Origin of the sequence: Burkholderia sp. TSV86 (assembly GCF_001522865.1) — a bacterium.
GTDB lineage: Bacteria > Pseudomonadota > Gammaproteobacteria > Burkholderiales > Burkholderiaceae > Burkholderia.
In genome coordinates this window covers 230,686-288,356 of record NZ_LOWB01000116.1, presented here as the reverse complement: position 1 = coordinate 288,356, position 57,671 = coordinate 230,686, and the positions used below count along the sequence as shown (strand labels likewise).

The 57,671-nt window shown below is 64.1% G+C and carries 38 protein-coding genes and 1 pseudogene (2 of these 39 only partly in view); 22 read left to right on the top strand and 17 right to left on the bottom strand.

Annotated features, from left to right (window positions below; genetic code table 11):
• The 12 genes from WS68_RS22765 to WS68_RS27980 all read left to right on the top strand — a co-directional run.
• Nucleotides 1-191, top strand: partial view of a TauD/TfdA dioxygenase family protein gene (locus tag WS68_RS22765; RefSeq protein ID WP_082710222.1) — the final stretch only. Its footprint begins 715 nt before the window's first position; only the last 191 of its 906 coding nucleotides appear in the window; the start codon falls outside the window, past its left edge; the stop codon is at nucleotides 189-191.
• An 88-nt stretch (nucleotides 192-279) separates the two neighbouring features.
• Nucleotides 280-1,236, top strand: coding sequence for a hypothetical protein (locus tag WS68_RS22760; RefSeq protein ID WP_197419661.1), 957 nt, complete (start codon nucleotides 280-282; stop codon nucleotides 1,234-1,236).
• Nucleotides 1,237-1,477: 241 nt separating this feature from the next.
• A complete protein-coding gene (locus WS68_RS22755; protein WP_059572887.1) occupies nucleotides 1,478-2,350 on the top strand; it encodes a TauD/TfdA dioxygenase family protein in 873 nt (290 codons plus the stop codon).
• Nucleotides 2,334-3,107 carry a TauD/TfdA family dioxygenase gene (locus WS68_RS22750; RefSeq protein WP_059572886.1) on the top strand — a complete coding sequence of 258 codons (774 nt, stop codon included), beginning with the start codon at nucleotides 2,334-2,336 and terminating at the stop codon, nucleotides 3,105-3,107. Before WS68_RS22755 ends, WS68_RS22750 begins: the two co-directional genes overlap by 17 nt.
• The gene (locus WS68_RS22745; RefSeq protein ID WP_082710220.1) at nucleotides 3,104-7,057 is read left to right on the top strand and encodes a non-ribosomal peptide synthetase; all 3,954 of its coding nucleotides are present in this window, start codon (nucleotides 3,104-3,106) and stop codon (nucleotides 7,055-7,057) included. Before WS68_RS22750 ends, WS68_RS22745 begins: the two co-directional genes overlap by 4 nt.
• 13 nt (nucleotides 7,058-7,070) lie before the next feature.
• Nucleotides 7,071-8,267, top strand: a complete 1,197-nt coding sequence (locus tag WS68_RS22740) for a cytochrome P450 (RefSeq protein ID WP_197419660.1) — start codon at nucleotides 7,071-7,073, stop codon at nucleotides 8,265-8,267.
• Nucleotides 8,268-8,609: 342 nt separating this feature from the next.
• Entirely contained in the window at nucleotides 8,610-9,815 is a 1,206-nt protein-coding gene (locus WS68_RS22735) for an LLM class flavin-dependent oxidoreductase (RefSeq protein ID WP_059572881.1), read from the top strand.
• 50 nt (nucleotides 9,816-9,865) lie between these two features.
• Nucleotides 9,866-10,927 (top strand): ABC transporter substrate-binding protein, encoded by a 1,062-nt coding sequence (locus WS68_RS22730; protein ID WP_059572880.1) that lies wholly within the window; start codon nucleotides 9,866-9,868, stop codon nucleotides 10,925-10,927.
• Between the two features lie 205 nt (nucleotides 10,928-11,132).
• Nucleotides 11,133-12,719 carry an ABC transporter substrate-binding protein gene (locus WS68_RS22725; protein ID WP_059573134.1) on the top strand — a complete coding sequence of 529 codons (1,587 nt, stop codon included), beginning with the start codon at nucleotides 11,133-11,135 and terminating at the stop codon, nucleotides 12,717-12,719.
• Nucleotides 12,720-12,912: 193 nt separating this feature from the next.
• The gene (locus WS68_RS22720) at nucleotides 12,913-14,094 is read left to right on the top strand and encodes an acyl-CoA dehydrogenase family protein (RefSeq protein WP_059573133.1); all 1,182 of its coding nucleotides are present in this window, start codon (nucleotides 12,913-12,915) and stop codon (nucleotides 14,092-14,094) included.
• A 307-nt stretch (nucleotides 14,095-14,401) separates the two neighbouring features.
• Nucleotides 14,402-14,560 (top strand): hypothetical protein, encoded by a 159-nt coding sequence (locus WS68_RS27985; protein ID WP_156429621.1) that lies wholly within the window; start codon nucleotides 14,402-14,404, stop codon nucleotides 14,558-14,560.
• A 567-nt stretch (nucleotides 14,561-15,127) separates the two neighbouring features.
• Nucleotides 15,128-16,117 (top strand): hypothetical protein, encoded by a 990-nt coding sequence (locus WS68_RS27980; RefSeq protein ID WP_156429620.1) that lies wholly within the window; start codon nucleotides 15,128-15,130, stop codon nucleotides 16,115-16,117.
• A 178-nt stretch (nucleotides 16,118-16,295) separates the two neighbouring features.
• Here the strand turns inward: WS68_RS27980 and WS68_RS22715 are convergent, their stop codons facing one another.
• From WS68_RS22715 to WS68_RS22685, 6 genes are all read right to left on the bottom strand, one after another.
• Entirely contained in the window at nucleotides 16,296-17,513 is a 1,218-nt protein-coding gene (locus WS68_RS22715; protein WP_059572878.1) for an acyl-CoA dehydrogenase family protein, read from the bottom strand.
• 306 nt (nucleotides 17,514-17,819) lie between these two features.
• Nucleotides 17,820-19,052 (bottom strand): phosphotransferase enzyme family protein, encoded by a 1,233-nt coding sequence (locus WS68_RS22710; RefSeq protein ID WP_059573132.1) that lies wholly within the window; start codon nucleotides 19,050-19,052, stop codon nucleotides 17,820-17,822.
• Nucleotides 19,053-19,083: 31 nt separating this feature from the next.
• Nucleotides 19,084-19,722 carry a nicotinamide riboside transporter PnuC gene (gene pnuC, locus WS68_RS22705; RefSeq protein WP_059572876.1) on the bottom strand — a complete coding sequence of 213 codons (639 nt, stop codon included), beginning with the start codon at nucleotides 19,720-19,722 and terminating at the stop codon, nucleotides 19,084-19,086.
• Nucleotides 19,723-20,064: 342 nt separating this feature from the next.
• Nucleotides 20,065-22,305 carry a TonB-dependent siderophore receptor gene (locus tag WS68_RS22700; protein ID WP_059572874.1) on the bottom strand — a complete coding sequence of 747 codons (2,241 nt, stop codon included), beginning with the start codon at nucleotides 22,303-22,305 and terminating at the stop codon, nucleotides 20,065-20,067.
• 993 nt (nucleotides 22,306-23,298) lie between these two features.
• A complete protein-coding gene (locus WS68_RS27975; RefSeq protein WP_156429619.1) occupies nucleotides 23,299-24,885 on the bottom strand; it encodes a hypothetical protein in 1,587 nt (528 codons plus the stop codon).
• A 319-nt stretch (nucleotides 24,886-25,204) separates the two neighbouring features.
• On the bottom strand, nucleotides 25,205-25,906 hold the full coding sequence (locus WS68_RS22685; protein WP_059573131.1) for a pyridoxamine 5'-phosphate oxidase family protein: 702 nt from the start codon (nucleotides 25,904-25,906) through the stop codon (nucleotides 25,205-25,207).
• 108 nt (nucleotides 25,907-26,014) lie between these two features.
• On the opposite strand from WS68_RS22685, the gene pdxR reads away from it, so the two are divergent.
• Nucleotides 26,015-27,526, top strand: coding sequence for a MocR-like pyridoxine biosynthesis transcription factor PdxR (pdxR, locus tag WS68_RS22680; RefSeq protein ID WP_059572869.1), 1,512 nt, complete (start codon nucleotides 26,015-26,017; stop codon nucleotides 27,524-27,526).
• Nucleotides 27,527-27,847: 321 nt separating this feature from the next.
• A pseudogene (locus WS68_RS22675) lies at nucleotides 27,848-28,647 on the top strand (SDR family NAD(P)-dependent oxidoreductase).
• A 131-nt stretch (nucleotides 28,648-28,778) separates the two neighbouring features.
• Here the strand turns inward: WS68_RS22675 and WS68_RS22670 are convergent.
• The 6 genes from WS68_RS22670 to WS68_RS22635 all read right to left on the bottom strand — a co-directional run bounded on the left by WS68_RS22670 (nucleotide 28,779) and on the right by WS68_RS22635 (nucleotide 40,542).
• Complete coding sequence (locus tag WS68_RS22670; RefSeq protein WP_059572867.1) at nucleotides 28,779-29,177, bottom strand: hypothetical protein; 399 nt, start codon at nucleotides 29,175-29,177, stop codon at nucleotides 28,779-28,781.
• Nucleotides 29,178-29,304: 127 nt separating this feature from the next.
• Nucleotides 29,305-30,375, bottom strand: coding sequence for an AI-2E family transporter (locus tag WS68_RS22665; protein ID WP_059572865.1), 1,071 nt, complete (start codon nucleotides 30,373-30,375; stop codon nucleotides 29,305-29,307).
• 379 nt (nucleotides 30,376-30,754) lie between these two features.
• A complete protein-coding gene (locus WS68_RS22655; protein ID WP_059572861.1) occupies nucleotides 30,755-31,852 on the bottom strand; it encodes an NADH:flavin oxidoreductase/NADH oxidase in 1,098 nt (365 codons plus the stop codon).
• A gap of 712 nt (nucleotides 31,853-32,564) precedes the next feature.
• Complete coding sequence (locus WS68_RS27970) at nucleotides 32,565-34,520, bottom strand: hypothetical protein (protein ID WP_156429618.1); 1,956 nt, start codon at nucleotides 34,518-34,520, stop codon at nucleotides 32,565-32,567.
• 377 nt (nucleotides 34,521-34,897) lie between these two features.
• Nucleotides 34,898-37,783 carry a glycoside hydrolase family 2 protein gene (locus tag WS68_RS22640; protein WP_059572857.1) on the bottom strand — a complete coding sequence of 962 codons (2,886 nt, stop codon included), beginning with the start codon at nucleotides 37,781-37,783 and terminating at the stop codon, nucleotides 34,898-34,900.
• Between the two features lie 98 nt (nucleotides 37,784-37,881).
• Nucleotides 37,882-40,542 (bottom strand): GH92 family glycosyl hydrolase, encoded by a 2,661-nt coding sequence (locus tag WS68_RS22635; protein ID WP_059572856.1) that lies wholly within the window; start codon nucleotides 40,540-40,542, stop codon nucleotides 37,882-37,884.
• A 644-nt stretch (nucleotides 40,543-41,186) separates the two neighbouring features.
• On the opposite strand from WS68_RS22635, the gene WS68_RS22630 reads away from it, so the two are divergent.
• The 5 genes from WS68_RS22630 (at nucleotide 41,187) to WS68_RS22610 (ending at nucleotide 48,773) form a co-directional block, all read left to right on the top strand.
• On the top strand, nucleotides 41,187-44,201 hold the full coding sequence (locus WS68_RS22630; protein WP_082710219.1) for a GH92 family glycosyl hydrolase: 3,015 nt from the start codon (nucleotides 41,187-41,189) through the stop codon (nucleotides 44,199-44,201).
• 392 nt (nucleotides 44,202-44,593) lie between these two features.
• Nucleotides 44,594-45,349, top strand: a complete 756-nt coding sequence (locus WS68_RS22625) for a DUF3348 domain-containing protein (RefSeq protein WP_059572855.1) — start codon at nucleotides 44,594-44,596, stop codon at nucleotides 45,347-45,349.
• 10 nt (nucleotides 45,350-45,359) lie between these two features.
• Nucleotides 45,360-47,462, top strand: coding sequence for a DUF802 domain-containing protein (locus tag WS68_RS22620; RefSeq protein ID WP_059572854.1), 2,103 nt, complete (start codon nucleotides 45,360-45,362; stop codon nucleotides 47,460-47,462).
• On the top strand, nucleotides 47,459-48,106 hold the full coding sequence (locus tag WS68_RS22615) for an OmpA family protein (RefSeq protein WP_059572853.1): 648 nt from the start codon (nucleotides 47,459-47,461) through the stop codon (nucleotides 48,104-48,106). The genes WS68_RS22620 and WS68_RS22615 overlap by 4 nt, the downstream gene beginning before the upstream one ends.
• Nucleotides 48,099-48,773: a DUF2894 domain-containing protein gene (locus tag WS68_RS22610; RefSeq protein WP_059573130.1), complete on the top strand. Its 675-nt coding sequence runs from the start codon at nucleotides 48,099-48,101 to the stop codon at nucleotides 48,771-48,773. Before WS68_RS22615 ends, WS68_RS22610 begins: the two co-directional genes overlap by 8 nt.
• Before the next feature lie 195 nt (nucleotides 48,774-48,968).
• On the opposite strand, the gene egtD is transcribed toward WS68_RS22610, so the two are convergent.
• The 3 genes from egtD to WS68_RS22595 all read right to left on the bottom strand — a co-directional run bounded on the left by egtD (nucleotide 48,969) and on the right by WS68_RS22595 (nucleotide 51,729).
• Complete coding sequence (egtD, locus tag WS68_RS22605) at nucleotides 48,969-49,940, bottom strand: L-histidine N(alpha)-methyltransferase (protein ID WP_059573126.1); 972 nt, start codon at nucleotides 49,938-49,940, stop codon at nucleotides 48,969-48,971.
• Between the two features lie 4 nt (nucleotides 49,941-49,944).
• The gene (egtB, locus tag WS68_RS22600; protein WP_059573128.1) at nucleotides 49,945-51,183 is read right to left on the bottom strand and encodes an ergothioneine biosynthesis protein EgtB; all 1,239 of its coding nucleotides are present in this window, start codon (nucleotides 51,181-51,183) and stop codon (nucleotides 49,945-49,947) included.
• 165 nt (nucleotides 51,184-51,348) lie between these two features.
• Nucleotides 51,349-51,729: a DUF427 domain-containing protein gene (locus WS68_RS22595; protein WP_059572852.1), complete on the bottom strand. Its 381-nt coding sequence runs from the start codon at nucleotides 51,727-51,729 to the stop codon at nucleotides 51,349-51,351.
• Between the two features lie 364 nt (nucleotides 51,730-52,093).
• Between WS68_RS22595 and alr the strand changes: the two genes are divergently transcribed.
• Nucleotides 52,094-53,221, top strand: coding sequence for an alanine racemase (gene alr, locus WS68_RS22590; RefSeq protein WP_059572851.1), 1,128 nt, complete (start codon nucleotides 52,094-52,096; stop codon nucleotides 53,219-53,221).
• A gap of 221 nt (nucleotides 53,222-53,442) precedes the next feature.
• On the opposite strand, the gene WS68_RS22585 is transcribed toward alr, so the two are convergent.
• A complete protein-coding gene (locus WS68_RS22585) occupies nucleotides 53,443-54,243 on the bottom strand; it encodes an enoyl-CoA hydratase (protein WP_059572850.1) in 801 nt (266 codons plus the stop codon).
• Between the two features lie 383 nt (nucleotides 54,244-54,626).
• Here WS68_RS22585 and WS68_RS22580 point away from each other — a divergent pair, with 383 nt between their 5' ends.
• Entirely contained in the window at nucleotides 54,627-55,007 is a 381-nt protein-coding gene (locus tag WS68_RS22580; RefSeq protein ID WP_231753087.1) for a hypothetical protein, read from the top strand.
• A gap of 245 nt (nucleotides 55,008-55,252) precedes the next feature.
• On the opposite strand, the gene WS68_RS22575 is transcribed toward WS68_RS22580, so the two are convergent.
• The gene (locus WS68_RS22575) at nucleotides 55,253-56,455 is read right to left on the bottom strand and encodes a porin (protein WP_059572849.1); all 1,203 of its coding nucleotides are present in this window, start codon (nucleotides 56,453-56,455) and stop codon (nucleotides 55,253-55,255) included.
• Nucleotides 56,456-57,047: 592 nt separating this feature from the next.
• Between WS68_RS22575 and WS68_RS22570 the strand changes: the two genes are divergently transcribed.
• Nucleotides 57,048-57,671, top strand: the 5' portion of a protein-coding gene (locus tag WS68_RS22570) for an SDR family NAD(P)-dependent oxidoreductase (RefSeq protein WP_059573122.1). 126 nt of this gene lie beyond the right edge of the window; the window shows 624 of its 750 coding nt (coding positions 1-624); it begins with the start codon at nucleotides 57,048-57,050; the stop codon falls past the right edge of the window.

Here is a 57,671-nt window from a genome sequence, read left to right as displayed (position 1 = left end):
GGCCGGAGCGCATCTACGCTCATCAGTGGGCCACCGGCGATTTCGCGCTTTACGACAACGCCCAGTTGCTGCATCGGCGCGAAGCCTTTCGTGGCCGACGTTGGCTGAAGGCCACCAAAATCTTCGCCCCCACGGACATGTTCGCGGTGCCTGGCGGAGAAGCGGTTGCAAATCTGGACATTCAACGATGATTCCGACGACAGAGGAACAGCCACCATGTCTCATCACTCAGACACCGTGCCCATCATCCCCATCGCGGTGCTGCACGACGCGCATTCGTTGATCGCCGAAAGCGGTCGCAGCATGACGGCAGGCCACGCGCTGCGATCCCCCACGCCGGTCGCGATTCGGGCCGGACGGCATGGCGGGCTTCCATTCGACAGCCTCACGACCGATCTGTACATGGGCTGTCTGCCCGCATCGCAGATTTGCTATGGCAGCTGCTTCGCCGCCCGTGGTGCGTTCGCCGCGGACTACGACTTCGGCATTCGCGTGGAGAACCTGCTCGACGCGGATCAGCTGCAGGCGGATCTCCTTTCGTTGCCGCCGGAGCAGCGCTTTTTGCGCAACGGCTGGAACAGCGACGCGTCGTGGAACTGGCCCAAAGCGTATGCGCTCGCGAAGCTGATCCGCGATGCCGGCCGATGCACCGTGTTCGTCACGAAGTACTTTCGGGTGATCGCCCCGGACACGCAATCCGGATTAGTTCAGGTGGGTGCCGAACTGCGGGTGTCCGTGAGCGCGTTGGACACGCCGGGTCAACTGCGGCAACGGTTGGCGGGCCTGTTGTCCTACCGGCAGGCGGGCGGCGTGGCTGTGCCGGTGGTGATGAGTTCGGTTTTCGCCGATGAGCGGCTCAACCGGCGGCAGGACGAACTGGTCGAGTGGATCTGGCGGCATGACCTTCCGGGCGCGGAGAACAGTTTGCGCATTCCGCCGGATCTGCCGGTGAGCCGGTTGCTGGACCGCGATCGCGTCGGCGTGCTCGAAGGCAGCGGCGATCTATGGGCGGGCCGCCTCTACGCTGGCCGGCTGCCCGTGCCGACCATCACGTCCATGCCCGCCGACTATCCGGGATTGCCGTGGCGACACCGTTCGACGCTCGATCTCGATCAATTGGACGCCTGGCGGCGCGACCCGGTGCCGACTCATGACGAAGTGAGGTCCGGCCGGCAGTTGGCCAAGCCGCGGCAGTGCGGAGTCTTCCAGACATGGCAGCCCATGCGGGAAATCTGAGCACGTGGCCAGGCATTCACCTGGCATGTTGGCGCGCAGAAAGCAGGCTTGCGGCACGGGCAGCGGCATTCGGCTTGTGCAGCGGCCGTCCACGGCGTGGAGAGCGCCCTGTCGCGCACCGCGCCGGCTCGCTTCGTTCAGCGCGCCGCTGCGCTGCGCAGCCGCTCGCGCGTCCGGCCCCGTGCCGTATGCCCGGCCGGGACGTTCAACAACGAATCGACAAAGAAATGCGGAGGTTGCAATGCAGGTGGTCGATATCGCACCGGCCATCGGTGCGCGGATCAGTGGCGTGCGGATCGACCGGCTGGAGCCGGACGAATTCGGCAAGATCATGCAGGTGCTGCTGGACCGGCATGTGGTGTGTATCGAGGGGCGGGAGGCGCTTGATCCCGGTGCGCACTTGTCGTTCGCACGGCGCTTGGGGACGATCGCCGAATATCCGTTCGGCAAGCCATTGAATGGCTATCCGGGAATCTTCCGCATCGTCAAGGAACGCGATTCGACCAGCAACTTCGGCGGCGTGTGGCACACCGATTCGCCGTACCACGAGATCCCGCCGGCCTACACCGTGCTGCGCGGCGTGGACATTCCTCGCCACGGCGGCGACACGTTGGTCGCGAACATGCGCGCAGCGTATGAAGCGTTGCCGGCCGACATGAAGGAACGGATTGCGTCGCTCGACGGGATTTTCACCGCGTCGAAGGTTCACGGCAGCGGTACGCCCCGGTTTTCCATCGGCGACGTACAACGAATCGACGATCGGGCGCGTGCCGACCAGACGTACATCCATCCCATCGTGCGGACGCATCCGTCGACTGGCCGCAACGGACTCTATGTCAGCGCCTGCCACATGACCGGCATAGTCGGCATGAACGTGCTCGAGAGCGAGCGGTTGATCAAACAGTTGTCCCAGCAAATCGTCGACACGCGGTTTGTCGGCCGAGTTCAATGGACGCGCGGCTTGCTCGTGGTGATCGACAACCGTTGCGTGCAGCACTACGCGCTCAACGATTATCACGGGCAGCGGCGCGAGATTCATCGCGTGCTGGTCAGTGACGGCATCGCGCCGAGCCGGGCACGACAACGGGAGGCAAGCCATGCGATTTCTCACTGAGATCCGCGAATCGCGCAGCGCCAGCACCGGCGAGCGGCTGCGCGCCGCGCTGACCGGGCACAAGGTGGTGGTGCTGCGACGCGCGTCGCACGCCGACAGCGACGCCTTCTATCAGAAGCTGGCCGGCGAGATCGGCGACTTTCATTTCCGCGACGAGGACCCGGTGACCGGTGGACTGGACCATGCCGGCTGGCTGGACATCCGTTACGACGCCACGCTGGCGGCCACCGCGCAATACCGGTACGGCAACGGCCGGATGCCGCTGCATGTCGACGGCGCATACAGCGACGTGGCGTTCGACGTCTTCTTCCTGTGTTGCGAAACCCCTGCCCGGTTCGGCGGCGCGACGTTCGCGGTGGACGACGCGCTCGTCACGGACTACCTTGCGGCCTGCGATCCCGCGCTGCTGCGGTCGCTGCGCGAGGTGAACGTGCGGTTCACCAAGGGGGAGCGCACCGTGACCAGGCGCGTGATCGAATATGACGGCGCGGGTCCGGTATTGAATTGGAGCAGCACCCGGGTCGCGCCGGACAACCCGGCCCCGGTCATTGACATGTGCGCCCGGTTCGCCGGGTTCTGCGAACAACGGCTGGTGGATGGCGGCCTGGTGACACCGATCCCGTTGATGGCGGGCGATGCGGTATTCATGCACAACCGCCGGGTCCTGCACGGGCGGTACGCGTTCTGGGGGGAACGCTGCCTGCTGAAGGGCGTGCTCAGCCTGACAGCGCGCGTCGGCGGGGAGACCCTCCTATGACTGCCGCACGGACAAGGCCACGGCAGCCCTCCGTCCATCAGCTGTCCCGGGCGCAGGAGGAAATCTGGCTCGCGCAGGCGCCGCTGGGGCGGGCGGACCCTTACTTGGTGGCAGAGATCGTCGTGCTGACCGGGAGCCTGGATGTGGATCGGCTAGTCGACGCGGCTCGGTGGGTAGTCGAGCACGACGAAACCGCGCAATGGATTGTGGTCGAAGACGCAGACCGCACGCGTATGACCGAGTGCGGCTCGCCGCCAAACGTCCTCGAAGTCGTCGATATGACCGGCCGGCCGGACGCACTCACGTCGGGATGGCGATGGCTGTCGACATGGATGTCGAAGCCGGTCCTGACTGCCGATCAGCGCGCCTGGACGCTCGTATTGATCCGGGTATCGCCGCACCTGCACCTGTTAGCGTCGCGCGGCCATCATGCGGTGGTGGACGGCCATGCCGCCCGCTGGCGGCTATGGTGGATCGCGCGGACTTACCGCGCGCTCTGCGCCGGCGCGCGCGCGCCGCTGATCGACAACACCGGCGTGGCCACGCTTTTGCGAGCGGAAGCGGACTACCGGCAGTCCAACGCGTTCCTTCGTGACAGGGATTACTGGTTGACCGCCATGGGCGCCGTGACCAAACCGTTGATTGCCCCTGCGCCTGCGGACGATGCGCCGGCGCGAGTCCGCCGGCGGTTGCCGAAGCCGCTGTCCGACGCGGTGGAATCGGTGAGCGAGCGGCGGCCGGGGGCCACGGCGGTCATCGCCGGTTGCCTGGCAGTACTGCTTGGCGCCGGCAACGCACTGCTGGAGTTGAGTGTGAGCGGCCGCAATTCCGACGCGCTACGGCGTACCGCCGGCGTCGCGGTCAATCGGGTGCCGCTGTGGGTGCCCATGCGCTCCGACGACACACTCGAGTCGGTGATCGGATCGGCGCGTGCGGCGATCCGGGCGGCGTTGCGGCATCAGAGATACCGCAGGGAAGATATCCGGCGTGATCTGCTTGCCGCGGGCCGGCCCGCTCCCACCGGGGCCGGGCTGAACATGATGTTGTTCGACGAGTTGCGGCCCGATTTCGGCGCGGTGAACGCAACGATCCATCCGTGCAATTACGGGCCGGTGCCCGGATTGGAACTGACTGTATGCAGACCGGCGGCCGGCGGTTCGCTGGAACTGCAATTGGCCGGGAATCCGGCGCAATATCCGGTCGCGCGGCTGCGTGGTTTATTGGACCGACTGTGCGCGTTGATCGAGCAGGCGGTGCACTCGCCGCGCGGCATCGTGCGCGAGCTGAATGTCGCGCATGACGCGCACACGCCTCGCCAGCGGCCATCGTCTCCCGTGCCGGCATGGCAGAGCTGGCCAGCCGCATTTGCGCAACAGGCGCGGCGGACCCCGTTTGTGCCCGCAGTCGCCGCTGGTTCGCGATCGTTGACCTATCAGGCGCTTGAAGCGTGGTGCTCACGGTTGGCCAGACGGCTGGCGCAGCACGGCGTCGTGAAAGGCGACGTAGTCGCCGTGACCAGCGGCCCCTCGCCGCTCGCCGCCGCGGCGATGCTGGCCGTCTGGCGGCTCGGTGCGATCTACCTGCCGCTCGATCTCGGGCGGCCGACGTTGCGGCTGACGCACGTGCTCGACATGGCCGCGCCGGTCATCGCGATCGTCGAACCGGACACCATCGGCACGCCGGCGTTGGCGGACATCCCTACCCTCACCGCCGAACCAATGCCGCAAGCAGGCGCCGAGGCGGACGCCGATGCCGCCGACGCCGATGCCGCCGATGCCGACACCGCGATGCCCCCGTCTGCGCTCCACCCTCAGGACCCCGCCTATCTCATCTTCACCTCGGGCTCGTCGGGCTATCCCAAGGGCGTGATGGTGAGCCACCGGGGGATTTTGGGCATGGCGCACGCGCATGCGGACGCGATGAACGCTGGCGTGGGAGCCAGAGTGTTGCAGTTTGCGCCGATCACATTCGACGCGTCGATCGCGGAACTAACGCTCGCATTGTGCTGCGGCGCGACCGCCGTGTTCGCGGGTTTCGACGAGTTGAGCCACGGTGACGGCATCGCCAGCGCCATCACCGCTCATGGCGTCTCGCACTTGATCATGGTGCCGTCGGTACTGGCGACCGTCCCTGAGGAGCGGGTGCCCGCCGGGCTGCGCATCATGGTAGCCGGCGAGCGCCCCGGCCTGGGATTGCTGCGCCGGTGGCGCACGCGCCACCGGTTGCGTAACGCCTATGGGCCGACCGAAGCCACCGTGTGCGCGACGATCAGCGAAGAACTCGACGATCTCGCCATCGTGCCGATCGGGCGGGCGATTCCCGGCTGCACCACGCAAGTGGTGGACGAGCGGCTCAGGCCGGTGCCCGCCGGAACGATCGGGGAGTTGCTGATCGGCGGCGACGGCGTTGCGCTCGGCTATCTGCACCATCCCGCATTGACCGGCGAGCAGTTCGTCACCGGACCGGATGGGACACGCCGTTACCGATCCGGCGATCGGGTCCGGCAGTTGCCGGACGGCCAGTTGGAATTCGTCGGCCGGTGCGACCGGCAGATCAAGCTGCGCGGCCGGCGGATCGAACCTGGCGACGTGGAGGCCGCGCTGCAAACGCACCCCGACGTCCGGCAAGCAGCGGTGATCGCCACCGGCGAGCAACTGCTCGCGTATGCGGTGCTCGCCGGTGAAGCCACGCCCCAAGCGCTGGTGCTTTATCTGGCGCACCGGCTGCCACGCTACCTGACTCCGGACCGGGTCATCGCCGTTGATCGTCTGCCCCGCACCCGGCACGGCAAAATCGACTATCACGCTTTGCCCGAGCTGGCCCCCGCCCCGGCGCTTGCCCCTGCCCACCCGCGCATGGATGCGCAGGCGCTGGCCCAGTCTCCGCAGGAACATCTGCTCTGCCAGATCTTTGCCGAAGTCCTGGGCCGGGCCCAAGTGGGCCGCGCGGACAATTTCTTCGAACTGGGCGGGCATTCGATGCTCGCCGCGAAGCTCGTGCTGAAGGTGCGAACCATGCTGGGCGCGGACCTGTCGATGAGATCGCTATTGGAAGCCCCATCGCCGCAGGCCTTGTCCGCATCGCTCGATCTGCCGGGCAGCGTGACCGATTCGCTGGACGTGCTGCTGCCGTTACGCCGGACCGGCCGACGGCCGGCGTTGTTTTGCATGCATCCGGCAACCGGCCTGGGCTGGGGCTACGCCGGCCTGTTGCGGCACCTGCCGGATCGGCCAATCGTCGGGCTTCAGGCCAGGACCCTCAGCAACGCCGGCTATTGGCCGGAATCGGTGGAGGAACTGGCCGCCGACTATCTCGCGCAGATCAGCGCATTCCAACCCGCCGGGCCATACCATTTGCTCGGCTGGTCGTTCGGCGGGCGAGTGGCGTTCGAAATGGCTGTCGCGTTGCAGCGGGCCGGGCAGCAGGTAGGCTCGGTGATCCTGCTGGACAGCTCGCCGCCGCCGCCGACACCGTTCGACGCGTCCACCGACGACTTCGATCGAAACCAGACACTGCGCCGATACTTCCTGACCATGCTCGCGGAAACCACGCCGATCGAGCCAGGTCTCTGGGACACCGCGCCGCTGTCCGAGATCAAGGTGGAGTTGGATCGTCTTGGCAGCCCATACGCGTTGTTGTCGGACGACCATTTCCAGCGAATGTTCGATCTGCACAAGAGGAACTACGTGCTCTCCCGGCGATACGTGCCGCGTGGCCAGTTCCGGGGCCGGCTGATCTACGTCCGGGCGCTGGAGACGCACCAGCCAGGCGCCCCGGACCCGCAGCGCAAGGCTGAACAATGGGCAGCCCACGTAGACGGGAACACCGTCGAGCGGCCGGTCACCGGAACGCACAACGGCCTGAGCACGGAGTCCAGCCTCGCGGAGATCGGACAAGTGCTGGCCGACGAACTGGAACGGACCGAATTCAGCCATGGCTATGCCCACTGAACGATCATGCACGATGGCGTTCGTCGACCTCGACCTCACCGATCCGCGAACGCACTTGCGTGCCGATATGACCGAGTATTGGCGATGGGCGCGCGCCCACCAGCCGGTGCGCTGGCACCCGGCGGTCAATGGGGCCGCGCCCGGGTTTTGGGTGCTGGCCGGCTACCACGACTTGATCTCGGTGTACCGGGACCCCGGCCGGTTCAGCTCGCAGCGCGGCAACGTGCTGCTGACTCTGCTGGCCGGCGGGGATTCCGCCGCCGGCCAGATGCTGGCCGTCACCGATCCGCCTCGGCACGGCGAGTTGCGCAAACTGATCGCCCCCGCGCTGTCCAAGGACGCGATCGCGCGCATCGAGCACCTGCTTCGCCGCCGAACCGGGGCGTTGCTCGCCGAACACGTTGGCGCCGGCGCTTTCGATTTTGCCCACACCATCGCCTGCCGAGTGCCGATCTGGACCATCTGCGAGCTGCTCGGCGTGCCCGAGGACGACCATGAGCTGCTGATCGCCTGGGACAAACAGGCGCTGAGCAGCGAGCACGAGGATCAAGCCGATCCGGACGGGGCAGCCGCGCGGCAGGACATTCTGCTCTATTTTCTCGAGCACGTGGCACGGCAACGCCGCCACCCCGGCGAGAACCTGGTCGGCAGGCTGGTCCAGGCCGAGGTGAACGGAGCGAGACTGACCGACGAGCAAGTGGTGACCAACTGCTACAGCCTGTTGCTCGGCGGGGACGAGACCAGCCGGCTGTCCATGATCGGCGCGATGCATACGTTCGCGCAACACGCCGAGCTATGGCGCGCGTTCCGGTTCGCGCCCGTGGATCTCGAACGGGTGGCCGAGGAAGTGGTCCGCTGGCACGTTCCCACGATGCATTTCGGCCGGATCGCGCTCACCGACGTTCAGCTCGGCCAGCATCGAATCCGCGCGGGCGACATCGTGACGCTATGGAATGTCTCCGCGAACCGGGACGAGCGCAGGTTTGCCGATCCCGACTCATTTCGTCTGGACCGGAGGCCCAATCCGCACCTGTCGTTTGGGTACGGACCGCACTTCTGCATCGGCGCTCAACTGGCCAGGCTCGAACTCGTTACATTGCTGGACGCGGTGCGCACGGCGGTAACCCGCATCACCCCCGCCGGGCAGCTAACCCCGATTTATTCCAACTTCCTGCACGGCTTCAGCACGCTGCCGGTCAGCCTCGATTGACAAGCCGGCCATGGCGGCCATACCGAATGGAACGCAAAGTCAGCGCGGCTCCCTGGACTGCCCGATCAGCGCGCCGAAATGCCGGTCAACGAGGGCTGCAAGCCGGGCTCGCCACGCCTTCATGCGCAACGCGCCCACGCGCGCATGCGATCGCACCGGCGCGCACGTCTAGTTTCAAATAAAAAGCAGAAATCGTTCTTTGCGGTACACCGCACCCGCATGCTTAACTCTCGCGATCGAAACCGGATCGCCGCCCGCCGTCGTCAAGTCACGGCAACGCGTCGCGTCGCTTGCCGTTGAACCGTTGCACCAACGCGTACCGCCCACCCCTGGAAACCCGCCGTGAGTCACGCACCGTTCGTCGAAACCGAATTCCCTGTGCCGCCCGTCGCGCCGACACCTTTCGTCGACATTCGCGCGCCGGCCGATTTCCCGGATAGCCCCGTCGCGCGCGCGTTCGCGCAACCACTGATGCTCGGCCTGTTCCTGCCGATTCAGGCCGGCGGCTGGAGCGCGTCGACGCTGCCGCGCACGACCGACTGGTCATTCGACTACAACGCCGAACTCGTGCTGGCGGCGCAAGCGCTCGGCTTCGACTTCGTGTTCGCGCTGTCGCAATGGCTGCCCAAGGGCGGCTACGGCGGCGTGTTCAACGGCGACGCGCTCGATTCGTTCATGACGCTCGCCGCGCTCACCGCGCGCACCGAACGCATCATCCTCGTCGCAACGAGCCACGTGCTGTACGGGCCGTGGCATCCGTTGCATTTCGCGAAGTTCACCGCGACGCTCGATCACATCTCGAACGGCCGCTGGGGTATCAACATCGTCACCGGGCACCGCGCAGTCGAACATGAAATGTTCGGCTGGCCGCGCATCGAGCACGATACGCGTTACCGGCTCGCCGCCGAATTCGTCGACGCAGTTCAACAACTGTGGGCGCAGCCGGACAACTTCACGTTCACGCCAGAACTGTCGAGCTGGCGGCTCGGCGGCGCGTTCGTCACGCCGAAGCCGCGCTACGGCCGCCCGCTGCTGATCAACGCCACCGGCTCCGACGCCGGCATCGCATTCGCCGCGCGCTATTCGGACATCGTGTTCGTCACGAGCCCGGCGGGCCCCGACATCGAACCCGCGCTCGCCGCGCTGCCCGCGCACACCGCGCGCGTGAAAGCCGCCGCCGCCGCGCACGGGCGCACGGTCCGCACGCTGATCAACCCGATGGTGATCTGCCGCGAAACCGCCGCCGAAGCGCGCGCGTACCGCGATGCGATCGTCGCACACGCGGACGAAGGCAGCTTCCACCGCTTCGACAGCGACGCGCACGCATGGCGCGGCGGCCACGCGCAGCGCACGCAAGCGGCGGCACGTGCGCTCGGCGGCAACATCACGATCGTCGGCTCGCCGGACGAAGTCGCCGATGCGATCGTGCGGCTGCATCGCGCCGGCATTGACGGCATCCAGCTGAGTTTCTTCGATTTCAAGCCGGACCTCGATTTCTTCGGCCAGCGCGTGCTGCCGCTGTTGCGCGAAGCGGGCCTGCGCCGCTGAGCGCGTTGCGTTCGTCTTTCCTTCATGCTTATTTTCGATCCGACCACACCATGAACCTGCTCTGGTACACCCGCTGCCCCGCGCCGACGCCATTCGGCATCGCCATCCAAAAAGGCTGGCTGCGCGACGAATTCGCGCCGGACGGCCTCGACATCCGCGCGCTTCAGGATGCGGACGATCCGGCCATCCGCCGCTCGCACTTCACGCACAGCCAGCCGTGGTCGTTCCGGCAAGGCGGCAATATTCCCGCGCTGTGGGCGCGTGCGCAAGGCAGCGATACGCGCGTGATCGCGCTCAATTGGGTCGACGAATTCCAGGCGCTCATCACGCTCGATCCCGCACTCGAACCGACGCCCGCCGCGCTCGCCCGCGCGCGGTTCGGGCTGCCGCTGAACACGCGGCCCGGCATCGTCGATTTCCATCGCGCAACCGCGCTGCGCGGATTTTCGTCGCTGCTCGGCGCGCTCGACGTGCCGCTCGAAGCGGTCACACTCGTCGATCTGCCGCATTCGCCGCTCAATCTCGCCGATGCCGCCCCGCCCGCCGACGCGCCGCTCGCGCAATGGCTCGCCGCGCAGCGGCCGCACGAATATTCGCGCGAGGTACGGGCGCTGCTGCGCGGCGATGCAGACGTGGTGTTCGTCAAAGGTGCGCCTGGCCTCGACATCGTCAACCTGCTCGGCGCGACCGTGCTGGTCGACATCAGCGCGCAACCCGACCGGCGCAAACACGCGAACAACGGCACGCCGCGCCCACTGACGGTGGATGCGCGCCTGCTCGACGAGCGCCCCGATCTCGTCGAGCGCGTGCTCGCGCGCACGCTCGACGTCGACGACTGGGCGCGCGCGCATCCGGACGACGCCGTCGGCTATGTCGCGCGCGAGACACGCAGCGCCGAACACTGGGTTCGGCGCGCGTATGGGCCCGACCTGCATCGGCAGCTTGCGATCGGACTCGATCCGCACGCGCTCGCCGCGCTCGAGGACTTCAAATCGTTCCTTCATCAATGGGGATTCATTGCGACCGACTTCGATTTCGCAAGCTGGATCGATCCCGCGCCGCTCGCCGCCGCGCACGCACGGCGCGCGCATGCGCAATACGCGGCCGCGTAACGCCGTGCGCATCGTCCGCCTCATGCGCGCGCCGGCCGGATCGATCGGTCCGGCCGACTCTGCCATTTCGTTCGGTCCGGCTATCGCGGCCGCTTCGCCGCTGTCCGCGTTGCTGTTGCGCTTATCGCGCGCCGCGCCCGTTTCCGCCATGCCGTTCATCGCGCTTACGCGCGCCGCGCCGCGCGGCTCACGCCCGCCCCGCGCCATGCGCGCGGCCAAGCGAGCGGCCGGCACGCTGTGCGTCGCCGCCGCCGCCGCGATCGTCGCGCCGCACGGCTCGTCGCTCGCGCAAACGCGCGGCGGCACGCTGAACTTCATCGTGACGCCCGAGCCCACCACGCTCGTCGATTTCGCGACCACCGCGGTCAACGTGCTGAAAGTGAGCCCGAAGGTCATCGAAGGGCTGCTCGACTACGGCTTCGACCTGAAGCCGAAGCCGTCGCTCGCGACGTCGTGGGAAGTGAGCGACGGCGCGCGCCGCTACGTGTTCCACCTGCGGCGCGGCGTCAAATGGCACGACGGCCAGCCGCTGACGGCCGCGGACGTCGCCTATTCGCTAGCCACGCTGCGCCGCTACCATCCGCGCGCGAAAACCACGTTCGCGAACCTGGCGAGCGTGGCGACGCCCGATCCGTACACCGTCGTGCTGACGCTGTCGAAGCCCGCGCCGTATCTGATCAGCGCGTTTTCCGCGACCGAAACGCCGATCCTGCCGAAACACGTGTACGACGGCCGCGATCCGTTGACCCATCCGGCCAACAACGCGCCCATCGGCACCGGTCCGTTCCGCTTCGTCAAATGGGTGCGCGGCAACTATATCGAATACGCGCGCAACGACGATTACTGGGACAAAGGCAAACCGTGGCTTGACCGCCTGTTCGTCAAGATCATCGACGATCCGGCCGCACGCGTGGCCGCGCTCGAAAGCGGCTCGGCCGATCTCGCCGGCGACACGCCCGTACCGCTGTCCGAACTCGCGCGGCTAAAGGCGAATCCGAAGCTCGCGCTTGATACGCGCGGCTACGAATTCCAGGCGGGCGTCGCGCGCATCGAGTTCAATCTCGATCATCCGGTGCTGCGCAATTTGAAGGTACGGCAGGCGATCGCGTCGGCGCTCGATCGGGAAGTGATCCGCAAGGTGATCTATTACGGCTACGCGACGCCGATCGTCAGCCCGATCATTCCGGGCAACCGGTATTACGATCCGGCGCCGAATCCGTATCCGTTCGACTTGGCCCACGCGAACGCGCTGCTCGACGAGGCCGGCTATCCGCGTAAGGCCGACGGCACGCGCTTCGCGCTCGTCGCCGATGCGCTGCCGATCGGCGACATTCCGGCGCGCACCGCTGCTTACGTGAAATCGGCGCTCGCGCGCGCCGGCATCGCGGTGACGGTGCGCACACAGGATCTGCCCGCGTACCTGAAGCGTGTCTACACCGATCGCGATTTCGATTTCAGCATCAACGGCATGAGCAATCTGTTCGATCCGGTGGTCGGCGTCGCGCGTCTATATACGACGGACGGTTTCCGACCCGGCGTGCCGTTTACGAACGGCTCGCGCTACCGCAACCCCGAAGTCAACCGCCTGTTCGCGCAGGCCGCCGAGCAGACCGACGAACGCGAGCGCAAGGCGACGTTCGTCCGCATTCAGCGCATCGTCGAGCGCGATCTGCCCGATATCAATCTCGTCGCGCCGCAATATGTGACGGTGGCGTCGCGCGCGGTTCATGGCCATACGGTGTCGCCGGACGGCGTCGGCGCGAGCTTCGCCGATCTGTGGTTGCAGCGATGAACGCCGCGCCCCAGGCGGGGCGGCCCGGGAGCGGGGTTGTTGTTGCGGTTGCCGCTGCGGTTGCCGCCGCCGTCGCAGCTACCGCTGCGGTTGCCGCCGCAGCCCGGCCCGCCGCCGCCGCGACGCGGCCGATTTTTCCACTGCGCGCGCCGTGCCCGCGCGCGATATCTCTTCGTTCGACAAGGAAGCCACGATGAGTTCGACCCCGCCTCTGCCGAATCCCGCCGCCGATCCCGCACCGCTCGCGCGTGCGCGACAGCTCGCCGCGCAATTCGCCGAAGCCGCGGCCCATCACGACGCGACGGGCGAGCCGCCCGCCGCGCAATTCGATGCACTGCAGGCAGCCGGCCTGCTGCGCCTGACCGTCGATCGCGAATACGGCGGCGACGGCGCGGGCCTCGCAGCCGCGCGCGCAGTGATCGGCGCGATTGCATACGGCGATCCGTCGGTCGCGCTGATTCTGTCGATGCATTATTGCCAACACGCGGCGATCACCCAGTCCGCGCGCTCCGGCAACGGCGACTGGCCCGTCGCGCTCGCGCGCCGTCTCGCACGCCAATCGGTCGACGGCCGCGCGCTCGTCAACGCCGCCCAGGTCGAGCCGGAACTCGGTTCGCCGTCGCACGGTGGCTTGCCGGATACCGTCGCGCGCCGTAACGGCGATACGTGGCGGTTGTCCGGGCGCAAGCTGTACGTGACAGGCGGGCCGCTGCTGTCGTGGATCAGCGTGCTCGCGCGAACCGACGAGCCCGAGCCGCGTCTCGGGCATTTTCTGGTGCCGCGCGATGCCGGCGGCGTGCGAATCGTCGAAACCTGGGACCCGATCGGCATGCGCGCAAGCGTAAGCCACGACGTGATTCTTGCCGACGTCGCGGTTTCGCTCGACGACGTCGTCGGCTTGCGGCCCGCGCGGCTCGGGCTGCAACGCGATCCGCACGCCACCGCGTGGTACTTCAGCCTGGTGAGCACGGTGTACGACAGCGTCGCACGCGCCGCGCGCGATTGGCTCATTGGCTTTCTCAACGAGCGCCGCCCGAGCGCGCTCGGCGGCGCGCCGCTCGCGAGCCTGCCGAGCGTGCAGGAACACGTCGGGCGTATCGAGACGCTGCTCGCCGTCAACGAATGGCTGCTCGACAGCCATGCGCGGCACTTCGACGCCGGCGACGCGCCATCGTCGCTCGCCGCCGTCGTCAAGCAAACCGCGATCGACAACGCGACGCGCGCCGTCGATCTCGCGCTCGAATTGGCGGGCAATCACGGTCTCGCGCGGCGCAATCCGCTTGAACGGCATCACCGCAATGTGCTGTGCGGCGGCATTCATGCGCCGTCGAATACGTTGCTGCGCAGTCAGGCGGGGCGTGCGGCGTTGGGTTAGCCAGCGGGCAATATATCGGTAATTTTGATATCCCCAGCCTCATAAAAATAAATTCATGACAGGACAAATTATTTTCACATATTAAATATTATTTAATCACCAAATCATCATCGCCCCGGAATCGCTCGATACCCACTCGCCTCTTCGTATTTTCAACATGTGATTTCGCAGTTCCGATGAGAGACCGATAGCAGTGGCATAGATTGATCACGTGAATCGTTGTTTCGAGCATCGATTCCCTCCCCTCTCTGAGTTTGAGTTGACACATAGCTCACAGGGAAACGTGCGATCTCTCAAGGAGCCGAACATGTCGTCCAAGATTAATTCCAGCAATCAATCGAATAATGTGGCAGGCGCGCCCAACCTGGCCAATCACCAATCCAATCAAAATCTCACCTCAAATAGAAACAAACCAAATCAAGCAATGCAAGGCATGAAAACTGATGTTACACAACAAATCAAGTAAGGTGCTTTTCCAACCGCCCAGCATGGCACAGGCAACAGCCTATCAAATCAGCCGATCCGCCAGAGTGCACCGAATACCGGCTCAATTAATTTAAACCAACAAACATCCGGCCCGAACAACAAGACCATCTCGCAACCACAACAAAATTCCATAATCTCACAACCCGGAAATGGCTATAATTCATCTTCCGAATTTAATTATTCCAGCAAATCGCTACCTGGATACTCTCGGTATAATTTACAAAACCCTGTCACAGCAGACGGAAAAATCGATCCGAAGATAACGCGCGCCAATATAGCGACCAATCCGAACTCAGGAACCCTGGATGACCGGGAGCGTGATTACGCAGTCAATCAAGCGAACCATCAATTTCAAGATATATACTCGACGGCGATTCAAAACGGAAAGACCCCTCAACAGGCCAGGAATGAAGTTCAATCGGCCCTATTCCCAGTCACCGCCAATGCCGTTACCCAACAAAAACCTCTGCTGGCGGGCGGCCAGTACTTTGCCACCGGTTTTAGCGATCTCCCTAGTGGCTGGCACTACGCATACAATGGCAAGGCAATGGAATTCGATGGAAATGCGCAGGGAACGGGAGATTGGGGAAGAGGATGGGCCTGGCAAACCATCAACCGATACGCCAGCAGAGATAATGTCAACCCGGTCATACCGACCAATCAACCCAGCTATAACGGATCTCTGCTATGGGCATTTAATAAGGATGGCTCGGTCAATCAGGATGCGATTAATTCCAATCTCCAGCACAATCCCTATTACAGCCTACTCTCTCCTGCCCAACAACAGCAGGTACAGAAGATGGTGGCTCAGGATCAAACCAAGCGGATTCAAGAAGGCGCGTCGCCTTTTAATACTCAATTGAATTTACCATATGACATACGGCACGAAGTCGATACTGCGGATCCAAATCGCACAAAAAACTGGCAATCGCCTGCCCCGGGCAGCGATCCATTCTGGGGAGAAAATCGAGCCTTCCAGGCCTCATTCCAAAAATATTTTCCTAATTTATATGCGGACCCGAACTTCGTAAAAAACTCCACAAACCCCACCCCTGGCTATATCCGAGGAAATTACCCGAAAAATATAATTGACGACGTCATTTGGAATTCAATTCCGACCGGCAAGTCCGTTCCCATAACGGCGCTCGGCTCCACTCTCGATATCGGCGATCACCCCGTTCCCTCTTGGCATCCGGAGCCGGATGCCGTATCGCAGGACAAAGAATATGGAAGCCCGCTGCTGCATAACGATCCTTACACAATGGATACGAATTTGCGAAGCGCCTTCGATCAGAGCAGACGTGTAAGCTCTGCGACCAAGCCTGACGAAGAGGGTGAGTGGCCGGACTCGCCAGCCGAGCCCCGGAACTCCGCTGGAGAAACGCTCGCGATTAATCAAGAGCAATCGGCTTACGAAGAGGGAATAGCCAGCGAAGAAGAATATGGGCTAACCGGCGTACTGAATGCGACGCCGGCCGCGACGTCCGAAGAGCAAGTCAGAGGGAATGCGGTCACTCAGGCCATGAGCGATTTATGATCATTAATCTCAAGGGGCCCAGGCGACGGAACCTCGCAACCCTTGGCCGCGACGACTGCCGTCTTTCCGAGGCAGTTGCCGGCAGCAATGAGTGATAGAACGTCAAAAAATTGTTTCGGACTTGCTCACCAGTTAAGCATGAAGTTTTGTTCCGGCAGTGGCGCCTCCGACTATCGAATCAAAACACGCGCCCTTCGTTCAAATGCGTCGTCACGCCATTCAATTCATAATCGCCCACCACCCGCGCCTTATGCAGCAGCGGATTGTGGCTGAAGATCGTGCGCAGATTGCGCCAATGGCGATCGAAGTTATGCGCGCGCGACGTCGCCGACGCGCCGCCCGCCTCGAACATCCGCTCGGCCGCGTGTAATGCCAGCTTGCCGACAACGAGTTGCGTGCGTGCGGTGGCAAGTGCGCTATCGAGCACGAGTGCATCGGCATCGGCGACATTCGCGCGAATCGCGTCCGACGAGCGATCGAGCGCGCGGGCGTTGTCGCGCACCAGTGCATCGATCGCATGACTATGCGCGGACAGCTCGCCGATCACCTGCTGAATGAACTGATCCTCGCGCGCCGATGGCGCCGGACTGTGCAACACCGGCCGGCCATGCTTGATCACGTAGCCGCGCGCATCGGCAACAACGTTGCGCACGATACCCGCTGCCGTCGCGACGAGATGCAGTTGCCGCAACGCGCCGGTATGCCGGCCGATCAGCGTCGAGCCGTCGCGCTCGACGAACTCGTCGGCGTGAACCAGCACGTCGTCGAGCAACAGGCTGCCGCTCGCGGTCATCCGCTGCCCCATCCCGTCCCAGTCGTCGAGCAGTTGCACGCCTTCTCGATCGACTGGAATCACGATCGCGACGTCAGTGCCTTGCTCGTCCTGCACGTTGATGCGCGCATAGTCGGAAAATGCCGTGCCGGTCGCGTAGTATTTCTTGCCCGTGGCACGAAAATGCTCGCCGTCGCACCGCAGCCGCGCGGTGTTTTCGCCCGGCCTAGCCGTGCCGCGCTCGGTCGACGCACCGCCGAAGATCGCGCCCGCGAGCACGCGCCGTGTCTGCACATCGTTGAATGGCGTGCGCGGCGACAGGCGCAGTGTTTCGGTCACGTCGTAATGAATGCGCAGCGCGTGCGCGAGATTCGAATCTTCGGCGGCAAGCGCCGTAATCACCTGAAACAGATCTTCGAGCGATCCGCCAAGCCCGCCCCACTCCGCCGGAATGCGCAATTGCCCCAGCTCGGAGCGGCGAAACAGTTTGAAGCCGTCATACGGCAGTTCCCTTCTCATTTCGCGCGCCGCCGCATCCGTACCGATCGCTTTTGCAAGCGTGGGCAATGCGTCGAGCGCCGCCTGCAGCCGGTTGTCCGCAATGGCGACGTGAGGGGCATTCATGCGTGGAATCCTTGTCGTTGAATGAGGCGCGCTTGCGTAGGAACCGCAAGCGCGCCAATGATGGGACCAACAGTATAGAAACGCACGCGTCGCGCTCGAACCATGAATTTCAGCTTTCGTTATGCGGTGCAAGAGATTGGCGGCAGACAATCGACAGGCATGCCGAGCGGCGGCGAGCGGCAACTGGCGGCGACTGGCGGCGGCCGCAGCCGCCGCGCCCGCGCATCCGCGTCAATCAATAGCGCACGCGCCGCCGGAGAGCCGCCGGAGAGCCGCCGGCGTGTTGCAATTCGCCGGGCCGCCCGCTCATCGTGCCGCCGCGTTGTCCGCACCGGCCAGCCCACGTGGACGATCGCGCAGCCAATCGAGCAAGCGCATGCCGTCGCGGGCGCAGAACCAGCGCGCGTGCCCAAGCAGATAGCCGTCGTAAGCAGCCTCGGCAGCCGTTTGCGGCGAATTCAGAATGCCGTCGTAATACGCAACCTCGGACAACGCGAATTCGACATGCACGATCGGCAGCAACGCGACGAGCGCCGCATATTCGTCGTCCGTGAGCGGCGCGAGCGATTCGTAGCCGTCGAGCAGCGCATCGATCTGCTCGCGCTCAACGCAGCGGGCATCATCCGGAGCGAGCCAGTCGATCGTATTGCGTTCGATCGCGAGCGCGATGTCGTGCACCGCGCAGGTCCGGTCCGACAGCCCGAAGTCGAGCACCGTGCGCACCTGCGCGCCGGGTGCGCCATCGGTCCAGAGCAGATTCGACGCATGCCAGTCGCCATGCGTCCACAACGAGCGCAACGCCGGCAATAGCGGCACGAGGCGGGCATGAAACGGTCCGATCGTTCGCGCGATATCGCGGCGCCAATCGTATGCGGCGAGCGCGCGAACTAGAGTCGGCTGCGCGCCCACCCACTGATCGAGCGCGTCCATCAGATCCGCCGAAGCCAACGCCCGAAAGCTCGACAACAGCGGCCGGATGGGGCGCGCGGGTGCGGCGTAGTCCGACGCTGCCCGATGCAGCCGGGCCAGCGCGCGGCCGGCCTCATATGCATGCGACGGATACGCGAAAGGCTTCCACGACATCACGCCGCGATAGACGTCAATGCCCGGCGCGGCCGCATGCACTTCGTAGGTCCAATCGCCCACGGTGATCGCGCTCGCGCCGTCGCGCGCCGACAGCACGTCCGCAACCGGCACGCCCCGGCTGCGCAGATGCGCGATGAATCGATGCTCCTCTTCGAGCCCTGCGACGTCGCGAATGCTCACGTGATGGCGTTTGATGAACCACTCGCCGCCGCGGGCCGTCGTTGCAAGCACGGCCGCCGAGAACGGCCGCGGGCTGTGCCACGACAGCGCCGCGAGCGGTCCGGGCTGGGCATAGTTCGCGAGCACGGCCGACACCTCGTCGTGCGTGATCAACGGCCAGTCGCGCTCGGCCTGCTCGCCATACACGCCGAATTGCGGCGGCGTGTCGGCACGAGCAGCCGCATCGCCGATGTTGCGCGGGCAGTGCCCGGCGCGCGTGGATGGAATCGACATGAACTGATTTCCTCGATAATCCGGCTGAGCGTCACGAATGGCGGGCGGAATGCGAATGCGCGTGCGAACCGGCATCGGCAGCGCGCGCGAGCGCGCGGCGCCAGTCACGCCAGCCGATCACGGCAAGGCCCACGAACAGCGCATACAGGCCCGCTGTCGGATAAAGCGCTTTGAACACGAACATCCCGACGTAGACAATATCGACGGCGATCCACAACACCCACGACGCGATATAGCGGCGCGCGGTCCAATATTGCGCAACCAGACTGAACGCAGTCAGCGACGCATCGATAAACGGCAACGCGGCGTCGGTCCAGTGCGCCATCGCAGCACCAAGCGCAACGCTGCCGACAATTGCCGCGAGTATGTCGGGCACCAGTTTCGCGATTCCGACATCGGCGGCAGGCGCAACGTCGCCGTGCCCCGCGGCACTGCCATCGCTAGCGCCGTCACTGCCTCGCTGTGCGAGCCAGCGGTGCCAGCCATAGATCTGCAGCGCCGCAAACGCGCCCTGCAGCAGCATGTCGGAATACAGCTTCGCATCAAAGAAAATCCACCCGTACAGCGCGACCGACACGAGCCCCACAGGCCAGCACCACATCCGCCGCTGCGCGGTGAGCCAGATCGCGAGCGCGCTGACCGCTACGCCGACTATTTCAACTATCGACATGATCTATCGATCTCCGGTTTCGGAAGAGCGCCGGCGCGCCGCCGACCGCCCGCACCCGGCACGAATGCATGAGCCGCCGCGCGGACGCTTTGCTCAGGATAACGTAGCACCCCGTGCGACGCGAGCCACTGCACATAGGGACGCAACAGCACTGCCGTGCAAAATGCGACAGCGCACCGCCGAACGCCGGACCTCGCACGGCGATTTCGACGCCGGGCCTGGCGGCATCGCCTCTCCCCGCGTCGCGTGCGACATAAAAACTCGCGGCGTGGGTCCACGAATGGATGTACCCGTGTACCAGCATCACACGCCTCATGCGTGAAGCTTCGGTAAGCAGCGCCATCAGAAATGGTACGTGACCGACACGCGCGCGGTGCGCGGCGCCCCGAGAAACAGATACGCGTCGCCCTGTTGTTCTCCCGCGTCCTGCCAGTAGGTCTTGTTGAACAGGTTATCGATCGATAGACGCACTACCGCCCGGTGAGCGCCGAGCTTCGTCGTGTAGCGCGCGCCGACATTGAACACGAACCACGACGGCACGCGCGCCGTTCCCGTTTCGTTCGCGTTGCGGCTCGCGCTGTAGTTCACGCCGCCGAGCAAATCGAGCCCCGCAACGCCGGGCATCGCGTAATCGGCGTAGAGCGACGCGCGCAGCGCCGGTACGTTGATCACCTGATGGGCTTCATAAGCGGGCGTGCCCGAATCATGCGCACGCGCGCGAATTGCCGCCACGCTCGCGGTGAGCGATAGCCGCTGCGTCACCCGCCCGGCCACGCCGAGTTCGATGCCCTGATGACGCTCGGTGCCACGCTGCACGAACGTATAACCGGCGCTCGACGCATCGGGCCGCGCATACTCGAACGGCTTGTCGATCGAGAACACCGCCGCCGTCAAGCTCAACCGGTTCAGCCAATCGTATTTCGCGCCAAGCTCGTACTGATGCGACTCGACAGGAGGCAAAAACGCATACGCGTTGCTCGCGCGCACGGGCGCCTGCTCGCCGAGCGACAACGCTTCGCTATACGACGCATAGAGCGACAACGCACGGGCCGGCTTGTAGACGAGCGCCAACTGAGGCAAGAACTTGGTGCGATCGGTACGCGACGCCGCGCCGCCGATACTCGTCCAACTCTTCTGGCGCAACCATACTTGCTTGCCGCCGGCGAGCACTTGCCAACGATCGTTGAATGAAATCCGGTCGATGCCGAACACCGTGTACTGCCATGCGTCGAGTTGCGGATACGACGCTCCCGCGAGGTTCTGCGACGGCGAGAAGGTCTGGTCCGGCCCATAGACGTTCTCGGAGCCGACATAGTCGTACACCGCCTCGGCCAGATGCACCACTCGCCGCTGCACCCCCATGCCGAACGTCAACTCGTGCCGGATCGCGCCGCTTGAAAACTTCCCCGTCACCACGGCGCGTGCGTCGTCGTTGCGACGGTACTCGCCGGGGCTGCGAAAATCGTAGACGTCGTAATCACCGTTCGCGCCGAAGAAAAACGGCGAGGTGCCGCCCGCGCCGCAAGTCGGCACATACGCACAGCCATACGCAAACGCGACGTTGTCGTCGATCATCGTGCGGCTGCGGCCGATCGCGACATACGCGCGCCACGCGTCGTCGAACCGGTAGTCGAAGCGGCCGTTCAAATTCAGCGCATCGGTCGTCAGCGGCTTCGCCCACGGCTGTGCGCCGAGCAGCTTCGAGCGCGCCGCGACGCCCGGCACGATCTCGCCGCCGAGCAATTGATAGCCCGGCACCGAGCGCTGAATCCACTGCTGAAATTCGGCATTGAGCTGCAGGCTCGCGCGCGGGCTGATGTCCCAATCGGCCGCGATCGACGCGAAACTGCGCCGCCCGTTCGCGCCGTCTACATACGAGTGCATGTTTTCCTTCGCCGCATTGATCCGGATGCCGAACTGATTGTCGACGCCGAAGCGCCTGCCCAAATCGAGCACGGCCGACGCCGATCCGCGGCTATCGAATCCCGCTGTCACGCTCGCGACGTTCGCCGAGCGCTTGGTGACGAAATTGACGACGCCGCCGGGCGCGATCACGCCGCTGTCGATACCAGCAAGCCCCTTCAGGATCTCGACGCTCTCCTTGTTTTCGAGCGGCACGTTCTGCTCGCCGGAGATCGTCAGCCCATCGATCCGGTAAGCGCTAGCCGGATCGATCGCGAAACCGCGAATCGAAAAACCCTCGTAATAGCCGATCGGTGCGTAATCATGGTTCACCGATGCGTCGTTTTTGACGACGTCGCTCAACCGCTTCGCCTGCTGATCGTCGAGCTGCGCGCGCGTGACGACGCTGACGGAGGCGGGCGTATCGCGCAACAACGCATCATCGTAGCCCGCGATCGACGCCCGCCGCGCTCGCCACGCATTGTCACGCTCGCCGTTCACGACGACGGTCGGCAATACCTGGCTGCGCGCATTCGCGTCGGCTTGAGACGCGGAAACGCTCGCCTCCGCCTGCGCCACCGCCTGTGCGGCGATCATCGTCGTGCCGAGCCCGACCCCGAGCCGTGCATGCCACCCCCAACTCCGCCTATGCCGTAACGACCACGACTTTCCACTCTTCATCTTGATCCGGAATATACAAATCCATTCATTCGAGATGCAAACTATCCCGCCAACGGCTCGAAAGCGCGCTGCCCAGTTGCTTGGCGGCATACGCGACACCGGTTCGGCGATACGCGCCGAGATTTGTCCATGGCATCGCTGGCGGCCGGCGATCACTGTCAGCCATGCACTTGCACGCCCTAAAATCGTCCGCGAGCCTCGCTGCATCATCGCACCCCGACAATGCGTCGCACGCACCGCGCCTGTTGCGACCGGCGCTGACGAAACAGATCGAGCGGCGCGACAAGACGGCGAGCCGCTCCTGCACCCCGAACGCACGAGCCGAACCGGAGATCACTGCGACGCGTCTTTCCCGGTCAGGGCCACCGCGCCGGACGCGGCAAAGCTGGTCAGTGCGCGATCGGCTTGAGCTTCCCGGTTAGCGAGATCGTCCCGCGCGTGCTCCCGCGCCTCCGAGCCCGCTTTCAGTACGGGGACGCCGCTCCGAGCGGCCTATCGTGGCCAAGCAGATGCAACGTCGATTGGAAGGTAGCTTACAGGTGGGATTCGTCAGACGGCCGGTGCAGGCGGGATTATCGCATCGACGCCTACTGTTGAGCCGGCTCGCGCCCATCATCGCGCGATTAATGGCCAAGTGGGCCACGGCTTCGGTTAGACGCAATCCGCGGCTGATCGCTTTTGATACGCCGGCGCGCGCCGGGCTTGCATGATCATATCGTCCGCTTGCGCGCCCCGGTTCGAGCCGCGCATGATCCGGCATGTCAGCCGGATCCCGACGATTCCGCCGCTGACGGGTGCGGACGTCGGCGTGTCGATCGGTCAAGCACAAATCCGCGCTCCAGCCGCCGAACGGACGAATCGTGCGCGTGCCGACCGATTATGCATGCGCTCGATGTCGCACCGGACGCGCCGGCGTGCGCGACGATGCCTGGCTTCACTGCACCACGTGAGAAATAGCCGCCGCCGCGCACGCTTTGTTAGCGATCCTCATTCTCACCGTGACATCGGCACGATATCGATGCCCGTGCTGATATCGAGCGCCTGCTGCAGCAGCCCCCGAAGCATGTCCGAATTGTGTTCGGCATCGCCGTTCGGAAAATCGACGTTCACCCATGCGTGATGATTGCCCGCGTCCACCACGTTCATGCCGCTTTTCTGGAGGCCGCTCATCAAGTTGAAGCGGATCCGGCCATCCTGTATCGCCGGATCGGCGTTATCGATCAATATCTGGCCATGTTGATCATCGAACGTTCTCAGCAGCGCGCTTCTCAGTCGCTGTCTTTGCACCGGCTCGAATCCGGCCGCACCTTCGTCCAGCAAATGGTCCACCCGCTCGGCCCGCCCCAACGGCGAAGGCGCGGCAAATTCGCCCGCGGGATCTTCCGACGTGCTGCTATGAATGCGCCGGCCATAGGACGAGTCCAATGCCGAATCGCCCTGGCTCGAACCTGCGCCACGGGAAGACGGTTCAGCCGCGGCGCCAGGTTCCTGACGGCCGGCATCGATCCGCGGTTTTTTAGACCGCGAACCGCCGCTTGGTGCGTCCACGCGGCCGGAACCGGAACCGGAACCGCCTGGTCCCGGTCCTGGTCCCGCGCCACGATCCTGCGTGGTTTCCAGCGTTTGCAGAACGTGCTGAAGATTCTGCTCGTCCGTGCGCAAAATTTCCTCGGCATTTGCCAGTTCCCGCTGCAACGCCGTCAGCCTGTCATCGGCTTCCTGAAGCCTAGCGCGCGCGTCGGTCAAACTGGGCTGAAGAGCAATCAAATTATTGCGCGCCTGCCGCAAGTGCTGCCGACCGGCTCGCAAGCCCGACAGATCCCAATTGATAGGCGCGTTATTGATTTCATGATCGATATCCTGCAGTACACGCTGAACGTCGGTCTGCGCCTGTTCGCGCCGCGCCTGTTCCGCGGGAGCCGCGAGCCTATCCAGCACTTGATCGACCACGCCGCGCGCCGGTTGAATCCGTGGCCTGGCCTGGTCCATATAAGCGCGGGCCTGCGCCATATGCGCGCGAGCCAGATCGATGTTGTGCCGCGCGGCGTGGATGGCCAGCCATATCCGTTGTGACGGGCCGCGCTGACTAGACAACATCATCGCTTCATTAGTTAGGCTGGTGGCCTCATTGGTCTCGCTCTGCACATCTGTGACGAGATGCGTTGCGTGATTGGTCTGCTCGACAATCTCCTGAACCTGCCCGACTGTTTGGCGGCCAGGCAAGATAATGGCCCTCGCCTCATCGTAAATCTGCCCGGCTTCGTCCATCACGCGATGAACCGACGCTGGCAAGGCTCCCGACGAGGGATTGACTCGATAGTGATCGTAGCCGCCCCGCCTAGTGCGCTGCCGCGGCACCTGATCCCCTTGGAGCGCCCCTTGATCCGGCGCTTGCGGACTTGTCGCTCCATCGGCATAAACGGTTTGCCTCAGATGTTGCGACACGCCAGGATTCAGCCCCTGGACGGCCCCCATCGATACCGTCTCGCTTATGCCTGCTTGCGCCTGATCTTGCAAGCTCGGGGCGTTGGATACGCGCACGCCGCTCAAGTGGCTGCTCGAATTCATTGTCGTCGGCATTTAGAAATCCCCAATAAAACTTCCCATTTTCTTTCCCGCACGCACCATGCGAGAGGCGGAAAAATCATCGGGAAACAGCCTAATCGATAAATCGCAAACGTTCGCGTGCGCATTCCGAAATGCATCATGCATCGCACGAAATGAGGTGTCCGATTTGATCCCCGTGCATAGGACAGCTTCGGCGCAAGCACATGCCTTTGCATAGCTCTTGCCATTGATCGCACGCCGGCCATGCTTCGATGCTTCGAACCCCTGATCGGGTTCACCGGGCGCGCGCGGCGAACCTGAACGAGCGAGCCAGCCGGAGCGCCGCGCCAGTTCAGGCCAACGGCGCCGCGTCCTGCCAGCGGCGCACATAATCGGGCGTGCCGGCCGGCGCCGCATCCGCGAGCGGCGCGAAGCGCGCGACCCTCAGCGGCAGCACGCCCGCCCATACCGGCCGATTCAGATCCGCTTCGTCGTCGCTCGGGCCTCCCGTGCGAATCTTCGCCACGGCCTCGTCGAGTGCAATACGCAGTATGGTGGTAGCCGCAAGCTCGTTCGCGTCGCCCGGCCGCGCGTCGCGGCTGCGGCCCGGCGCGATCCGCTCGACGAACACGTCGAGCGCCGCCGCCTTGCGCGCGTCCGGCACGACCTCGAATACGCCGTAGATCACGGCCGATCGATAGTTCATCGAATGATTGAATGCCGAGCGCGCGAGCACGATGCCGTCGAGATGCGTCACGGTCACGCAGACCTGCGCGCCCGTCGCCGCGAGCTTGAGCATCCGGCTGCCGTTCGAGCCGTGAATATACAGATGATCGCGTTCGCGCCAGCAGGCGGTCGGAATGCAATGGATGCCGGATGCGTCGGCAAACGCGACGTGACACACGTAGGCATCGTCGAGAATCGCATCGAGGCTCGCGCGGTCGTAATGCGCGCGATGCGCTTCGCGACGCACGCGGGTGCGCGGGCTGGCAGCAGCCGGCGCGGAAGCTTCGGCGGGCTCGGTGCCCGGCAAATCGGTTGCGGGTGAAGTCATCGGCGTGGTCCCTATCTGATTGAACGGATGTGTCATGAACAGGCGCAACAATAAAAAATTCATGGCACCATTCATAGACCCACGTAATCAATTAATTTTGGAGCCACGATGGACTATGGCGTGTTGCTGTCGAACTTCGAGCGCGATGACGCGAATGACGCACTCGCACGTGCATCGCAGCAGCATCGGCTGTATGCGTGCCTGCGCGCGGCGATCCTGAACGGCACACTTGAACCGGGTACGTTTCTGTTGTCGTCGCGCGCGCTCGCCGAGACGCTGCGCATCGCGCGCAATTCGGTGCTGTATGCATATGAGCGGCTTTCGGCCGAAGGCTTCGCCGTCGCGACCAGACAAGGCACGATGGTCGCGCGCGTGGGCCTGTGCGCACCCGTCCCCGGCGCGCGCACGGCCTATGTAAAACCCGCGCTGTCGCGCCGCATCGCGCAGTTGCCGGATGCCGACGGCGAGCTCGACGATCACGACGACCCGCTGCCGTTTCTGCCCGGCATGCCGGCACTCGACGAGTTTCCGCTCGCATCGTGGCGGCGCGCGCTCGAGCGTGCATGGCGGCGCATCAGCGCCGGGCAGCTCCGGTATGCGAGCGTCGGCGGCAATTTGCGGCTGCGTCAGGCGATTGCCGAGTATCTGCGCGTGTCGCGCGGCATCGGCTGCGACGCGCAGCAGGTATTCATCACCGACGGCACGCAGCACGGCCTCGACCTGTGCGCGCGCACGCTCGCTGACGCGGGCGACACCGCCTGGATCGAAAACCCCGGCTATGGCGGCGCGCGCGCCGCGTTCGCAGCGGCCGATTTGCGGCTCGTGCCGATTCCCGTCGATGCCGACGGGCTCGCGCCGACCGAGCGGCATTGGCGCACCTGCCCGCCTCGGCTCATCTACATCACGCCGTCGCATCAATATCCGCTCGGCGCGGTGATGAGCGTCGAGCGGCGCATCGCACTCGTCGGTCGCGCACGAGCAGCAGGCGCGTGGATCGTCGAGGATGACTACGACAGCGAGTTCCGCCACTACGGCGCGCCGCTCGCCGCGCTGCAAAGCTTTGGCGACGACGCGCCCGCCGTTTATCTCGGCACGTTCAGCAAAACGATGTTTCCTGCGTTGCGGATCGGTTTCGTCGTCGCACCGCCGGCACTTGAGCCGGCGTTGCGCAAGACCGTCGGCGCGCTCGCGCCGCGCGGGCGCTTGGCCGAGCAGCTCGCGCTCGCCGATTTCATCGACGCCGGCCATTTCACGCGCCATCTGCGCCGGATGCGGAGGCTGTACGCTGAGCGCCGAGACGCGCTGCAAGACGCGCTGATACGTCATCTCGGCGGCGTGCTGACGGTATCGGGCGGTGCGGGAGGCATGCATTTATCCGCGCGCCTCGATACGGATGTCGCTGACACCGACGTCGCGCGCACGGCAGGCGCACACTCGATCACGGTTCGCGCGCTATCGCGCTTTTGCATGCCGGACCCGGCGACGGGCGCCTCCGCGAGCGCCGCTTACAACGGCTTCGTGCTCGGTTACGGCGCGGTGCGCACCGAGCAGATCGACGCATGCGTGCGGCGGCTCGGCGCGGCAATCGACGATGCGCGGCGCACGCGACGCCGGGCTTGATGCCCACGCGCACCGCCCGATACAGGGCAAGCGCGGCTTGCCGGCGCGGTGCGCCGCGCCCTCCCAAGCGTTGAAAAACCGTGCATAGCGCACGGCGGCTGCAGCGCGCGCGGTCACGCGTGCCACAACGCTCCGGCCAACGCCCGCGTGCGCCCGATGCAACGCGCATGCGCACGCGCCGGACGAAATCCGCTGCGAAACTCAACGCCGCAAAACCCGCCGATCCCGCAGCCAACCGACATTTCCGCTTTCGTCTAAGCTAATCGTCCCGCCGCCGCGCGGCGCGCGGCGCGCCATTCGATCCATTTGCGGAGTCTGCCCATGCATATCGATTTGACCGGTAAAACCGCCCTCGTCACCGCCTCGACCGCAGGCATCGGCCTGGCGATCGCCGAAGGGCTTGCGCGTGCCGGCGCGCACCTGATCATCAACGGCCGTAGCGACGAATCCGTGAAAGCCGCACTCGCGCATTTGCGCGTGGCCTCGCCTGGCGCGAGCGTACAGGGCGTCGCCGCCGATTTGTCGAGTGCCGAAGGCTCGCAACGCGTGATCGACGCCGCGCCGGTCGTCGATATCCTCGTGAACAACGCGGGCATTTACGGCCCGAAGCCGTTCTTCGATATCGATGACGCCGAATGGGAACATTTCTTCCAGGTCAACGTCATGTCGGGTGTGCGGCTCGCGCGACATTATCTGAAGACGATGATCGAGCGCGACTGGGGTCGGGTCGTGTTCATTTCGTCGGAATCGGCGCTCAACATTCCAGCCGACATGATCCACTACGGTTTCACGAAAACCGCTCAGCTCTCGATCTCGCGCGGGCTTGCGAAACTCGCGGCAGGCACCCGCGTGACCGTCAACGCGGTGCTGCCCGGCCCGACGATGTCCGACGGCGTGAAAACGATGTTGTGTTGAAGAGCGCGGCCGACGAAACCGGCAAGACGATCGAGCAGGTCGCCCTCGAGTTCGTCCGCACGCATCGCGCGAGTTCGATCATCCAACGGCCTGCCAGCGCCGAGGAGGTGGCGAATCTCGTCGTCTATGTGTGCTCTCCGCAGGCGTCGGCAACCACGGGGGCCGCACTGCGTGTGGACGGCGGCGTCATCGACACGATCGCGTAACGCAGGCTGCTGCGTGCGCCGTGCCGGACGAGCAGAACGCCCGGCGTTCGGCGGCCGTCGCTCGGCATTGCGCCGCGCGCCGAATCAGCAGTCTGCGAGGCAGGCTGCCCGCCGCGAGCGGCCGTCTGCGCTCACGTATGCGCGGCCGGACGGCCGCCGTTACCGCTGTCGCGCAGCAATGCCTTGCGGTCCGCCTCCGCGCAAGTCGCGAAACCGTGCCGCGCCACCGCGCCGCGCCGGTCGAACACGACATAGTACGAACGATGCTCGTAGCCGTGATACAGCTCGTAGTTGTAACAAACGCCTGCGCCGTTGCGCATCATCCGCACGCTCGCCGAATTGCCGCCGGCCTTCACGATTTGCGTCTGTGTGGCGCCCGGCTGAGCAGCCGCCCTGGGCACCGGCAGCTTCGCGTATGAAAACGTTTCGGCGCCGCCGAACCACGAGCAGCCGCTGACCACCAACGCAGCGGCGAGCGGCCAAGCGAGCGCTTGGGCGGAGGCGGTTCGGATCGTCGTCTGGAATGCCATGCTGCGTAACCATGCGGCACAACGCCGTCGCAGTGAAAAATCCGATCGTAATCGACGTTTCGGCTGCCTTTTATTGAATTTCTAAAAGGAGTCCGAAAAACAACGCAAACTCATCCCGTTTCAACGATCAATCGACCCATTCGACCCACAATACAGTCAGCACCGTCATTAATGCCGGGCCGACGAATAATCCGAGCAGCCCGAACGTCTCCGCGCCACCCAGGATGCCAAACAGCACCAGCAGGAACGGCAGCCGCGCCGAACTGCCGATCAACACCGGCCGCACGAAATGCTCGGCGACGAATGCCACCACGAAACCGAACACCGCCAGGCCGATCGCCCAGCCCACCGCGCCCTGGGCGAACAGCCACAATGCGGCACCGCAAAATACGAGCGGCGCGCAAAACGGCAGCATCGCCGCGATGGCCGTCACGAGCCCGAGCAGCGCCGCGTGCGGCAAACCGGCGAGCGCATAGGCAATGCCAAGCAGCACGCCTTCGCCGAGACCGACGACGACGAGCCCCGTCACCGTCCCGTAGACCGCCGCGGCCATTCGCTTGAGCAGCGCGGCGCCATTTTCGCCGAACGCGCGTTGCACGCCTGTCAGCAGCGCGCTCGACAGGCGCGGCCCCGCCTGAAAGATCACGAACAGCGTAACCAACATGAAGCCGAACAGCATCGCCGCGTGCGCGAGCCGCGAACCGAAATGCCGGCCGAACGTCACCACCGCTCCGCCGTCGACACCCTTGACCGCGGTCGCCGGATGCAACGGCTGGGCCAGATGCGCTTGCCACCATGCGCGCGCCTGCTGCGCGCCGAACGGCAAATGCGACAGCGCGTCCGGCGCCGGAATGCCGGTCTCCTGGACGCGATGCAGCCAGCCGAACAGCTCATGGCTCTGATCGACCGCCTCGGCAAGCCCCACCGCGATCGGCACGACGACGAGCAGCGCAACGGCCGTTGTCAACGCCGCCGCGACGAGCGTCGTGCGGCCGTGAAACCATCGGTGCGCATCGATGCGGCGCAACGCCGGCCACAGCGCGATCGCGACCACGCCTGCCCACGCGATCGCGGGAACGAAATCGCGGATCACCCACAATGCAAGCGCGACGAGCGCCGTATACAACACGCCGAGTGCGATCGACTGCCGGCTTGGGCGGCCGGGCGAATCCGGGGCAGCGCTAGCGTTCTGAACCATGAGGATGCCTGAAAGAAGAAGGGCTCGATGTCAGCGAAGCCCTCATCTTAATGGACGCGCGCGGCCCGGCCGGTGCGATCGGCAACCGTCGCGCCAGTCGCGGTGCCGAGGGCGGGGTATCGAGCAGGCAGCTGCCGGCTGCGGCACTTCGCCGCCGATTCCGCTGCCGCGCAACGTCGCGGATGAATTCTGCCGGCCTTGCGCGTAGCAGTTTCCATCATGGCGATTTTCGTGATGCGCGTGCGGCGCAGCGTGCACGCCATGCCGACCGCGCTTCCCGCGCATGCGTCGCACTTCGCCCTTCTTCGCCCTTGCCCGGCTTGCCGGCCGCGCGCGCCGAAACACGCGCGCTCCGTCGGCCGGTCAGGCGCTCGGGCACTCAGGCCACGCGATAACGTTCAAGCCAGTGTGCGTAAGGTGCGGGCAGCGTCCACGACGGCCGCTCGGCACCAAGTTCGCGCGCCGCGCGATACGGCCAATGCGGGTCGGCCAGATGCGCGCGCCCGACCATGACGAGATCGAGCTGGCCGTTCGCCACGACGCGTTCCGCGAGTTCGGGCTGATCGATCCCCCATGCCGAGGCGACCGGAATCTGCGCTTCGCGGCGCACCCGCTGCGCAACCGGCGCGAGAAAGGCCGGCGCCCACGGAATGTTCGCATCCGGCGTCGAGAAACCGATCGAGACACTCAGCATGTCGAGCCCTTCGCGCTTCAGATTTTTCGTCAGCTCGATCGATTCGGCGAGCGTTTCGTCGTCGCGGCCGTCGTACTCGATCACACCGAAACGCGCGGTAAGCGGCAGACGCTCCGGCCAGACCTCGCGCACCGCTGCGAGCGTCTCGACAAGAAAGCGGCCGCGATTTTCCGCCGAGCCGCCGTATGCGTCGTCGCGGCGGTTGGCATGAACCGAGAAAAAGCTCTGCGCGAGATAGCCATGCGCGAAATGCAGCTCGAGCCATTCGAAGCCCGCGTCGAGCGCACGCTTCGCCGCCGCGACATAATCGGCCTTGACGCGTGCGATATCGTCGAGCGTCATCGCGCGCGGCACCTTTGGCAGGTGTGCGCCGAACGGCACCGCTGACGGCGCGATCGTCTGCCAGCCGCGCGGATCGCCGTCGGGAATATGATCGTCGCCTTCCCACGGGCGGTTCGCGCTCGCCTTACGGCCCGCGTGCGCAAGCTGAATGCCGGGCACCGCGCCCGCGGCCTTGATCGCGTCGACCGAGCGCGCAAACGCCTGTGCCTGTGCGTCGTTCCACAGGCCAGCGCATCCCGGCGTGATCCGGCCTTCGGGCGACACCGCCGTCGCCTCGGCAATCACCAGCCCCGCGCCGCCCCGCGCAAGGCCCGCGAGGTGCAAATGATGCCACTCGTTGACGACGCCTTCCTCGGCAACGTACTGGCACATCGGCGGAACGGCGATGCGGTTGCGCAACTTGATATCTTTCAGTTGAAACGGTTCGAACAATGCAGGCATGTAATGCTCCTATTTGCTGCAGGTTGCAGTTGACGCGACGGCTGCCGGTCGGTTGCACGATGACGCGCGAGTCTATTAGACCGGTCGTCTCAAAAATCACATAAAAATGCGGCTCGCGGGCCCTCGTTGTACAGCCCGGCGCGGATTGCCGGGCGCAGTGCCGAGGGTATTGCAAACCCCGCCGCCGTGACGAACCGTGATGATAGCCATAGATTAGACCGGTCGTCTAGAAACCACAGAAGAAGCAGGACTTTCGGGCAAGCAGCGGGCCGTTGATCGTAAGGATTCCGTGCTTTTACGTTGATCCGTCTATCTGGATCAGCCCCCTGCTTCCACGAACCGAAGCGGCACCACACACGATTTTCCGAGGGCGCGATCAACGGATCGGCTGCAGGCCCGCCGACCCGCTTGCCTCTTCTTCGCAGTCGCGGGCAGTCATCGACGTGCGTCATGCAGCGATGCAGCCGCTTTCCGGCGCGGGGCTGCATGTCGATGGCGGGAAAATCGATCGTGTCAATCCCCGTTCGGATCGCATGGCGTGCCAGTGATCGTCAGTAAGCGGGCGCTTGCGGTTGCGCCCATGACGGGCATGCTCGGCAAAGACCAGTGTGTTGTGGGCTTTCGGCCGAGCCGCCGAGGCCACGCGGTCTTGCCTATCGACCAGCCGCGGCCACTTCTGCCGCGGCGTGCGTTCGACATTCTTATTTAGATATCATTGATTGGCCGGCAGCCCCGTTTTCAAAATGCTCGTCGCCGAGGCGTTGTAATAAGTCATGGCAATGATCTTCGACACATGCGTGGATGCCGCGCTGCCGATCGGGATATTCACCGTCACAACCTTTCCCGACGAATCTATGCAAGTGTAATAGCCCGGTGCGTTGCTGACGGTATAGGTTTTCTGCGAAACAGTACCGTCATCGTATGTCGTTTGAATCGCGCACCCGGTCGCGACAACCGCCATTGAGAATTTTGGCGTCCACGTGAGCGATGCCGACGAACTCGTTATCTGCCAAGGTTTCAGCCCGTTGAAAGCGAGCTGAATAGCATAGCTGTTATTCGAATCGACCTTCTGGGCGATGATGTCGACGGGCAGACTGTAAAGAGAGTTCGGTGCATTGCTGTAGAGCGGTACGTTGTGCAGCGAAATATAGTGGCTTGCCGAAAAATTCGAAGGCAGGCGCGGGAGTGTCGAGAATGCATTATGGATGCCGTCGAAATCCAAGCCTATGATTTTCGTAACGGCATCCGAGATCAAGACGAATGGAACCTCCGGGTAGGTAGCTGCAATCCCATCACTGCTATTCGATGCATTCGCGTACTGAGTATGTGCAAGCCGGCGCATCCACTTCCATGCGTAGTCGTAACGGTTTGCCGAACCATCGCTGACGTTGAAAAATGATGACGGAAGATAAGTGAAGCTTTCGATCCCTGGCGTGTAATTGTTATTACTATTGACGTACTTGCTTTCAGCCGAAGAGTTTACGAACTCTGCTTGCCCGATCGATTTCTGCTCTCCGATAATGATATTCTTGTAGAGAGGAAAAAAATTGGGTTCTTCCACATAGCCGTAAAGAGGTTTCAGATCCGAAGCAGGTTTAGACGTTCCATTCGATGTCGTTTGCGTCGTGTAAACATAATTCTTCAGGCCGATCTGCGCCATGGCAAATACATTCCGAGCACTGGCCCACCAGTTATCATTAAAATTGAATCGAAGCGTATTGCAGCGGTTTACATAAATTGAAGCAGCGCCAGGATTACCCAAGAACTCCGGATGGCTTGCCAGATTGCAAAAATAGGAAATTTGCGATGCGGCCGAATCCCCTCCTAAAAAAATATCATATCCAGCCGGTATGATATTTGCCTCGGATGGATTATAAGCAAACTCGTTATAGGTAGCCACGTCATAGGAAGGATTTTTTGTTATTCTAAATCCGTCGGCCGATATAAACTGATTTCCATTTCCATCCAAGGCATTCCAATAGATGGAATTCACTTCATTGTTAATATATGACGACAACCTAAGATAGTTTTGATCTCCCGTCATTTTGTATAGCGTCAGAATACTATCCCCGATCTCGAATATTGCGGGCTGCACCGCCTTGGATTCGTAGGACTTTCCGTTAATACCAAAAGCCCACCAGGGCCTGGGATTGGATGGATCATTATAATCGAGCACCGTTGAAAATTTCAGTGCCATGTTCAGATTCTGGTTATGGTAACCCATATAGTATGCGCCGATGAGATAATGCGCATAATCCCGCGAATAATATGCGCATCGAGCCGGCAAGGACGCAAAATACCCGCCCCCTCCACTATCCATGCCTTGCTGGCTGCAATCGGCATTGATCGCATCGGCCCAATAGAATCGATTGTATAGCCAACTGTAATTGGCATCGGTGAATGCAAGCTTGGCCGCCTCGTTGACCGCCGCATTGAAGCCATTTGCGATGGTTTCTTGGTCCGGACTCGTCGGCAGAGGCTCGCTGGAACTCATGTATATGCCGCTCGTATTGACGGGAGCGGCCGACTTCATCGAGGCAATCGAAACTGGCGAACCCGCATTGTCATCGCCACAACCGGCCAAGACCGCCAACAACGGGGCTATTGTACAGATTTTCAATTGACGCCGGGTATATGTTGCCAGGGTAATCACGAGTTGCTGTTTCATTTTCGTGCTCCTTGCGATTGAATTTTAGTTTTCACTCACATTTTTATTGATTGGAGTGAGAGCATATTCAAGCAACCCAGGTTTATCGAGAAGCAAATTCTTATTTTACCGGTAGATAATTTATTCTATTTTAAACTACTGAATTCGATCAATCATAATTTTGAAAAAACGGCAAATCAGCAACCCTAGTCTTTTAATAATTCCATAGCAATATTCCAATATAAGGCGACTTGATCGGAGCGGATAGACGCGGCAGCACGGCGGCGCTCTCGAACACGTCGAACCCTGTGCCCGGCGGCCGAAGGCCGCTCTCGAGGCGACTGGTTAATCGAACAACACATCGCCATGTCCGGCACAAGCCGCCTCGACCCGCATTTCTAGCATTTGCCAAACACGCTCGTCACGGGCGCGATCGCAAGCGCGCGCTCGTTGAAGGTTACCGGCACGCCATGCGCGCCCAATCTGGAATTGGCGCGGTCGATCTTCCAACCATCGACACGCAGCCCCGCACGGGAAAGCGACCGCATCGCCGCACGAGGCACGTCGATGACGATCTGCGTGGACGCACCGGGCAACAGGTTTAGATAGTTGTCGCTATAAAACGCAGGCAAGATGCGCTGGCCGCTCGATTGATCGAATAGCTGCAGGTGGATCATGAGCGCGATCGTGCGGCCGATGTTCTTCACGTCGGCGATGATGCGCGCGGCCCTATCGTCCGCTTCCGTCGCCGATGCGCGGATCGCGAGAGCGGCCGGCGGCATCGTATCGAGCGATGCGTAGGCAGCGTCCTGCCCGTTCCTTTGACACCAGTAGAGATTTTCGACAAGCGTCGAGCCAATCGCATCGTGCAGCACGAGCGTCACGATGCAAACGTCCGACGTGGCCGACGCGATCTGTGCGCGAAGATTCGCAACGATCCGATAGGACGCCGGCGCAACGTGTCCGTCGCTCCATGCGGCTTTGCCGCTCGGGGTGCCGTCGAGGTTGTACACGCGCGTCTCGACACGCCCCAATACCGCGTTCGCGGTATGGTTGGCGATCGTGACGTCGAACGTGTTCGCATCGAGAATCACGTTGACGCGCCGGCAAGCGCGTCGGACGGCGAAGAACGACGAATGCTGCTCGAGGTCATGGCTGTACATCTGCCACACGAAGCTCGGCTGCGCGGGATTCGTCATCCACATGATCACGCCCGTCGCGGGCGACGTGACCTTGCCGGTTGCCGGCCCGATCATCACGGCGGCGTTCGCCTCATAAATCGACTTGATGCATTCGTAATTCATCATCTGCGACTTGCGGACGAAATCGGCAAGATTCCGAACCTCGCCGTAACGCGCGCCCGTCGTCGCGATATATCCCGCGCCGCCTTGCAGCCCCACCTGGGCGTAATACGCGCCATTGCCGTTGATGTCACGATCCGCCCAGAAATCGTCGGGACATTCCCACGAAGATGACGGCAGCATGGCTTCGACGCATTCGAGCGCCGGAATCGAATGCGAGCCGACTTCATTATGGAACGCGACCTGCGATGCGCCGTAGCCGCGCCCGAAGGCGGCGCGCGGCGCTTCCCAGTTGTACGGGCCGCCGGACGAATAGCCATTCACCGCGCCAGCGCCGGTGTCGCCCGCCGAACTCGTCAGGCACAGGCGCTTGGGGTCCAGCTCCCTCACCAACGCGTCGAGGCCGCTGACGAGCGCGGGCGGCGGCGAGCCTTCATTGCCGCCGCACCACAGCAGGATCGACGGATGGTTGCGGTAATGAACGATGACGTCCCGCACGTTGTCGAGATCGCGCATCACATTTTCCGCCGCGGGCCCTTCGGTCGAGTAGAAAAAATCCTGCCATACCAGGATGCCGTAGGCGTCGCATGCATCGAAGAAATCGCGGCTCGTGCTCTGGCCATTCCAGTTGCGAATCAGATTCAGGTTCGCGTCGCGATGCAGCCTGACTTGATGAAACAGCCGCTCGCGCGGGATTCGCTTGAGCGCCTCATCGAGCCCCCAGTTGCCGCCCATCACGAGAATCGGCAGTTTGTTGACGGTGATGCTCAACTGCGGACCGAAGCCGATGTCACGCGCGTACTCGATGCGCCGCAGCCCGACGTTCACGGTTCGCTCGTCGGAAATCCGCCCGCGCCATTCGATTGCGACCGACACCGCATAGAGATGCGGCTCGCCATATCCATTAGGCCACCAAAGCTTCGGGTTCGACAGCGTGAGCACCGGTATCTCGGCTGGCGTCAGCGAGAACGTCACCGGCTGATCGGCAGCCTCAACGATGATCGCGCGCCTGAATGCAATGTCGTTGCCGATCTTGCCGATCAGGACCGCAGCGACGGATTGGCGAGTGCGGTTATCGAGCGACACGTCGAGCCGCAGCGTCGCGTGGCCCAAGTCGTCGGACAGCGCGCTGTCGACCCGCACGTCGGCGATCCGCACCGCGCCCGTCGTGAACCACGACACCGGCTGCCAGATGCCGAGGTTGCGGTCGGGAATCGTCGGCAGCCAGTCCCATCCGGCGCAGCAAAAGAACGTCGGGCCGTTTTTCAGTGTGACGCCGCTCGGGCCGCCATTGCGCCCGCCGCGCGTCACGCCGCTCGAATAGCTGGGTTTCAGCGGCCCTTCCGAGAAATCGAGCTTGATCACGCAAACCGCCAAATAGGCGGTTCCGCCCGCTACCGCGACAAGCTCGGTAACGTCGAAATAGCCGTGCTTGAATGCGCCCTCGAGCGTGCCGACGAACGCGCCGTTGAGCCAGATAGCCGCCCTGTAATTGACCCCGTCAAAGCGCAGCCACAGACGTTGGCCCCGCCGCAACGCAGGCGTGGTGAACGTCGTGCGATACCAGTAGTCGGTATCTTTCAGCGTGTCGGGAATCGTGTCGGTCACGATCCTGCCGTATAGCGGGTCGGGATATTTCCCGTTGGCGATCATGCTGCTCAACGCGGTGCCCGGCACTGTCGCGGCCGACATGCGCGCCATGCCGCCGTCGCTCGCGAGCCGCGCGCCGTCGAGGCCGGGATAATCCGACGCGGCGGCGAACGTCCATCGCCCGGAGATTTCACCCGATGCCGCAAGGTTCGTCGGCGACGTCGCCGGGATCTCGCCCGGCTGGCCATCGGCGGGATTCTCGCGCGCCCTGCGTGCCAGGCGTTCCGGTGTCGCGGCCGGATCGCCTGCGCCGTCGTTGCAGGCGGCCAGCCAACCGCTACCGATCAGCGCAGCGCTGTGCGCCAGGAATTTGCGGCGTTGTGTCGATTTCATCGCTCTCGCTCGTGCTCGCGCTGCCAGAGCCAACGCCTGTCCGGCATTGGGCCCGCATCAGGCCGAATACGTGTGCGTATGCTTGCCCGCGCCTCGCGTCAGCGCGTTCGCGCCGCGTCCGGCGGAGCGCTCGCGGTCATGCGCGCATAGTCCGCATTCGCTCCGGACGGCGGCGTCAGACTGTCCGCGGCCGCCCAATCGGTCGGCACCGGCGACAACGCGTAACGCAACGTCCCGCCATTCGCGATCGAACCCAGCGGCAACCACGAACCTGCGTAATCAGCGCCGTTGAGCTTCAGCGAGCGGATGAACCGCTGCGATGCGCGGCCCGTTTCGTCGACGGCCGGCTTGTCGGTCTCGATGCGCAACTTCTTGCCATCGCCGAACCAGACGGTCACGCCGTCGAATTGCGGCGTCGACAATGCCAGCCCGGCCTCCGACGGAATGACGGGAAACATGCCGAGGGCCGCCCACACATACCAGCTCGACGTCGCGCCCATGTCGTCGTTGCCCGGCAGGCCGTCGCGCCCGGCCGAAAACGCTTTGCTCATCACAATCGGGATGACGTATTGCGCCGCGCTCGGCGCGCCCGCCCAGTTATAGGCCCACGGCGCTTGAAACGACGGCTCGTTGCCGATGTAGTAGCCGTTCGAGCTTTCGCCACCGTTCAGCTCCGCGGAGCCGGGCGTAACCGAAAACGCCGTATCGATCGAAAACAGCTTGTTCAGCCGCGCGACGGCGGCGGCCTTGCCGCCGATCGCATGGATCAACGCCGTCCAATCGTGAGCGAAACTCCAGAAGTAGTTGGGTTCGGTCGACTCGTGAAACGAGCCTGCGGTCAACGGCCCCAGCGTGCCAGGCGCGGAACCGGATGGCGGCGCCGCGCGGGCGGCGAGCGTTTTGCTGGCCGGATCATAGATGTTGGTCCACCATGACGCGCGCTTGAACAGCGAGTCGATATCGGCTTGCTTCACCTGAACCGATGGATCGGCCAGCACGCTGGCCGGTAGCGCTTGCAGGAATGCGGCAGCGGAACGGTCGCTATTGATGCGCTCGATCTGCTCGGATGAAGGATGTCCGGAATTCGCACTCGTGTAGTAATGCGTTGTCAAATAGTCGGCCAAATTCGGCGCGCTCGCATTGTTATTGCAGGCACTTGCCGGATTGAACGCCGACTGCTTCATCAAACGCGCGGCAGCCACCACATCGAAATGCGTTGCGCCAAACTTGTACGCGCCTGCCATCACGTTCAGCGCGTTGTCGCCCGCCATCGGCGTCGAATCGTCGCTCGCATCGACCCAGTGCGGAAATGCGCCGCACTGCAGCGCGTCCGCCGTCAGCGATTGCATCATGTCGCTGGATTCGCGCGGCGCGAGCCATGCCAGCAACTGTGCCTGCGAACGGTACGTATCCCAAAGCGAAAATCCCGTGTAATGCGTGCGATACGATCCCGGCTTGCCGTCCACCTGGCGATAACGATAGTCCGCCACATTGACGGTGTCGCGAACGGGAACCGAGCCCGCCGGGTCCCGCCTCGGATAGCCACCGCCGATCTTCGGCTGGCGCATGCTGCGCAAATCGCCGTTGACGTCGCTATAGACAGTCGGCGAGCCGAACACATGATAAAGCGCGGTATAGAACTTGATCAGATTGTCGCGTTGCGCGCTGGTCAGCTTGGCGGGATCCGCCGCTTGATCGATCTGCACAGTGTTCAGCCGGTCGTTCCAAGCGAGCGACGCCCGCTTCCTCACGTCGTCGAATGACGCGTTCGCATTCTCCGCTTGCAGGTTGCGTTTCGCGTTGTCGACGCTGACGGCCGAGATGCCGATTTTCACGTGAACGGTCTTGTCCGCGTCGGTCAGATCAAATTGCAGGATTGCGGCGCCGTTGCTCGCGGTATTGAGCCGCGACGAACCCGGTTGCGTGCGCAATGGCTTGTCGAAAGTCGCATGGAAGTACACCGGCGAGTTCCAGGGCGTGCCATAGGGCGTGCAGAACGCGGGCGCCACGCTTTGGCCGGATATCGATTTGCCGTCGCGGCCCACGGTCAACGCAACGTTGGACGGGGAGATCGGCGTCGCGCCCGATGCATCGCTATTGCCGTTGAGCGTCGTATCGATTGACAAAAACCCCTTGCTTTTGTCGGTGTAGCGGATGCGCGCGCTGCCGGTTCGCGCGGTCGCACTCAACTCGACCATGATCCCGGTGTCAAGCTTGACCTTGTAGTAGCCCGGCTCCGCGGCCTCGTTGCGATGGCTGTAGCCTACGCCGGAGGGCCCCCACGCGCCCATGATCGGAGCGCCGTTATCGTTCGGCAGCATAGCAACCGTGCCCTGGCCAGGGCAGCCGACGCCGGACAGATGCGTCATGCTGAAAAAATCGATGGTTCCGTTCGGCGACGACACAGCAGAGAGATAGCCGCCTGATCCGTTGAAATCCTGGCGCGGCGTGTTCGGTCCGAAATTCACCATGCCGAACGGCACTTTTGCGCCAGGGTTGACATTGCCCGCGTATCCGCTGTCTCCGGATACCGCAGTGCCGATCAACGGATTCACGAATTGAGTCAGCGCCAAGTCGACCCGCCCAGGCTTTGCCGGCTGTTGCCGGTAAATCGTCGCCGTCGACGATTCCGTTGAAGCCGATACCGGCGACATGATGCCGGCAACAGACGGCCCGCCCGTTACCGTGTCGTCCCCGCCGCAGGCGGCAAGCGCCGCACCGATCAGCGCGGCAACAATCGACGATCGAAAATGTTTCATCTTTTATTTAGGATGCCAAATATCGCGATCGATTCCATGCCGTGACGGTTGCAATACCGGCGTGGCCGAAGAGGATGAGCCGTTCGGAAAACCCGTGAACGCACGGCCCTCGGACTATTTTGGTGGCAGTATTGGTTTCTCGGGATCGGCTGGGCAATCTGGGAAAACCCTGCCACGCTTCAGTTTAGCTTTTGTGCGGACATGTTTTGTGTCCGCGCGCACATCTGAAAATGTGCGGCCTGCCGAAAAGAGCTTGCACGGTAGTTCAATGGAACGCGAATGCATTGCCGTTATCAACGCCCGCCCCTTGTTCGCGCCGGCGAAAATCCCCTCCGCCGGGGCGCTTTGTCTCAGCGCGACCTGCTACGCCCACATGCGTTCGTCACGTGGTGTTTAGCTTGTTTAAATAATTGCAATCACGCGATTTCCTTGACAGCACCGCCACGAATCCCATAGCTTGCAAGCAACCCGGCACGCAGATGTCATTTGCCTTCGAATCCACCTGCGTTTACGGCCGATTCGATTAATCAGGAATGCGATTCTTTATCTCGACTCCGCCGCTTAGCCGGCGAGAGGCCACATGAACGCGAATGCATGCGGCGATAGCTCCGGTGCGCCCATGCGATCATTCACGAGGACGATTCATGCGACGAAGCAATCATGCCGCACTGGCGGTATTTGTCGCGAGCTTGCTGCTCGCCGGCTGCAACGGCGATGACGGCACGGCTTCGCCGGCCGTCTTGAACGCTGCGAACAATCGGGCGAACGCCGGGAATTCCACGCCACCCACGCCCGACGAGGCGGCCCGCGCATCCGCGAATGCAAGCGATGTGGCCGAAGAGCGTGACGTGCAGATGGCGCTCACCCAATACGTCAACCCGTTCATCGGCACGGCCAACGCCAGCGTGCGGGCAACCGATCCCGTGCCGGCAGGCGAGCGCGGCGGCACGTTCCCCGGCGCCACCACGCCGTTCGGCATGGTGCAGTGGTCGCCGATGACGCCCAGCATCAAGCCCGGCGGCGGCAAGGATACGCCGGTCGGCTATGTCTACACCGAGAACACCATCATCGGCTTTCCGCTGACTCAGATGAGCGGCTCGGGATGCGACGGCAACTCGGGCGAACTGCCGATCATGCCGACCTTCGATCCGGCTGCCGTGGCGTCGAATCTCGTCAAGCCGGTCGCGAACTTCAAGCACGAGAACGAGACCGCATCACCGGGCTACTATCGCGTCGTCCTGAACGACGGCATCAAGGCCGAACTGACCGCCACCACGCGCACCGGCTTCGGGCGCTTCACTTTTCCCGCCAACGCGCAGCCGGCCACGCTCGTGATCGATGCGACGCGCACCAACACCAAACCGTCCACGCAAGGCAGCATCGGCTACAGCGGCAACGACGCACTGTCGGGCTCGACCGTCGGCGGCGGCTTCTGCGGAGCGCGCAATTACACGGTCTACTTCTACATCCAATTCGATCGCAACATCGACAAGTCCGCCACCGACCTCGGCAAGGGCATTGCGAAAGTGCGCTTCGCCGCGAAATCCGGCCCGGTTCTGATGAAAGTGGCATTGTCATACGTCAGCGTCGCCAACGCGAAGCAGAACCTGGACGCCGAGAATCCGGCGAGAAACTGGAACTTCGACCTCGTGCGCAAAGCCGCCGACCAAGCATGGAACAACCGCTTGAACACGATCCAGGTAAGCGGCGGCTCGATGCTCGACAAGCGCAAGTTCTATACGGCGCTGTATCACTCAATGCTGTCGCCGAACGTCAACAGCGACGTCAATGGCGAATACATCGGCTTCGATCAGAAAATTCATCGCGTCGCGGGCAACCGCACGCAATACGTCAACTACTCGAACTGGGACACCTACCGCAGCCTGATGCCGCTGCTCGGCATGCTGTTCCCGCGCGAGACGAGCAATATGCTTCAATCGCTCGTCACCGATGCCGAACAGTGCGGCGCGATTCCGCGCTGGTCGCCGGTCAATGTCGACCAGGGCATCATGCCCGGCGACTCCGGCGTGCCCGCCGTCGTCGGCGGTTACGCGTTCGGCGCGACCCGGTTCGATACCGCGAGCGCGCTGAAGTACATGAAGCTGGCCGGCAACAAGCGGGTCGTGCGCTGCGGCGGCACAATTCCGCGCGACGCCGACGACCGCATGAACGACCACCTGACACGCGGCTACGTCTCGCTCGACCGCGGCTGGTGGGCAGGCTCGCTCACGCCGGAATTCAGCACGGTCGATTTCGCGATCGCGTCGTTCGCGAAATCGCTGGGCGACGAAACCGCGTATCGCCAGTTCCTCGCGCGCGCCGCGCAATGGAAAAACATGTACAACGCGCAACAAAAGCAAATTCTGCCGCGCTATGACGACGGCTCATGGAATCTGTCGCCGGTGGCGAACCAGGACATGGTGGAGGGCAACGCCGAGCAATACACGTGGATGATGACGCATGACACGCGCGAACTCTTCGCACTCTCGGGCGGCAACGACGCTGTCGTCAAGCGGCTGGACGCCTACTTCTCGAACCTGAACGCGGGCATGTCGCCGCCGCATTTCTATATCGGCAACGAGCCGAGCTTTTCGTCGCCGTGGCTCTACAACTGGGCCGGCGCCCCGTGGCGAACGCAGAAGGTGGTGCGCGACATCATCAACGGCAACGCAGACGAGAGGATCGATCCGGTATTCAATGACGGGCCGGGCGGCCTGCCCGGCAACGACGATCTCGGCGCGGTCTCGTCGTGGTACGTGTGGGCCGCGCTCGGCGCGTACCCGGCCATCCAGTCGGTCGGCGGGCTCGCGCTGCATTCGCCCGTGTTCGACAAGGCCGTCGTGCGCTGGGCCGACGGCCACAAGCAACTCATCATCAACACGACCGGCAACGGCGCGCAATCGCGCTATATCCAAAGCGCCACGCTCAACGGTGCCACGCTTGAAGCGCCGTGGGTTTGGCTGAAGGACGATCTGCGCAAGGTGGCGCGGCTCGATATCGCATTGGGCAGCGCGCCGTCGCAGTGGGGCGCGGCGGCGGCGGGACGGTTGCCGTCTTACGGACTCGACGGCTTCACGAGCATCGGCGACGCGCTGAACAACGTCGGCACGGGCGCGAGAGGCTCGACACCGGAGCAGGCCGCCGAAGGCAATACGTTCGACGGATCGGGCGCACGCTATTCGCGGGATGCGCTCGCGGCGATCGGCGTGCGGCCGAACTCGCGGCTGACCCTGAACGGCTTGACGTTTGCTTGGCCTGACAGCAAAACCGAGCTCGACAACATGATCGTCCAGGGCCAAACGATCACCTTCACCACGCCGGTACGCGGCAAATCGCTGTCGCTGCTCGGCAGCGCAAGCGACGGGCCGTCCACCGGCAAGCTGGTGGTGACCTATGCCGACGGCACCCAAGCCACGCTCGATCTGACCTTCGACGACTGGACCTTGAATGGCGGCAGCCGGCAGCCCGGCCCTTACAATACCGTCGTACTGACAACGCCCACGCGTCTTCGAATGGACGGCACCGAAGACGGCGTGTCGGCCAAAGTGTTCCAGTGGACGCAGCCGCTCGATCCGGCGCGGCCCGTGAAAAGCGTGACGTTCCCCTATCAGGTCGATCGGGGACGCCAGCACGTGTTTGCGATGACAGTGGGCGGCTGACGGTTCAATCGGCTCGCCGGGCACGGGCCGGGTGCGTGACACCGGCCCGGCCTGACGCGCAGGAAAGATGAGTCCCTGCACTTTCCGAACATCGGCCGGGCGGGCGCGCGAACGAAACCCAGGGCCGGGCAGCGGGCGTTGCGCCCGTGAGCCCATCCCGCACTCGGCAAGCAAGCCGTCGCCCCGCCCCTCTTGCGCCCCGAACACGGCAGCCGGCCCGATCACGGCACGGGCTGAGCCGACTGTCGCGAGACGCCGCGCGCGAGCAAAACGAAGGCCCGCGAACGCTGCCGCTCCAGTAACGGCAGCCACTCACACACCGTCGATTCCCCAATTCGCCGGCCTCGCCTTCGCCAGAGTGTAAACTTCTGCCTTTTTCCCTCACTCGCGACATGGAGCAAGCCCCGCAGCGAAGCGCGCTCAGCGGACCCACGCTGATTCGCCTGCTCGCTCGCCTGGCGGAAATCGACGTTCCCGAGCCCCGGCAATCGTTGTCCGACCGGCTGAGCCAATGGCTTGGCTGGACCGATGCGATCACGCTGTCGTCGGCGCTGAACGTCAAGCCGCCGGCCACGGCCGATCACGCTCGTCCCGCCGCCGCCGGCCGGGACGCCGAGCGTCTGTGCGCGCGCACGCGCGCGTCGTTGGCCGAGGCGATCGTCGGCCCAGCCGATGCCAAGCGCAATCGCGCGCAGCCGCATCGCGCGGTCGCGCGGGATGCGGCGGCCGCCGCGCCCGCCACCGCCGATTATGCGGAATTCCGGCAGCATTATCTGTCGATGCAACAGGCGATGCAGATGGATATCGGCACCTTGCGCGCGCGCTTGAGAAGCATGCTCGCCACGGCCACGCCACGCCTCGCCCGGCTCGCCGCACTAGATGCGGCCATGGAACAGGCGCTCGGCGCGCGCGAACAAAAACTGCTGGCATGCGTGCCCGCGTTGCTCGGCACGTACTTCACGCGGCTGCGCAATGCCGAGCAGCAGGCGCTCGCGGCCGACGCTCCGGCTTCGCAAAGCGGCCCGCCCGTCGCAGCGGGCGCGTGGCTCGACACGTTCCGCCACGACATGCAGCGCGTGCTGCTCGCCGAGCTGGATATTCGTTTTCAACCGGTCGAGGGCTTGCTCGCGGCCCTTCGCACCCGCTAACTGGAGCATCATGTCCAGACATCGCCTCAACTTCAATCTCGTCGTCTTTCTGGCCGGTCTGGCCGTCGTCTGCTGGATCGCTGCCGGCTATGCCGGCTCGAACCTGCTCGCCCTCGCCGTCACGGCGTTGATCGGCGCCTGCTATCTGGCAGGCGCATTCGAGCTGCACCGCTATCGGCAAGCAACATCCACGCTGTCGCAAGCGCTCGACGGCCTGTCCGAGCCGCCGCCCGCGCTCGGCGCATGGCTCGAACGGCTGCATCCGAGCCTGCGCGGCGCGGTGCGCCTGCGCATCGAAGGCGAACGCGCCGCGCTGCCTGGGCCTGCGTTGACGCCCTACCTCGTCGGCCTATTGGTGCTGCTCGGCATGCTCGGCACGCTGCTCGGCATGGTCGCGACGCTGCGCGGCACCGGCGCGGCGCTCGAAAGCGCAACGAGCCTGCAGGCGGTGCGCGCGTCGCTGGCGGCGCCCGTCAACGGGCTCGGTTTCGCGTTCGGCACGTCGATCGCGGGCGTCGCAACATCGGCGATGCTCGGGTTGCTGTCCGCGCTGTGCAGGCGCGAACGGCTCGCCGCCGCGCAAGCGCTCGACGGCAAGATCGCCACGGAGTTGCACGTCTACTCACACGCGTATCGGCGCGACGAAACCATCAGATTGCTGCAGCGGCAAGCCGAAGCAATGCCGGTTCTCGTCGAGCGGCTGCAAGCGATGATGGCGGCCGTCGAGCAACGCAGCGTCGACGCAAGCGAGCGTCAGGTTGCCAGTCAGCAAGCGTTCCTGAGCAATGCGCAAACTGCTTATGCGCATCTTGCATCGTCGGTTGCGCAATCGTTGAAAGACAGCGTCGCGCAAAGCGCGCGTGTTGCCGGCGATGCGTTTCAGCCGGTCATGGCAGCGACGATGGCGGGGCTTGCACGCCAAGCGGCGTCGCTGCACGACAGCGTCTCGCATGCCGTCCAACGGCAATTGGACAGCCTGTCGAGCGGTTTCGGCGCGACGGCCGCTGCCGCCACGCAAGTCTGGAACGACGCACTCGCCGAGCATCGGCGCACGAACGAAGCACTCGTGCAACATCTGCGCGCCGCGCTCGATCGCTTCTCGGAAACCTTTGATCAACGCTCGGCCAGCCTGCTGGAAAACGTTTCGGCACGCGTCGAAACCACGGCGGGCGCGATATCGGCGACGTGCAACGATGCGCTCGCACGACAAGCCGGCCTCAACGATCAGTTGGCCGAGCGTAATCAGCGTGCGCTGGAAACCGCCGCGGCAACCTTCGAGCAGCATTGCGCATCATTGCTGTACACGCTTGGACAGTCGCATGCCGATTGGCACGCCGAATTGAAATCGCAAGACCAGCAACGGCTGTCGGCCTGGACCGACGCACTCGGCGAGATGGCCGCCAAGCTGGGCAGCGAATGGGAAAAGGCCGGCGCGCACACTGCCAGCCGGCAGCAGGCGATCTGCGACACGCTCGCGCAAACCGCGCGTGACATCTCAGCGCAAACGCAAGCCCATGCGCGCGACACGATCGCCGAAATCTCGCAGCTCGCACAAGCCGCGGCGCAGGCGCCGAAGGCCGCGGCCACCGTCATCGCCGAGTTGCGCGAGCGGCTGTCCGACAGCCTGGCCCGCGACACGGCGATGCTCGACGAGCGCGGCCGCCTGCTTGCGACGCTGGAAACGCTGCTCGACGCGGTAAACCACGCGTGCACCGAACAACGCACGGCGATCGACGCGTTGGTCTCGACGTCGGCGGATCTGCTCGAACGCGTCGGCGGCCGCTTCGCTGATCAAGTCGAAGCCGAAACCGGCAAGCTGACCGTGGCCGCCGCGCAAGTTGCCGCCGGCGCCGTCGACGTGGCAAGCCTCGGCGATGCGTTCGGCGCGGCCGTCCAATTGTTCGGACAGTCGAACGACAAGCTGGTCGCCCATCTGGAGCGCATCGAAGCCGCGCTCGACAAATCCGTCGCGCGCGGCGACGAGCAACTCGCTTATTACGTCGCGCAAGCCCGGGAAGTCGTCGATCTCAGCATGTTGGCGCAAAAGCAGATCATCGAGGATCTGCAACGGCTCGCGAACCAGCGGGCATCGGCCGGAGCCGAGACGGCATGAGCGACGAAATCGACGACGGCGCGCAGTCGGGCGCGCCGATCTGGGCAGCCTTCGGCGATCTGATGTCGGTGCTGCTCGGCGCATTCATGCTGATCCTGGTCAGCGTCATTGGCGTGCAGCTGGAGTTGTCGTCGCGGCTCGACGACGCGCTCAAGCAGCGCCAGATGGAAGCGCAGCGCCGCCAGACGCTCGAGCAGGCGCTCGCCGGCCCGCTTGCGGCTGGACGCGTGACGCTCGTCAACGGCCGCATCGGTATCAGCGGCAGCGTTCTGTTCGCGCTGAATTCCGATCAGTTGCAGCCCGAGGGGCGTGACCTGCTGAAGAGCCTCGCCGGGCCGCTGTCCGCTTACTTGAAGACGCATGACGAAATCCTGATGGTCAGCGGCTTCGCCGACGACCAGCAAGTGCATGCGGGCAACCGCCGCTTCGCCGACAACTGGGAGCTGTCGGCGCAGCGCGCATTGACCGTGACGCGCGCGTTCATCAGCGAAGGCGTGCCGTCGTCGTCGGTGTTCGCCGCGGCGTTCGGCTCCGAGCAGCCGGTGAGTGCGAATACGAGCGACGAAGGCCGCGCGAAGAACCGGCGCGTCGAGATTGCGCCCGTGCCAAGGGCGACGGCTTCCGGCGGTGAGCGCCATGAATAGCGTCGGCGCGCGTGCGCAAGCAATGCTCGACGCGTGGCGCGAGCACGGCGCCGATCGGCTCGACCCGGTGCGCTTTCGCTTCATCGCCACGCTGCATCGGCGCGCGGCGAACCATAGCGGCGAGGCGCGCCGCCTGCTGGACGAGAAGTTATCCGAAGCATTGTCGTCCTATGCGAGTGCGGTGGAACGGCACGCTGCGTCCATCGGCGGCGGGACCGCTCGAGCCGCGCCGTCAGCGCCGGAGCATCCGCCCGCACGCAGCGAGTTGGGCCGGTTGATCGATTACATCGCCGCGCGGCATACGGCGCCGGATGACGAGCGCGACCCCGCCCATCACGCATTGCACCCGCGTCATGCCTATCCGGAACTCGAGATGCTCGGCGCATTCCGCCAGATCTGGTCGAAACTCAGCACCGACAGGCAGTTGCGGCAATCGTTGAACCAGGTGCCGAAGAACGCCGGGCCGCTCAATTCGAGCAGCCTTGTGCATCGCTCGCTTTTGTCGATGCGCGAGTTGTCGCCGGGGTATTTGCAGCAGTTCATGTCGTATGTGGATGCGCTCGCCTGGATCGAACAAATGACCGGCGACAACGCAGCGGCCGGCAACGACGCGCCACGCGCCGGCAGCAGCAGCAAAAAGCAGAAAAGCCGTTCGCGCGAGCGTTAGCGCCTGTTGGTCGATGCAGCGCCGCGGCGCCCAGCGGTCACGCACGCGATGCACGCCAGCACAGCGCACCGCTCGCGTGAGCCGGCACGCAACGTGCAAGCCATCGCATGCATATGCCATCAAAACCGTTTTCGATGAACGCTCACCGAAGTCACCCAAGCATGCGCGTTGCCGCCCCGGCCAATCCGCACACCCTCACCCCCGGCTTTCGAGCCAATGCAAGCTGAACAGCCGCGCGGGGTCGACCCAAACCGCCACCGGCTGGAATCCCACTGTACTCGCCAGTTCGCGAAACCCGTCGACCGTGAATTTGTGCGAATTCTCGGTATGCAACGTCTCGCCCTCGTCGAACCGGAACGCAGTGCCGGCAACGCGCACCGTCTGCGCGCGCCGGCTGACGAGATGCATCTCGATACGCTGATGCTCGGCATCGTAGAACGCCCGATGCGCCCACGCATCAAGCGCGAAATCCGCACCCAGCTCCGCGTTCGCCCGCTTGAGCAGATTCAGATTGAACGCCGCCGTCACGCCTGCCGAATCGTTGTATGCGCGATGCAGGATCGACACGTCTTTCACCAGATCTACGCCGATCAGCAACCCGCCGCCCGCCAGCAACACGGCCATGCGCCGCAGGAACGACGCGGCCTCGTCCGGCGAGAAATTGCCGATCGTCGAGCCTAGAAAACAGCCGACGCGACGCCCCGGCAGCCGCTCGATCACGCTCAATTGTTCGGCTTGCAGATAATCGGCGACAACCGGCTGCACGTCGAGCCACGAATAAGCGTCGCGCAATGCGGCCGACGCATGCGCGAGATGATCGGCCGAAATATCGACGGGCAGATACCGCGTGGGCGGATTGGACACGGCGCATGCATCGAGCAGGACGCGGATCTTCGAGAGCGATCCCGCGCCGAACTCGATCAGATTCGCGTCGCGGCCAATGCGCTCTGCAATCTCGCTTGCGCCACGCTTCAGGATCGCGAGTTCGGTGCGGGTCGGATAGTATTCGGGCAACTCGCAGATCCGGTCGAACAACGCGGAGCCCGCCACGTCGTAGAAATACTTCGGCGCGATGCTGCGCGGCGAGCTGCGCAATCCAGCCAGCAGATCGCGGCCAAATGCGCTCGCGCGTATCGCCCCATGCGCATCGTGCGCCGCGTCGTCGATCGGTTCAGTGCTCTCTTGCAAGGCGCACCCCCGTGAATTGCCAGCGCGCGGCCGGCGCGAAAAAGTTGCGGTATGTCGCGCGCGCATGCCCCGGTGGCGTCGCGATGCTGCTGCCGCGCAGTACCTGCTGCCCGACCATGAACTTGCCGTTGTATTCGGCCGCGATGCCCGCCAGCGGCTTGAAGCCCGGATACGGCTCATACGACGAGCGTGTCCATTGCCACACATGCCCGGTCATCTGTTCGATGCCTGGCGCGTCGAACGCCGCCTCCCATTCGAATTCGGTCGGCAACCGCGCACCTGCCCATTGCGCATACGCGGCCGCTTCATAGAAGCTCAGATGCGACACCGGCGCGTCATGCGCGAGCGGCCGCAGGCCGTCGAGCCCGAACTCGCGCCAGCCGAGCCCCTCGCCCGCGTCCGCCGCGATCCAGTACAGCGGCGCCTTCCATGCGTCGCGCTGAACCAGCGCCCAGCCATCGGAGAGCCAAAGCTCCGCGCGAGCATAGCCGCCGTCCTCGATGAACGCCGCGTACTCGCCGTTCGTCACGGGCCGCTCGGCAATCTCGTATGGCTGCAGGATCACCGCATGGCGCGGCCGTTCGTTGTCGAACGAAAAGCCGCGGCCGTCATGACCGATTTCGACGACACCCCCCGGCCGCGCGATCCAGCGCGCCGTGCGATTCGCGCGCGCGGGCGCATCGGCGGGCACGGCACCGGCGTCGCTGCGGTACGCGGGCAATAGCGGGTTGAGCGAAAATGCGTGAAGGATATCGGTCAGCATCAGTTCCTGATGCTGCTGCTCGTGATGCAGACCGAGCGTGATCTCCGGCTCGAGCGCGAGCAGCGACGACGCGTCGGCGGAGCGCAACAGCTCGAGCAGCGCGGCGTCGACGTAGCGGCGATAGCGGTGCACGTCATCGAGCGACGGGCGCGACAACAGCCCGCGCTGCGGCCTCGCGTGACGCGGGCCGAGTGCTTCGTAATACGAGTTGAAAAGGTAGGAATAGCGCGCATCGAACAGCTTGTAGCCGCGCGCATGCCGCGCCAAGATCACGGTCTCGAAAAACCACGTCGTATGCGCGAGATGCCATTTCGTCGGACTCGCGTCCGGCATCGACTGCAACGACTGATCTTCGGCCGACAGCGGCCTGGCCAACTCGACGCTATACCGGCGCACATCGGTGAAGTCACGCTCGAGGCTGCGCGCGACGTCGCGCGCTGGTTCTTCATGGTTCGTCATTGCGTTGCGTCCCGACAGGATGATTCGGCTCATGCGCTACATCGGCCGATGCGCTCAACGGAAAACATCTCAAAGAGAATAGGACATGCCTGTGACATCGCCATGCCGCACGCGCAATTGGCACCTCTGATGCGGTGTGCGCCGGCACCGGTTGGCCAATGCGCGTCAGCCGATCGCGATCGAATCGACCCGGTCGGGATAGAACGCGAGATGGCCGGCGATCTGCTTGACGGCGTCGTGTGGTAATTCGTATGACCACACGGCATCGACGCGCCGCCCGTCGCCATCGTCGACGCTGTAGTACGACGCGCTGCCCTTGTATGGGCAATAGCTCGCATGCGCGCTGCGCTCGAGCCGCGTCATGTCGACATCGTCGCGCGGAATGTATTGCACGGGCGGATATGCCGCCTCGCGCAGCGTCAACGCATTGCGCGTATCGGCGAGCGGACTGCCGTTCACGGTGACGACAACCCGTGCGCCCGTTGCTTCGATCGTGATCGGATGATCCGGGCCGGGAATCTTGACGGCAAGGGTGTGCTCGGACATGACAACGCCTCCGGTTGCGAAACTCGTCGGACTTCGGCGCCATCGTACGCTGCTATGGCGCGCTCTGCGACATGCTAGCCGCGAATGCCGATGCTCGAACCTTCGAACAATCGCCGGCACATTAACCGTTAGCTGCGGCGCGGGCCTCGGCAAAGAACTTTCGCCAATTTTTACTAAAAAATCGACAAATACGTTAAATACAACCATACACATCGACATATCATAGCGCGCAACACTGGCTATCTCGCCTCATACGGAAAATACGCATCGCGGGCACGTGCCGGCGCTCCGGCAGCGCACTGCTGCCATTCGCCGACGGTTCGTTGCCGCTTTTTCTCTGTTTCGTCCATTCGCAGAAATTTCCATGCCCCGCCCCATCGCCGCCCGCATCCATCCCAACGCCATCGCGCACAACCTCGCGCTCGTCCGCCAGAAAGCCCCCGCGTCGCGCGTATGGGCGGTCGTCAAGGCAAACGCATATGGTCACGACATCGAGCGCGTCTATCCGGCGCTCGCCACCGCCGACGGAATCGCGCTGCTCGATCTCGACGAAGCGGTACGCGTGCGGGAACTCGGCTGGACGAAACCCGTACTGCTGCTCGAAGGGATTTTCGACGCGGCGGATATCGAGATTGCCGACCGTTATCGCCTAACGGTTGCCGTGCACGGCCAGGACCAATTAGACATGCTGACGTCGGCCAAGCCGAGCCGGCCGATCGACATCCAACTCAAGATGAATTCAGGAATGAACCGGCTCGGCTTCCGGCCCGACGCGTTCCGCGCCGCGTGGGAACGCGCGGCTGCCGTACCGTCGATCGGCAAGATCGCGCTGATGACGCATTTCGCGAACGCTGACGAAGGCGAGATCGACTGGCAAATACGTCTGTTCGACGCCGCGGCAGCCGGCCTGCCTGGCGAGCGCACGCTGTCGAATTCGGCCGCGGTGCTGTGGCATCCGCGCGCGCATCGCGACTGGGTGCGCCCTGGCACGATTCTGTATGGCGCATCGCCAACGGGCGCGGTTTGCGATATCACCAACGTACCGCTGCGCGCGGCGATGACCGTCACGAGCCGCATCATCGGCGTACAAACTGTCGCGGCAGGCGAAACGGTCGGCTATGGCCGCCGCTTCACCGCCGAACGTGAGATGCGCATCGGCGTCGTCGCTTGCGGCTACGCGGACGGGTATCCACGGCACGCGCCGACGGGCACGCCGATTGCTGTCGACGGCGTGCGCACGCAAGTGGTCGGGCGCGTTTCGATGGACATGCTGACCATCGACCTGACGCCCTGCCCGACGGCCGGCGTCGGCTCGGCAGTCGAGCTGTGGGGCACGCAGGTTCGCGTCGACGAGGTTGCAGAAGCGGCTGGCACGATCGGCTACGAGCTAATGTGCGCGCTCGCGCGGCGGGTGCCCGTTGGGGTCGACCCGCTGGACGCAGCCGCGCACCGCTCAATCTACGATACCCGCACTGGAAGTTTCGGCCGATAGCCGCGATATCGTGGCGGCGCGCACCCGCGCGCACCGGCAAAGCGTGGCGGCAAACCTGGCCGGCCGGCCGCGCTGCGCGCTTACCGGCGCGGCGTCGAACATGCGGGCATCGGCGCACAATACCCCGACGCAATCGCAGCGGCCCGGCCTTGGTTAATCGAAAGCCCCGTTCGGCGCATACCGGCCGACGGCCTGCCGCGTTCCGCCGCGGCCGCGAACCGTCACGAGCGCGCTCGCGCATACCAGTGCGCGGGCCGCTTCTCCAGAAAAGCGTCGATGCCCTCGCGCGCGTCCGTCTCCATCATGTTGCGCGCCATCACGTCGGCCGCATACGCGTAAGCGCCGGCGAGCGGCATCTGCCGCTGCCGGTGGAACATCGCCTTGCCGTAGCGCACCGCGGCCGGACACTTCGACACGATCCGCTCGACCGTTCGCGCGACAGCCGCATCAAGCGCATCGGCCGGCACCGCCTCGTTGATGAGCCCCCAGTCGCGTGCCGTCGCGGCATCGATGAAGCGGCCGGTGACAAGCATGTCGAATGCGCGCTTCGCGCATATGTTACGGCTCAACGCAACAGCGGGCGTCGAACAGAACAGCCCGACATCGATGCCGGACACCGCGAAGCGAGCGGTATCGGCCGCGATCGCCAAATCGCACGACGCAACGAGCTGGCAGCCCGCCGCCGTCGCCACCCCGTGCACGCGCGCGACCACCGGCACGGGCACCGCCTGAATCGCCTGCATCACGCGGCTGCACCGGCCGAACAGATCACGGTAATACTCGATATCCGGCCGGCCGCGCATTTCGCGCAGATCATGCCCGGCGCAAAACGCTCGGCCCTCGGCGGCAAGCACGACGCAGCGCACGTGCGCATCGTCGGCCAGCGCAGCGAATTCGCGCAGCAACGCATCGATCAGCGCGTCCGACAGCGCGTTGAATCGAGCCGGCCGGTTCAGTCGCAACGTCGCGACGCCGTCGGCGTCGTCGCGCACGAGCGGCGGCAGCGAGCTGGGCGTGTCCATGTCGTCCTCCTGGAGGGAATGTACGTTCGTTGCCGGACAGATACGGGCCGATATGCGCCGATACCCGCCAATACGGGCAACAATTCCGCCCGGCGTCCTTGCCACTGACAAATGGTATCCGGACGAAGCGAACCGCTGTGCGTCAAGCAAAAAATGGTCATGCATGGGCCAACGCGGCGAAAAACCGACATCGCCGGACCGCGATCGACGCACCGATGGACATCGCCCGTCAAACCTGTATATTCATACAGTCCGCAGCAATGGCGCAAAACGCGCCACCCATGCGAAAATCGCGTGCCGCGCGGCAGCCGCAAGCCCGCGGCCGCGCGAAAACAAGCCGATCGACACTGCTTGGGCATCGCTCGTGCCACGGAGAAGAGATAGTGAAACTGGTTGGATACGGATTGCTGTTGTTCACTTTCACGTCCTCGACGTTCGCGGGCGAGCACTATGTCGAGATCTGGAACCCGCCCGAAGCGCGCGCGGGCGTGACGCACCATGAGCCTGCCGCCCCCGCAGCGCCAGCTGCGCCGAAGCCCGCCGTGAAACGCAAGCGCGCCGCGCCGCACGTCGTCGATGCGCATATCCGCCGCCCCTCGGCGCCGACGATCGCGCGGATCGCGCCTAAACCGCGCGGGCTCGACGGCGCGTCGCCGCGCGCGATGCCCGCGCCTTCGTCCCCCGAAATTCCGCGCTTATTCACGCCGGACGGCAACGTCCTGCGAGTCAGCGCCCGCGGCTATCGCGCTGGCGTGGTGCGCTGAGCGCGCCACGTGCACGCTTGTGCATCCGCATATATCCTGCATATCGCGCGCGCATACGCTGCTGCCACGCTTTGATGCGCCATCTCGACGCGCACGCGTGAAAATCCCGCCCGTGCCGCAACTGCCGCTATAAAACACCGCAAACGCGTCGCCGCAAACAAAAACAGCCGGTTCGAGCGAACCGGCTGCCAAGCCATCGAGCCGCCAGCACACGGCGCACGCCGCACGCTGTCACGCGTCGCGCATCAGAAACGGTGAATCAGACCGACGCCCAAGCCCACCTGGCTGCGCGACGTTGCCGGAGACGAATTGAAGCCGTCGCCGATCGATGCGGTCGCGTTGATGATCTTGCCGTTGGCCAACGTCTTGCCGCTTGCGCGCTGATATGCCTCGAGCGCATAGAGGCCCGTGCGTTTGGACAAGCTGTAGTATTGCGATAGCGTGAACTGGTGATATTGCGCGGCGCTCGTGATGCCGTTCGACTGCGTCGCCCGCGTGTAGCTGTAGCCGCCCGCGAAATCCCAGGTTGCGGAAGGCTTAAAGTGCAGCACCGCGCCAGCGGTATTGAAGATCGCCGTGTTGCGGAACCCCGATTTCACACCGGGGATATATTGGACGTTCGAGTACGACACCGATACGTCCCATGCCGACGAGAACTGGTAACCCGCCGTCACCGCAACGCGCTGCTGCGCCTGCGCGGTCTTGTAGCCGTTGTTGATCGCCGACACGGCCGCCTGCGCGCCGCCGTTCGACGTCGTCGAGTACGGGCCCCAATCGCCGCCGCCCGATGTCGAGTTGTTCACGCGCTGGAACGCCGCAGCGATGCCGACCGGCCCGTTCAGGTACTGGATGCCCGCGCTCCACGTCGAGCCGGCGTTCACGCTGCCCGGCTCGCCGCCGAACGCATACGAGCCGCCGACCTTGAAGCCGTAGAACGACGGTGACATATAAACGAGCGAGTTGTTCGCACGATAGCTGGTGTCGAGCGAATCGATATCGCCCGGATGCGCGCCGAAATAGCCGGTAAGCCAGTTAGTCGGGCTATACGGCGACAGCAGCGTGTAGTACGCGGTGTACTGGCGGCCGGCCGTCAGCGTACCGTAGGTCGGATTGGTCAAGCCGACCCAGGCTTGGCGCGTGAAAATCCCGCCCGCGAATTGCGACGTGCCGTTAGCGGTATTGAAGCCTGCTTCGAGCTGAAAGATCGCCTTCGAGCCGCCGCCCAGATCCTCGCTGCCCTTCAGGCCGAAGCGGCTGCCCGCCCATACGCCCGTCGACATCTTGACGGCCGAGCGGCCGCCCGTCGTCGAGCCGAGCGAGCCGCTGCTGCTCTGATACGCAATGCCGTTGTCGACGATACCGTACAACGTCACGTTGCTCTGGGCATGCGCCGTGGCAACGGCCGCCAGTCCGACGGTCGTCATCGCGACCGCTACACGCTTTTTCATTGAATCCCCATCCTCAAGAAATTTTTCTCGTATGACGCCGGGCGCTCATGGCTTGCCCATGCGGCCGCCATTCTCACCGATTCATTTTTTCTGTAAAACGGAGAATAAAAAGGCGTCGGGTCCGCGCAACGCGGGAATTCATTAACCAGTTAGTTTTTATGCCGGGCCAGCAAGGATTTGATGGCATATGCGCGTTTTTTGGAACCGGTTCCCATTGAACAGGGATTTACCCTGATTTACATTCAAACAATCCCTCCGCGCGCCTTCCAGAACGCTTTCGCACAACGCAACGGTGCGATACCTGGCGCGTCATCCCAGACGGCTTGCCACAGGCGTCGAAGCGATACGAGCCTTCGCGGCCGGCCAAACCAGTGAAGACGGGTTGCCGATCGAAATGCGCACGCATCGCCGTGGCCGCGAGCGCATTGCCTATATCGATCGAACCGCGGCAGCAGCCCACGCGCGACGCCGGTCGATCCCGTCATGCCGGCGTGAAGACATGACAATGAAACTAGTTTACTTTCGAAACCGAACATAACCAGTTACAGTTTACATGTTGTCATTGCCAATCCGCCTATCAATGGAGATTCTCATGGCTCAACCCGTAGTGCTCATCACCGGCGCATTGACCGGCATCGGCCGCGCGGCCGCCCTCGCATTCGCCCGCGAATCCAGCAGCATCGTCGTCAGCGGGCGCCACGACGATAAAGGTCAAGCGCTCGTGCAAACGTTGCGCGAGCTGGGCGCGCAAGCCGAATTCGTGCGCGCCGACGTCAGCGTCGAGGACGACGTGCGCCGCCTCGTCGAACGCGTGGTCGAACGCTTCGGCCGGCTGGACGTCGCCGTCAACAACGCGGGCACCGAAGGCATGGTCGCGCCCATCGTCGAGCAAACCGTCGACAACTACAACAATACGCTGGGCGCATCCGCGCTCGGCACGCTGCTGTCTCTCAAATACGAGCTGCGCGTGATGCTCGCGCAACGCTCCGGCTCGATCATCAATCTGTCGTCGATTGCTGGGCGGGTCGGCTTCGCTGGCGCGTCGGTGTACGTCGCGAGCAAGCATGCGGTCGAAGGGCTCACGAAGAGCGCCGCGCTCGAAGGCGCGCAGGCGGGCGTGCGCGTGAACGCCGTCGCGCCGGGCCCCATCCAGACGGAAATGCTTGAGCGCTTCTCCGGGAGGAACGCCGATGCGAAAGCAAGCTTCCTGTCGGCC

What these genes read in the sequence shown, in the direction of transcription:
- pnuC (WP_059572876.1), bottom strand. Translation starts at nt 19,722, where the DNA reads ATGTCGATAGTTGAAATAGTCGGCGTAGCGGTCAGCGCGCTCGCGATC.
- WS68_RS22670 (WP_059572867.1), bottom strand. Translation starts at nt 29,177, where the DNA reads ATGGCATTCCAGACGACGATCCGAACCGCCTCCGCCCAAGCGCTCGCT.
- WS68_RS27980 (WP_156429620.1), top strand. Translation starts at nt 15,128, where the DNA reads ATGGAATTCGATGGAAATGCGCAGGGAACGGGAGATTGGGGAAGAGGA.
- alr (WP_059572851.1), top strand. Translation starts at nt 52,094, where the DNA reads ATGCCCCGCCCCATCGCCGCCCGCATCCATCCCAACGCCATCGCGCAC.
- WS68_RS22715 (WP_059572878.1), bottom strand. Translation starts at nt 17,513, where the DNA reads ATGAATGCCCCTCACGTCGCCATTGCGGACAACCGGCTGCAGGCGGCG.
- WS68_RS22595 (WP_059572852.1), bottom strand. Translation starts at nt 51,729, where the DNA reads ATGTCCGAGCACACCCTTGCCGTCAAGATTCCCGGCCCGGATCATCCG.
- WS68_RS22730 (WP_059572880.1), top strand. Translation starts at nt 9,866, where the DNA reads ATGAACCTGCTCTGGTACACCCGCTGCCCCGCGCCGACGCCATTCGGC.
- WS68_RS22700 (WP_059572874.1), bottom strand. Translation starts at nt 22,305, where the DNA reads ATGAAGAGTGGAAAGTCGTGGTCGTTACGGCATAGGCGGAGTTGGGGG.
- WS68_RS27970 (WP_156429618.1), bottom strand. Translation starts at nt 34,520, where the DNA reads ATGAAACAGCAACTCGTGATTACCCTGGCAACATATACCCGGCGTCAA.
- WS68_RS22615 (WP_059572853.1), top strand. Translation starts at nt 47,459, where the DNA reads ATGAGCGACGAAATCGACGACGGCGCGCAGTCGGGCGCGCCGATCTGG.
- WS68_RS22635 (WP_059572856.1), bottom strand. Translation starts at nt 40,542, where the DNA reads ATGAAACATTTTCGATCGTCGATTGTTGCCGCGCTGATCGGTGCGGCG.
- WS68_RS27985 (WP_156429621.1), top strand. Translation starts at nt 14,402, where the DNA reads ATGTCGTCCAAGATTAATTCCAGCAATCAATCGAATAATGTGGCAGGC.
- WS68_RS22750 (WP_059572886.1), top strand. Translation starts at nt 2,334, where the DNA reads ATGCGATTTCTCACTGAGATCCGCGAATCGCGCAGCGCCAGCACCGGC.
- WS68_RS22725 (WP_059573134.1), top strand. Translation starts at nt 11,133, where the DNA reads ATGCGCGCGGCCAAGCGAGCGGCCGGCACGCTGTGCGTCGCCGCCGCC.
- WS68_RS22640 (WP_059572857.1), bottom strand. Translation starts at nt 37,783, where the DNA reads ATGAAATCGACACAACGCCGCAAATTCCTGGCGCACAGCGCTGCGCTG.
- WS68_RS22710 (WP_059573132.1), bottom strand. Translation starts at nt 19,052, where the DNA reads ATGTCGATTCCATCCACGCGCGCCGGGCACTGCCCGCGCAACATCGGC.
- WS68_RS22620 (WP_059572854.1), top strand. Translation starts at nt 45,360, where the DNA reads ATGTCCAGACATCGCCTCAACTTCAATCTCGTCGTCTTTCTGGCCGGT.
- WS68_RS22685 (WP_059573131.1), bottom strand. Translation starts at nt 25,906, where the DNA reads ATGACTTCACCCGCAACCGATTTGCCGGGCACCGAGCCCGCCGAAGCT.
- WS68_RS22745 (WP_082710220.1), top strand. Translation starts at nt 3,104, where the DNA reads ATGACTGCCGCACGGACAAGGCCACGGCAGCCCTCCGTCCATCAGCTG.
- WS68_RS22665 (WP_059572865.1), bottom strand. Translation starts at nt 30,375, where the DNA reads ATGGTTCAGAACGCTAGCGCTGCCCCGGATTCGCCCGGCCGCCCAAGC.
- WS68_RS22655 (WP_059572861.1), bottom strand. Translation starts at nt 31,852, where the DNA reads ATGCCTGCATTGTTCGAACCGTTTCAACTGAAAGATATCAAGTTGCGC.
- WS68_RS22720 (WP_059573133.1), top strand. Translation starts at nt 12,913, where the DNA reads ATGAGTTCGACCCCGCCTCTGCCGAATCCCGCCGCCGATCCCGCACCG.
- WS68_RS22740 (WP_197419660.1), top strand. Translation starts at nt 7,071, where the DNA reads ATGGCGTTCGTCGACCTCGACCTCACCGATCCGCGAACGCACTTGCGT.
- WS68_RS22585 (WP_059572850.1), bottom strand. Translation starts at nt 54,243, where the DNA reads ATGGACACGCCCAGCTCGCTGCCGCCGCTCGTGCGCGACGACGCCGAC.
- WS68_RS22630 (WP_082710219.1), top strand. Translation starts at nt 41,187, where the DNA reads ATGCGACGAAGCAATCATGCCGCACTGGCGGTATTTGTCGCGAGCTTG.
- egtB (WP_059573128.1), bottom strand. Translation starts at nt 51,183, where the DNA reads ATGACGAACCATGAAGAACCAGCGCGCGACGTCGCGCGCAGCCTCGAG.
- WS68_RS22575 (WP_059572849.1), bottom strand. Translation starts at nt 56,455, where the DNA reads ATGAAAAAGCGTGTAGCGGTCGCGATGACGACCGTCGGACTGGCGGCC.
- WS68_RS22625 (WP_059572855.1), top strand. Translation starts at nt 44,594, where the DNA reads ATGGAGCAAGCCCCGCAGCGAAGCGCGCTCAGCGGACCCACGCTGATT.
- WS68_RS22755 (WP_059572887.1), top strand. Translation starts at nt 1,478, where the DNA reads ATGCAGGTGGTCGATATCGCACCGGCCATCGGTGCGCGGATCAGTGGC.
- pdxR (WP_059572869.1), top strand. Translation starts at nt 26,015, where the DNA reads ATGGACTATGGCGTGTTGCTGTCGAACTTCGAGCGCGATGACGCGAAT.
- WS68_RS27975 (WP_156429619.1), bottom strand. Translation starts at nt 24,885, where the DNA reads ATGCCGACGACAATGAATTCGAGCAGCCACTTGAGCGGCGTGCGCGTA.
- WS68_RS22610 (WP_059573130.1), top strand. Translation starts at nt 48,099, where the DNA reads ATGAATAGCGTCGGCGCGCGTGCGCAAGCAATGCTCGACGCGTGGCGC.